The 57,671-nt window shown below is 34.3% G+C and carries 40 protein-coding genes (2 of these 40 cut by a window edge); 28 read left to right on the forward strand and 12 right to left on the reverse strand.

Annotated elements, in window-relative coordinates:
• The 8 genes from QRY57_RS07140 to QRY57_RS07175 form a co-directional block, all read left to right on the forward strand.
• Positions 1 to 7,957, forward strand: the 3' portion of a protein-coding gene (locus QRY57_RS07140) for a non-ribosomal peptide synthetase (protein ID WP_286017065.1). Its footprint begins 1,520 nt before the window's first position; the window shows 7,957 of its 9,477 coding nt (coding positions 1,521-9,477); the start codon falls outside the window, past its left edge; the stop codon is at positions 7,955 to 7,957.
• Positions 7,958 to 7,967: 10 nt separating this feature from the next.
• Positions 7,968 to 19,211, forward strand: coding sequence for a non-ribosomal peptide synthetase (locus tag QRY57_RS07145; protein WP_286017066.1), 11,244 nt, complete (start codon positions 7,968 to 7,970; stop codon positions 19,209 to 19,211).
• 104 nt (positions 19,212 to 19,315) lie between these two features.
• The gene (locus tag QRY57_RS07150; protein ID WP_286017067.1) at positions 19,316 to 21,598 is read left to right on the forward strand and encodes a M28 family peptidase; all 2,283 of its coding nucleotides are present in this window, start codon (positions 19,316 to 19,318) and stop codon (positions 21,596 to 21,598) included.
• 81 nt (positions 21,599 to 21,679) lie between these two features.
• Positions 21,680 to 22,387, forward strand: coding sequence for a 4'-phosphopantetheinyl transferase family protein (locus QRY57_RS07155; protein ID WP_286017068.1), 708 nt, complete (start codon positions 21,680 to 21,682; stop codon positions 22,385 to 22,387).
• 60 nt (positions 22,388 to 22,447) lie between these two features.
• Positions 22,448 to 23,203 (forward strand): ParB N-terminal domain-containing protein, encoded by a 756-nt coding sequence (locus tag QRY57_RS07160; protein ID WP_208017765.1) that lies wholly within the window; start codon positions 22,448 to 22,450, stop codon positions 23,201 to 23,203.
• Positions 23,204 to 23,311: 108 nt separating this feature from the next.
• Positions 23,312 to 24,562 carry an MFS transporter gene (locus QRY57_RS07165; RefSeq protein ID WP_286017069.1) on the forward strand — a complete coding sequence of 417 codons (1,251 nt, stop codon included), beginning with the start codon at positions 23,312 to 23,314 and terminating at the stop codon, positions 24,560 to 24,562.
• A gap of 402 nt (positions 24,563 to 24,964) precedes the next feature.
• Complete coding sequence (locus tag QRY57_RS07170; protein WP_286017070.1) at positions 24,965 to 25,537, forward strand: TetR/AcrR family transcriptional regulator; 573 nt, start codon at positions 24,965 to 24,967, stop codon at positions 25,535 to 25,537.
• A gap of 249 nt (positions 25,538 to 25,786) precedes the next feature.
• Positions 25,787 to 28,375, forward strand: a complete 2,589-nt coding sequence (locus tag QRY57_RS07175; protein WP_286017071.1) for a YhgE/Pip domain-containing protein — start codon at positions 25,787 to 25,789, stop codon at positions 28,373 to 28,375.
• Between the two features lie 41 nt (positions 28,376 to 28,416).
• Here the strand turns inward: QRY57_RS07175 and QRY57_RS07180 are convergent, their stop codons facing one another.
• Complete coding sequence (locus QRY57_RS07180; protein ID WP_286017072.1) at positions 28,417 to 28,941, reverse strand: DinB family protein; 525 nt, start codon at positions 28,939 to 28,941, stop codon at positions 28,417 to 28,419.
• A gap of 90 nt (positions 28,942 to 29,031) precedes the next feature.
• Positions 29,032 to 29,973 carry a helix-turn-helix transcriptional regulator gene (locus QRY57_RS07185; RefSeq protein ID WP_286017073.1) on the reverse strand — a complete coding sequence of 314 codons (942 nt, stop codon included), beginning with the start codon at positions 29,971 to 29,973 and terminating at the stop codon, positions 29,032 to 29,034.
• A 200-nt stretch (positions 29,974 to 30,173) separates the two neighbouring features.
• Between QRY57_RS07185 and QRY57_RS07190 the strand changes: the two genes are divergently transcribed.
• Positions 30,174 to 31,187, forward strand: a complete 1,014-nt coding sequence (locus tag QRY57_RS07190) for a LacI family DNA-binding transcriptional regulator (RefSeq protein WP_026590535.1) — start codon at positions 30,174 to 30,176, stop codon at positions 31,185 to 31,187.
• Between the two features lie 40 nt (positions 31,188 to 31,227).
• Here QRY57_RS07190 and yhfH read toward each other — a convergent pair whose 3' ends face one another.
• Positions 31,228 to 31,356, reverse strand: coding sequence for a protein YhfH (yhfH, locus tag QRY57_RS07195; protein WP_000567010.1), 129 nt, complete (start codon positions 31,354 to 31,356; stop codon positions 31,228 to 31,230).
• Positions 31,357 to 31,557: 201 nt separating this feature from the next.
• Between yhfH and QRY57_RS07200 the strand changes: the two genes are divergently transcribed.
• The 3 genes from QRY57_RS07200 to QRY57_RS07210 all read left to right on the forward strand — a co-directional run bounded on the left by QRY57_RS07200 (position 31,558) and on the right by QRY57_RS07210 (position 35,034).
• The gene (locus QRY57_RS07200) at positions 31,558 to 32,292 is read left to right on the forward strand and encodes an MBL fold metallo-hydrolase (protein ID WP_098301918.1); all 735 of its coding nucleotides are present in this window, start codon (positions 31,558 to 31,560) and stop codon (positions 32,290 to 32,292) included.
• Between the two features lie 9 nt (positions 32,293 to 32,301).
• Positions 32,302 to 33,291, forward strand: coding sequence for a lipoate--protein ligase (gene lplA, locus QRY57_RS07205; RefSeq protein ID WP_026590533.1), 990 nt, complete (start codon positions 32,302 to 32,304; stop codon positions 33,289 to 33,291).
• Between the two features lie 210 nt (positions 33,292 to 33,501).
• Positions 33,502 to 35,034: a fatty acid--CoA ligase family protein gene (locus tag QRY57_RS07210; RefSeq protein WP_286017074.1), complete on the forward strand. Its 1,533-nt coding sequence runs from the start codon at positions 33,502 to 33,504 to the stop codon at positions 35,032 to 35,034.
• 343 nt (positions 35,035 to 35,377) lie between these two features.
• Here QRY57_RS07210 and QRY57_RS07215 read toward each other — a convergent pair whose 3' ends face one another.
• The 3 genes from QRY57_RS07215 to QRY57_RS07225 are packed head-to-tail and all read right to left on the reverse strand — an operon-like array spanning position 35,378 to position 36,896.
• Positions 35,378 to 36,169: a DUF817 domain-containing protein gene (locus QRY57_RS07215; protein WP_286017075.1), complete on the reverse strand. Its 792-nt coding sequence runs from the start codon at positions 36,167 to 36,169 to the stop codon at positions 35,378 to 35,380.
• Positions 36,170 to 36,187: 18 nt separating this feature from the next.
• A complete protein-coding gene (locus QRY57_RS07220) occupies positions 36,188 to 36,409 on the reverse strand; it encodes a helix-turn-helix domain-containing protein (protein WP_207994338.1) in 222 nt (73 codons plus the stop codon).
• A gap of 10 nt (positions 36,410 to 36,419) precedes the next feature.
• Complete coding sequence (locus QRY57_RS07225; RefSeq protein ID WP_026590529.1) at positions 36,420 to 36,896, reverse strand: DUF2975 domain-containing protein; 477 nt, start codon at positions 36,894 to 36,896, stop codon at positions 36,420 to 36,422.
• Between the two features lie 278 nt (positions 36,897 to 37,174).
• Between QRY57_RS07225 and QRY57_RS07230 the strand changes: the two genes are divergently transcribed.
• The 4 genes from QRY57_RS07230 to QRY57_RS07245 all read left to right on the forward strand — a co-directional run bounded on the left by QRY57_RS07230 (position 37,175) and on the right by QRY57_RS07245 (position 40,208).
• Positions 37,175 to 38,281 (forward strand): metallophosphoesterase, encoded by a 1,107-nt coding sequence (locus QRY57_RS07230; protein ID WP_090693450.1) that lies wholly within the window; start codon positions 37,175 to 37,177, stop codon positions 38,279 to 38,281.
• A 211-nt stretch (positions 38,282 to 38,492) separates the two neighbouring features.
• Positions 38,493 to 39,401 (forward strand): AraC family transcriptional regulator, encoded by a 909-nt coding sequence (locus QRY57_RS07235; protein WP_286017076.1) that lies wholly within the window; start codon positions 38,493 to 38,495, stop codon positions 39,399 to 39,401.
• A 164-nt stretch (positions 39,402 to 39,565) separates the two neighbouring features.
• Entirely contained in the window at positions 39,566 to 39,784 is a 219-nt protein-coding gene (locus QRY57_RS07240; protein WP_026590524.1) for a helix-turn-helix transcriptional regulator, read from the forward strand.
• Positions 39,771 to 40,208 (forward strand): hypothetical protein, encoded by a 438-nt coding sequence (locus QRY57_RS07245; RefSeq protein ID WP_286017077.1) that lies wholly within the window; start codon positions 39,771 to 39,773, stop codon positions 40,206 to 40,208. Before QRY57_RS07240 ends, QRY57_RS07245 begins: the two co-directional genes overlap by 14 nt.
• Before the next feature lie 177 nt (positions 40,209 to 40,385).
• Here the strand turns inward: QRY57_RS07245 and QRY57_RS07250 are convergent, their stop codons facing one another.
• Entirely contained in the window at positions 40,386 to 42,146 is a 1,761-nt protein-coding gene (locus tag QRY57_RS07250; RefSeq protein WP_286017078.1) for a sensor histidine kinase, read from the reverse strand.
• Between the two features lie 9 nt (positions 42,147 to 42,155).
• Complete coding sequence (locus QRY57_RS07255) at positions 42,156 to 42,860, reverse strand: response regulator transcription factor (protein WP_026590521.1); 705 nt, start codon at positions 42,858 to 42,860, stop codon at positions 42,156 to 42,158.
• Between the two features lie 141 nt (positions 42,861 to 43,001).
• Between QRY57_RS07255 and QRY57_RS07260 the strand changes: the two genes are divergently transcribed.
• The 3 genes from QRY57_RS07260 to QRY57_RS07270 all read left to right on the forward strand — a co-directional run bounded on the left by QRY57_RS07260 (position 43,002) and on the right by QRY57_RS07270 (position 44,481).
• Positions 43,002 to 43,829 (forward strand): CPBP family intramembrane glutamic endopeptidase, encoded by an 828-nt coding sequence (locus tag QRY57_RS07260; RefSeq protein WP_286017079.1) that lies wholly within the window; start codon positions 43,002 to 43,004, stop codon positions 43,827 to 43,829.
• Positions 43,830 to 43,983: 154 nt separating this feature from the next.
• On the forward strand, positions 43,984 to 44,283 hold the full coding sequence (locus QRY57_RS07265; protein WP_026590519.1) for a hypothetical protein: 300 nt from the start codon (positions 43,984 to 43,986) through the stop codon (positions 44,281 to 44,283).
• Between the two features lie 12 nt (positions 44,284 to 44,295).
• Positions 44,296 to 44,481: a hypothetical protein gene (locus tag QRY57_RS07270; protein WP_090693431.1), complete on the forward strand. Its 186-nt coding sequence runs from the start codon at positions 44,296 to 44,298 to the stop codon at positions 44,479 to 44,481.
• 71 nt (positions 44,482 to 44,552) lie between these two features.
• Here the strand turns inward: QRY57_RS07270 and QRY57_RS07275 are convergent, their stop codons facing one another.
• Positions 44,553 to 45,137 carry an SCO family protein gene (locus QRY57_RS07275; protein WP_026590517.1) on the reverse strand — a complete coding sequence of 195 codons (585 nt, stop codon included), beginning with the start codon at positions 45,135 to 45,137 and terminating at the stop codon, positions 44,553 to 44,555.
• Between the two features lie 158 nt (positions 45,138 to 45,295).
• Between QRY57_RS07275 and QRY57_RS07280 the strand changes: the two genes are divergently transcribed.
• A complete protein-coding gene (locus QRY57_RS07280) occupies positions 45,296 to 46,558 on the forward strand; it encodes a M48 family metallopeptidase (protein ID WP_286017080.1) in 1,263 nt (420 codons plus the stop codon).
• Positions 46,559 to 46,650: 92 nt separating this feature from the next.
• Here QRY57_RS07280 and QRY57_RS07285 read toward each other — a convergent pair whose 3' ends face one another.
• Genes QRY57_RS07285 through QRY57_RS07295 form a run of 3 tightly spaced genes read right to left on the reverse strand, consistent with a single transcriptional unit; the run spans position 46,651 to position 47,991 of the window.
• Positions 46,651 to 47,178 carry a permease gene (locus QRY57_RS07285; RefSeq protein WP_139265588.1) on the reverse strand — a complete coding sequence of 176 codons (528 nt, stop codon included), beginning with the start codon at positions 47,176 to 47,178 and terminating at the stop codon, positions 46,651 to 46,653.
• The gene (locus QRY57_RS07290) at positions 47,175 to 47,657 is read right to left on the reverse strand and encodes a hypothetical protein (RefSeq protein WP_286017081.1); all 483 of its coding nucleotides are present in this window, start codon (positions 47,655 to 47,657) and stop codon (positions 47,175 to 47,177) included. The genes QRY57_RS07285 and QRY57_RS07290 overlap by 4 nt, the downstream gene beginning before the upstream one ends.
• On the reverse strand, positions 47,650 to 47,991 hold the full coding sequence (locus tag QRY57_RS07295) for a PadR family transcriptional regulator (protein ID WP_026590508.1): 342 nt from the start codon (positions 47,989 to 47,991) through the stop codon (positions 47,650 to 47,652). Before QRY57_RS07295 ends, QRY57_RS07290 begins: the two co-directional genes overlap by 8 nt.
• Positions 47,992 to 48,492: 501 nt before the next feature.
• Here QRY57_RS07295 and QRY57_RS07300 point away from each other — a divergent pair.
• From QRY57_RS07300 to addB, 8 genes are all read left to right on the forward strand, one after another.
• Complete coding sequence (locus tag QRY57_RS07300) at positions 48,493 to 49,425, forward strand: DMT family transporter (protein ID WP_026590507.1); 933 nt, start codon at positions 48,493 to 48,495, stop codon at positions 49,423 to 49,425.
• A 260-nt stretch (positions 49,426 to 49,685) separates the two neighbouring features.
• Complete coding sequence (gene aceB, locus QRY57_RS07305; RefSeq protein WP_286017082.1) at positions 49,686 to 51,275, forward strand: malate synthase A; 1,590 nt, start codon at positions 49,686 to 49,688, stop codon at positions 51,273 to 51,275.
• Positions 51,276 to 51,297: 22 nt separating this feature from the next.
• Positions 51,298 to 52,575 carry an isocitrate lyase gene (gene aceA / locus QRY57_RS07310; RefSeq protein WP_286017083.1) on the forward strand — a complete coding sequence of 426 codons (1,278 nt, stop codon included), beginning with the start codon at positions 51,298 to 51,300 and terminating at the stop codon, positions 52,573 to 52,575.
• A 340-nt stretch (positions 52,576 to 52,915) separates the two neighbouring features.
• Positions 52,916 to 53,119, forward strand: coding sequence for a cold-shock protein (locus tag QRY57_RS07315; protein ID WP_003195857.1), 204 nt, complete (start codon positions 52,916 to 52,918; stop codon positions 53,117 to 53,119).
• A gap of 963 nt (positions 53,120 to 54,082) precedes the next feature.
• Positions 54,083 to 54,670 carry a competence protein ComK gene (locus tag QRY57_RS07320; protein ID WP_090693418.1) on the forward strand — a complete coding sequence of 196 codons (588 nt, stop codon included), beginning with the start codon at positions 54,083 to 54,085 and terminating at the stop codon, positions 54,668 to 54,670.
• Between the two features lie 224 nt (positions 54,671 to 54,894).
• Positions 54,895 to 55,488, forward strand: coding sequence for a TVP38/TMEM64 family protein (locus tag QRY57_RS07325; protein WP_026590502.1), 594 nt, complete (start codon positions 54,895 to 54,897; stop codon positions 55,486 to 55,488).
• Positions 55,489 to 55,545: 57 nt separating this feature from the next.
• Positions 55,546 to 56,109, forward strand: coding sequence for a signal peptidase I (gene lepB / locus QRY57_RS07330; RefSeq protein ID WP_026590501.1), 564 nt, complete (start codon positions 55,546 to 55,548; stop codon positions 56,107 to 56,109).
• Between the two features lie 122 nt (positions 56,110 to 56,231).
• Positions 56,232 to 57,671, forward strand: partial view of a helicase-exonuclease AddAB subunit AddB gene (gene addB, locus QRY57_RS07335; RefSeq protein ID WP_286017084.1) — the 5' end (the start) only. Its footprint extends 2,073 nt past the window's final position; 1,440 of the gene's 3,513 nt are visible here — the first part of the coding sequence; its start codon is at positions 56,232 to 56,234; its stop codon lies off the right edge, out of view.

Consider the following 57,671-nt stretch of genomic DNA (forward strand, 5'->3'; position numbering starts at 1 on the left):
AGGAATCGCTCCAGGTTCGAAGATTGCAATTATTACTGATAGAGAGCCTGCATTTATCTCTTCAGTGTTAGGTTGCTGGAGAAATGATTGTACATACATCCCTCTTGATTTATCATTGCCATCAGAACGTATGCAACAAATTTTAAACGCAGCAAATTGTAGTTGTATAATTTATAACTCGGAGAAAATAGAATTGGATTCGCTCAATCTAAAGCATGAAAAAATTATAGATTTAAATTGTGAATTTGATCATAACGTTATTGTTAAGAGAAAAATCGCAAAAAATCCGGCTTATGTTCTGTTTACATCGGGTTCTACAGGGGTGCCAAAGGGTGTCATTATTTCTCAAAATGCGTTAGGAAATTATTTAGATCATTGTATAAATAATTATTGTATAAATGATAATCATCTTGCTGTAGTCCATACGTCATTATCTTTTGATTTAACAATAACAAGCGTTTTTCCACAACTTATAAATGGTGGAAGAGTGGAATTCATTGAAGTAGGACAAGGTTTAGATGGATTCGTTTCATATATTCAAAACGTAAAAGAACCACTTTTACTAAAGTGTACACCTGCACACTTAGAAATTTTATTTGAATCAATAGATTCTCAAACTTTAGCAAGCAAAAAAATATGTGTTGTTGCGGGTGGAGAAAATATTAATGATGATCTCATTCGAAAGTTCAAGAGGTTATTGCCTTTATCTAAATTGATTAACGAATATGGGCCAACTGAAGCCACTGTTGGTAGCAATATCTGCGAATTAACATTAGATTCTTCTTATGCCAATAAGACGAGTATAGGGCAATCCATTAAGGGAATGTTTACTTATGTGTTAAACAAATACAATATGGTCCTCCCACCATATACAATAGGAGAGATTATATTAAGTGGTACAGGCCTTGCAGAAGAATATTTAAATGATAGTAAGTTAACAGATTCAAAGTTTATAAAAGAAGGTTTTCTGGGCAAGCGTATATATAAAACCGGGGATTATGGATTCTACGATGATAACGGAAATGTATATTACGTGGGAAGAAAGGATAGCCAAATAAAAATCAGGGGTTATCGTATTCAAAAAGAAGAAATTGAGAAAAATATAGGTACTTTAATTAATCATGCTTTTGTTACAGTTTTAGGTGTTAAAAGTACAAGTGATAGATTAGAGCTATGTGCGTTTTATAAAAATAGTGTAGAGATTGATGTTCAATCTGTTAAACAGCATCTTGAAGATAAATTACCATCGTATATGATTCCAGCTTATTTTATTAGAGTAGATGAGATACCAATTAATCGAAATGGCAAAGTTGAAGAGAAAAAGCTAGAAGAAATTTTTCTTCAAAAAAGAAAAGAACTAAATACGGCGAGTAATATGCAAGTTTTTTATGGTATAGATAAGGAAATCTCAGCTGTATGGAGTGATATTTTAGGACGTGCAGACATCAATCACAGGATGAATTTTTTTGAAGTAGGTGGCAATTCAATACTTGCTGCGCAATTAGTTAATAAAATAAATGAAAAATTCAAAGTAAGTTTGACATTAAAAGAGTTGTTTGAAGCACCCGTTTTTGAACAATTCTCTAATATAGTTAAGTCAAGCCATACTAGAGATGAAAGTATTTTAGATGAACAAAGTTTGTTAGAGAACCTTCCTAGTATGGGACAAGAGCGTTTGTGGTTATTAGATCAACTTGAACCCAACAATCCATTCTATAACATTGTTTTTACGATAAAAATTTCCGGGAAATTAAATATAGATAGACTGACAAGTTCTCTAAATACCATTGTGAATAGACATACTGTGTTTGGTTATGCGTTTAAGCAAAGTGACGAAGGTAACGTTATTATAGAAGAAAATACAGTTGAGTTGCACATTGACCAGGAAAGCGTGCAATCAGATTGTGATGTGAATCAATATATAGAAGATGTTTCCAGGGAGTTTGGTAATATTCCTTTTGATCTGAGTCATTCGCCGCTGCTAAGGGCGAAGTTATTACAAGTAAACGAAAGAGAGAATTATCTCACTTTCTCAATTCATCATACAGTTTGTGATGGGTGGTCTATGGGAGTCTTATTAGAGGAACTAAAACATTTCTATGAAGAAGATTCTAATACAAGCATACAGGTTGATGAGATAAAGTATCCTTACAAAGTATACTCTAATTTACAAAGAAAAAGGATTGAGAAAAATTCCATTCAATCCAAGTTAGATTGGTGGAAGAGTAAATTCCCAGAAGAACTCCCGGTTTTAAAAATGCCTACATCATTTCCGAGACCAAAAGAAATGTCCTTTAAAGGAAAGCACGTTCTTTTTTCTTCTGGAAAGGATATTTGTAAAGCTGTTAAAAGAAAAGCGCAATACTTAAAAACGACAGAATTTAATATTCTATTTGCAGCATATAGTTTAATGCTGCAAAAGTATAGTAGACAGGAAGAATTTGTTATTGGTGTTCCATTTGCAAATAGAGAAAATGTTTATTTTGAAAAGCTTATTGGCTATTTTGTAAATGTGTTGCCTATACCTATTAAGTTTGATGAAAGTATGTCGTTCCATAAATTAATCGAAAACATTCAGAGGGATTTCTTGAACGTTTATGAGAATCAAGATGTACCAATGGAACTATTATTACAGGAATATAACGATAGTAGAGATCTAAGTAGAACACCACTTTTTCAAACTTTATTTACGTTACAAAATGCACCGTTAAGTGAAATGAGAATGGGAGAGTTAGAGCTTGAACCTATTTTTATTGAAAATTATACTTCTAAGTTCGATCTTTCATTAATTGCAGAAGAGAAAAATGAAGAGTTTCAATTTAATTTAGAGTACTGTACAGATTTATTCCATGCAAACTTTATAGAACGTTTTATAGAAAACTTCCAAAACATGTTACGTATCATTTGTATGGAAGATATAAAGCTAGATGATATAGATATTATTAGTGAAAAAGAAAAGCAATTTCTACTACATGACTTTAATAACAATAAACTTGAATTTCCTTTCAATCAGTCTATTAATGAAATCATTGATCAATGGGCAATGCGTGTACCAAATAAAGTTGCATTTTCTGATGATAATGGAACGATTACTTATGCTGAGCTAAAGTATGAAACGGATTTGCTTTCAAGGTCTTTTGTTCAACCAGAGGATACACCAACACCTGTACTAATATATATGGATAGAAGTATTGATTTTGTAAAAACAATATTATCTATTTGGAAAGCTGGAAGATCTTATATTCCACTTGAGGTGAATTATCCAGCTGAAAGAATTAAAGATATTATAAGGCAGTCAGAAACAGATACCATTGCGGTAAACAATCTATCATTAAGCTCGTTACCGTTAATGGAAGAAATTAATAGAATGGTTAATATTAATGAGACGATTCATGTTCCTAACATTGAACCGGTTAAAAAATTAAAAATGAACGATTTAGCTTATATCATTTTTACTTCAGGCTCAACAGGTAAGCCTAAGGGGGCAATGATTGAACAAATAGGTATGCTAAATCATTTATTTGCTAAAATACACGATTTCAAAATTAGTAATCAAGATAGAATTGTTGAAAATGCTTCGCAATGTTTCGATATTTCAGTATGGCAATTTTTCTCTACCGTTTTGGTGGGAGGATACTGTCACATTGTATCAGATGATACTGCCAAGAATTCAAGAGAATTGTTACAACAAGTATTAGAAAAGAATATCACGATTTTGGAGGTTGTTCCAACTTTACTTCGTTTCATTTTAGATGATCTCGATTCTCTCTCTATCTTGAAAACATGTGATCAGTTAAGAATGTTGGTTGTAACTGGAGAAACACTACCACCTGATCTTGTAAATAGATGGCATTATAATTTTGGGAATATTCCGATTGTGAATGCTTACGGACCAACTGAGTGCTCAGATGATGTGACACATTATTGGTCCGAAGAGAAATTTGAAGATATTGTGAGTCATGTTCCTGTAGGGAAGCCTGTTGCGAATATGAACCTTTACGTACTAGACAATAATATGAAATTACTTCCTAGAGGGGTACCAGGTGAATTATACGTCTCTGGAATTGGAGTTGGTAGAGGGTATATTAATGCTCCGCTAGAAACTAAAAAGGCATTTTTAGTTAATCCTTTTAACGGAGAAAAAAATAGATTTTATAAAACTGGTGACCTAGTAAGGATTAATGAGGATGGCGATTTAGAATTCTTAAGTCGTTTAGATTTTCAAGTGAAAGTAAGAGGTTATCGGATCGAATTGAATGAGATTGAAAATGTTTTATTGAATAACGAAAAGATAAATAACTGTTTAGTAGTTGGCTTTGAGGGTGATTCGGGGGAAGCGAATCTAGCTTTATATTACTCGTGCAATAACTTAGTAAGTAATGAAGAAGTTAAAGCATACCTGAGCTCATATTTACCTTCTTATATGATTCCGGTTGTGATGATAGAAGTAGAAGAATTTCCAATAAATAAGAATGGGAAAATTGACAGGAAGTTGCTGCCAAAACCTATTTTAAAAGAGGAGATTCTAGATAAAAACTTTAGTGATACGGAAGAGAAATTAGCGAACATTTGGAAAGAATTAGTTGGTAGAGATGTAGGAAGAACAAGTGAATTTTTTGGCTTAGGTGGTCATAGTCTTTTAGCTGTGCAAATGTTAAACAAATTAGAAAATACATTCAACAAAAAAATTACACTTAGACAAATATTTGAAAACCCAATACTTAAAGATTTAGCTCAGGTTATTGATAGAAGCGAAGAATTACAGGTTAGTGTACCTGGGCTTCAAAAATTTGAGCACAACAATCACCCGACTCTTTCATATTCACAAGAGAGAATGGCGTTTTATGAGTATGTGAATCAAAATACTACAATGTTTAATATACCGGGTGTATTTAATATTAAGGGTAATTTAATAAAAGAGGATTTAAAAAATGCAATAAATACGATGGTTTCAAAGTTTGATGTTTTACGAACTACTCTATCTTTTGAAAATGGAGACCCGAAAATTCATATAGCAGATGAAATGCATGTGGAGTTAGATTACGTAGAACAAAACGATCCTGTAGAGATATCTAATTTAATTAACTTGAAAACTAAGTATGTATTTGATTTGGAAAATGGTCCTTTAATGAAATTTACATTAATTAAAAGAGAGAAAGATGATTTTGTACTCATTGCTGTATTCAGTCATTTAATAGCTGATGGGTGGTCAATTAACCTAATCATAAAAGAAGTGATGTGTCATCTTCTAGAAAAAGAACAAAAATTAACATTAGATGAATATAAGATAAATAGCAGTTTACAGTATTATGACTACGCGAAATGGCAAAAGGATATGTATGAGAGTGGGAAATTTCAGCCGCAACTAGATTATTGGGCGCAAAAATTAGGGGATAATCCTGAGAGTACGTTATTAGAGAGTAGCTTTGATCATAACAGAGAAGTTAATACATCCTCTATTTTGTTGAAACAGGACATAAATCCAAGAATCATGACGGATTTATATAAATTGTCCCAGGAGAAAAGAGTTAGTTTATTCAATATTTTGTTAGCTAACTTCTTCCATTTGGTACGCTTATTAACAAAGAACGAAGATTTAACCATAGGTATTCCTATTGCAGGAAGAGAGCGGTCTGAATTTGAGGATATGATTGGATGTTTCATAAATACATTGCCTATAAAAATATCGGTAAATGAAGAGGTATCGTTCCAATCCATCTTAACCATGGTTGAAGAAAGTGTTACGGAAGCGATTGAAAATAGCTCGATTCCGTTTGAGAAAATAGTAGAAAGAATTTTACCGGATAGAACTTTTGGGGAATCACCATTATTTAGCCTTTTCTTTAATATGCTTGCATTCCCAGATTTAAAGAAGAGCGAAGTGCTTTCAAAAGGAAACTTGGCCATTGAGGAGTCGGAATTTGTGCCTGAAATTGATTCAAAATTCGATGTCACTTTTTATGTTCAAGAAAAGAAAAATCAGCTTACAATCTTTTCGGTATTTGATGGGAATAAATTCACAGAAAACAGGGCGAAATTAATATCTCAACAGTACTTTAATCTGCTAGTAAATAATATTGAGAATACTTTAAATGCAAGTCTATCTTCTCAAGAACAAGATTTAAATTACACAGATATGCTAGATAAAAAGTTTGAAGTACCGCTATTTGAAAAATTTAATAGAGTAGCTCGTGAATACCCTAATCAAATTGCTATTAAGAGTCATGGACAATCTTATTCGTATCAATATTGCTATGACTTGAAAGAAAAGATTACATCCTATTTAAAGATGAGGTTGAAACCGAATGAAAGAGTTGCAATTTATTCGAATAGAAATAAATATTTACCGATTATTTGCCTTGCTGCTATGGAATCTAGGAATCCTTTCATCATCTTGGATAGTGAACATCCACAAGAACTATTAACAAAGAAAATAAGTATAGCTAACCCAAAACTCTTAATTAATTGTTGTGACCATCAAATTGAAAGTAGCGAGGTTAATATACAGCATATTGATGAAATTATTAATAATAGCTACAGCAGAGACAAAGAAAGTTTAGATTATGAAATTCGTTTTGACACGTCTTGTTATATTAACTTTACTTCGGGTACAACAGGAGATCCTAAAGCAATTCAAGGGAATCATGGAGCGTTAACTCACTTTGTTAATTGGTATATAGAGGAATTTGATTTTGGTTTAGGTACTTCATTTTCTATGCTATCAGGGCTCTCACATGACCCTATTTATAGAGATATGTTTACTCCGTTATGTAGTGGTGGAGTATTGTGTGTGCCGGATGGAATGAATCTTTTAGATGCAGATAACATTATTCAGTGGTTAATGAAAGAGAAAATCAATGTTGTCCATACAACACCAAGCTATTGCAAACTAATCTTTTCCGACAAACAAACCTATAGAGACTTAGATTTTATCTTTACCGGTGGAGAAAGTTTAAATAGAAGTGTGTACGAGAAAATAAAACAGAATAATTCAACAACTAGAATTTTCAGTTTTTATGGATGTACAGAAACGCCGCAAGGAATAATGCTAAAAGAATTAGCTCATAATACGCTAAACTTTAGAGGTTTAGGAAAGGCTATTCCAGGAGTACTTCCGATTATTGTAAATGATAAGTCGATGAGAATATGCAGCTCGGGAGAAATAGGTGAAATATGTATTATAAGTAATTACATTACAGACGGATATTTAAATTATGATTCAGTCGATAACTATCAAGTATTTACATTTGATGATACACACAGTATCCCTCTTTTTAGGACAGGAGATATGGGCTGGATGAATGAAGAAAATGAAATTATTTATATTGGCAGATCAGATCGTCAAGTTAAGATTAGGGGAAATAGAGTAGAGCTTGGAGAGATAGAGAGTTTAATCGCTGAATCAGAGTTTGTAGCTCGGTGCATATGTATCGCAGATTGCGAAGATGACAAAAGTATATATGCTTTTGTTGTCAGCTCTGAAGATGAAAGCATGGTTAAATCTAATATCCAAACAAGATTAGCTAAAAGCTGTCCGTTATATATGTTACCGAATCAAATAATAATGATTGATGAGATACCTCTAACTTCAAATAAAAAAATTGATCAAAAAAAATTAATGAATTTGGTCACACAAACAAGAAATGAATTGGAAGTGGAAGTGGAAGAGGATCTAAATGAAATTGATTTCGTTTTAGTAGATATTTGGGAAGAACTATTGGGAAGAAAACCTAAATTAAATAGTGACTTTTTTGAATTAGGGGGCAATTCTCTAAAAGCGGTTCAATTAGTCAGTCGAATAGAAGAACAATTTGGATTGAAAGTGTCTATAGAAAACTTGTTTGTTAACAGAAGATTAAAACAAATGTCTAGATTAATAGAAAGCGATTTAATTACATTTATAGAATCTCTTTCCGAAGAAGAAGCAATACTTTACTTAGAGAAAATTAATGGGTAGGTGTGAAATAATGACTAACAGTAGCCTTTCAAATAACAAACTTAAGCTTTTAAATGCTCTCAAAGGAGGAAACAAGCGTGTAAGTATAAATTCATTACCGGAAAGACCTTCACATTTTGAGCATATCCCATTGTCCAGCGAGCAAAAAAGAATGTGGATATTTTGGGAGGATGATCCTCAGAGCACAGTTTTTCATTTAATGGATTTCTTCAAAATTTCTGGGGATATAAATCTTGAAAAATTAGAAGAGGCTGTAAGTGCTACAGCTTCTTCCTTTGAAGCTTTTAAAATGAACTTTGTAAAAAATAATGATAATCCAGAAATCAGGCTTTCTACCGAAGGGAAAGTTACCTTTAGTGTTATTAAGCCTTCAACAAATATAAATAGTCTAGTTCTTTGTAAAAATCTATGTGAAGAACCATTTGATTTAGAGGTTGGGCCTTTAGCTAGAGTGATTCTAGTAAACGATGGTAGTAAAGGCTTTACGATGGGAATATCTTTTCATCACATTATCTCCGATGGTTGGTCCATTAATATCTTTTTAGAAGAAATCATGAAATATTATTACGGTTTAAACACTGGGGCTAAACCAAATCGAAATTTTGTTGACTATTTGTTTTATAAGCAGAATGAGAGTTATAAAGAAGCACTGAACAAAGATATGGAATACTGGGAGAGTAAATTGGTAGAACCTATTAATCCAATTAGGTTTCCGGGTCTATTACACAATACGGGGACATTATCGTTTAAATCAAGGCTAAATTCATTGAAGTTATCTCCAGAGGCAAATGTGAAAATTAATAATTTTTGCAAAGAACATGCCATTACGCCTTATCAATATTTCTTAGCTGCTTTTTATATTATGTACCATAAATTTACGGGTTCAGAAAAAATATGTGTAGGAACACCTACTGCGGGGAGATTATTTCCGGAATTAGAAAGAGAGGTAGGATATTTTACAAATACACTCCCTATTGTGATAGAAGGAAACAAAGATATTGAGGTTAAGGATTTACTTCATTCTGTAAAAGATACATGTTTAACAGTCTTTAGACATCAGAATGCAGGATTAAATGAAATCATTGCAAATAGGAAAGCATTTTTTAATGATAGGAACTATGAACTGTTTAATGGATTGTTTTCATTTAACAATTTTCCAGAAGTAAAAACCAAAAATCTTGAGTTTGATATTACACCTTTAAAAAATAAAGCAGAAGAATCACAAGTTGATTTTACATTATCAATTTCAGAGAAATCTACAGAATACTATATTGATTTTCATTATAGACAGGATTTCCTTGAAGAAGAGAGTGCTCATTATATTCTTAATACATTTGAAAAAGTTTTGATGGAAATGATGGAATCTTTAGATACATCTATTGGTGAAGTAAAGATTTTTAATACGTCACAGCTTGAAGAAGTAGTAAATAAAATTCATATTCATCCACATAGTGAGCGTCCGTTAATTCCTGTACAGCGTTTATTTGAGAGGCAAGCAGAAAAAACACCTTTAGCTACAGCTGTTGTTCATAATAATCAGTCGATTACTTATGAGGAGCTTAACGAAAAAGCTAGTGGTATTTCAGCTCTCTTGTTAGAGAGGAAGTTTCAGAAGGAAGAAGTTTGCGCCGTTTACATGGATCGCGGAGTGAATTTTATCGCTTCTATATATGGAATATTAAAAGCGAGAGGGAAGTTCGTATTAATTGATCCAAAGTACCCAATTGAACGTGTAAGAATGATGTTGGAAATTAGTGGCGCGAAGACAATCTTAACTTCAGATTGTTATGAAAACCTCTGTTTAAATACATTTGATGAAAAGCAGGTTTTAAACTTAGATACGGTAAATTTCCGGGATTATAAATATGATCAATATCTTGTATCAAACTATCAATTAGAAGAAAACATGGGTGCTTATATTATTTTTACGTCAGGTACAACAGGGGCTCCAAAAGGTATTCACGGGACGCATTTAGGTTTATTAAATCATAATTATGATACTGTTGAAGAGTTTAATTTAACTTCTAGCGATACATCCATTCATTTTTCTGCTTTAGGGTTTGATGCTACCCTAGAGGAAATTATGCCAGTTTTAACGATTGGCGGTACGGTTATAGTTAGAAATGAAGAGGCAATGGAATCATTTGTCGATTTCAATTCATTTATTGAGGATCATAAAATATCAGTAATTGGAATACCAGCTGCCTATTGGGAGAAATGGGTTATCTTTTTAACAAGCGAAAACATAGATTTGCCAAATTGTATTCGAATTATTACTTTGTCTGGTCAAAGAATCTCACCAAAAGTTTTAGGGTTATGGAACAAATTAACAAGTGGGGAAAGTCCAGAATTAATTAATACGTATGGACCATCAGAAGTTTCTATTACTACAACGACTTCAACCTATAAGGGTGAGAAGAATTCAATAATTGATAGAGAGTTTCCAATGGGGCATGCTTGGCGGAACTATAAATTGAGAGTTCTAGATGACAAATTAGAGGATGTAGGCCCTTTATCTATTGGTGAGTTATACATTGGTGGTATAGGAGTAACTTTTGGCTATTACAATAATGTCGACCTTACAGAAAAGAGCTTCATCTATTTAACTGACGAGACAGGAAAAAAAGAGAAATATTTTAAGACTGGTGACCATGTTTCTATGTTGCCAGATGGCAACTTAGTTTTCATTGGAAGAAAAGATTCGCAAGTTAAAATTCGAGGGAATCGTGTTGAAATAGGAGAAATTAAGAACGTCTTAGACAGGCATGATGATGTAATCGAATCTGTTGTTACAGTTGAAAAAGATGCATTCGATGAAAACTTTATTATTGCATATGTAAAGGGGGATTTTCCGCAGAACAATCTTTCGCATTTAAAGTTTCATTTAGAGAGTTATTTGCCTTCATTTATGGTACCTAAATTTTTTGTAGCAATTGAAGAAGTGCCATTGACAGTTAATGGGAAAGTGGATTATCAAAAATTATCTACTATAGATCGCGAGAATGAGCCAATAACAGTTTCGGAAAAACCAGGAACCATTCTTGAAAAAGAGTTATTAACTATTTTTCAAGATATCTTAAATAATAATGCTATTGGAATCGACTCTAACTTCTTTGAGTATGGTGGAGACTCTTTAAAGAGCATTAATTTGATTTCAAAAATCAACACTAAGTATGGAATTAAATTGAAAATTTCAGAAGTATTTACATCACCGAGCGTTAGAACACTAGCATTAAAGTTAGAGGCTGCAGATGTAGTGCATAATTTTAATAAGAATAACACAATTATTCCTTATGATCTAAAAGCGGTACGTATGACTCCTATTCAGAAGCAGATTTATGTTGTGCAATCTAAAGATAAACAAAATACTTCATACAATATGCCAATGAGTCAAATTCTGTATAAGAAATTAGATAAAGTGAAAATGGAAGAAAGTGTGAACGAGTTAGTACAAGCTAATGAAATCTTGAGAACAATTTTTACTGAGGAAAATGGTGAGTTTGTACAAAAGGTGAAAGAGAATATTCAAATAACGATCGAAGAATATAATTGTGAATCAACTAAAGTTAATGAAATGTTGAAAAACCTCATCCAGCCATTTAACTTGGAAAAAGGTCCATTATTTCGATGTGCACTTATAAATCTAGAAAATGGGAGACAGGCAATTTTCTTTGATTTTCACCATATTATTTGTGATGGAACGTCACTCGTAACGTTCTTTAAAAACTTATTTGAGAGATATAACGGAGGAGTAATTGATGTTCCGAATGTTCAATATAAAGATTACGCTCATTGGCTTAATCAAGAGTTAGAGAAGGGTTCATTTCGTAATCAGGAACTATTTTGGAAGGAATATGTTTCTAAAGAGTACTTTGAACTTGATTTACCTATAGAGCGAAATCGATCTATTACTAAACAATCGATTGGTAAAACATTAGAGTTTTCCATTGATAAAAAAGCCGTGAACAGAATTAAAAATTTCTTAAACTTACCTGCAATAACAGACCATTTTATTTTGTTCGCAACTTTCTCAGCTGTAATAAACCGTCTTTCTAATTCAGAAAAATTCTTCATTGGAAGCCTTATTTCTGGAAGGGATGACGATCAAATTGAAGATATGATTGGTTTGTTTATGAATTATCTACCAATTAAACTAGATTTTAATGAGAAATTAAGTTTTAAAGATTTAATTATAAACACGACCAACGATTTATTAATGTGTTATGAAAATCATAATGTACCGTTTTCACATATTGTTGAACAAAGTGAATGGAGTGGGGAATTTAACCGAAATCCATTATTTGATACTATGTTTATTTTTCATAATGAAGTGCCCCCAGCACAAATGTCATCTGAGTTATTTCAGGGAGAAGAATTAAGTATTGAACATGGTAATAATAAACTGGATTTAAAAGTAGATGTTTTTCCTAGAGAGGAACAGTTTAAGTTTTTAGTGGAATATGATTCGGCTTTATTTTCTGAACATACACTACAAGTATTTGTAGATTTGTATCATAATTTTTTGAATGTAGAAGAGGCTGAATTAGACGTAGCACTTGCTAGAGTTGCGCCACTTTCAACAGAAAACAGTTTACTACTTAGCTCAAAAAGAAAAGCAAACATGGTTGAAGTACCAGTGTATATATCAAGTTCATTTACTTTCGATAATGTTGCAGATTCAATCTCTTTTTGGAGCAAAAATTTTGCTGTGAATCCGAATATTACTTTTGGACCATATAATCAAGTGTTTCAAGAGTTATATGACCCAGAAAGCTCGATGAATCAAAATGATGGTGTCACATTTGTATGTCAAAGAGCTGAGGACTGGATTCGAGATTTGGATGATGAGAAAGAACAATTAGAGATCATTAAGTCCTTAGGACAAAAATATATTGAGGCTATTAAGTCAGCTAAACCTCGAGGGAAGCTAAACGTAGTGTTATTACCTATTTCTAATTATGAATTATCGGAAGATTTAATAAATGAAATTAATCATATATATGGAACAATTTGTGATCAACTAAAGGAGTTACCTTCAGTAAGAATATTAGATTTAACTAAAATTGAAAATGAATACGAAATTTTAGACATGTTTGATGAAACAACGGACGATATTGCCCATATACCGTATACAGACACAGCATTTACATCCATTGGTATGTGTTTAGCGCGTGAAATTGTATCATTCTATCAAAAAAAGTTTAAAGTCATCGCAGTAGATTGTGATAATACACTATGGAACGGTGTATGCGGAGAGGATGGCCCAACTGGAGTTAAAATTGAAGATTCTCATCGACATCTTCAACAATTCTTATTGGATTTGAAAAATAAAGGTTTTCTTCTTGTATTATGTACAAAAAATAATGAGAAGGACGTTTTAGATACTTTTAAACAAAATCGTGAAATGGTGTTAAAGCAAGAAGATTTTGTTGCTTGGAGAATAAATTGGTCACGTAAATCAGATAATTTATTATCTATGGCTAAAGAGTTGAATTTAGGTATCGATAGTTTTATTTTTCTAGATGATTCTCATATGGAGTGTCTTGAAGTTATGAATAATCTGCCATCTGTTCATACAATTCAAGTGCCTGAACCGCATTCCTTGATTGTACCTTTACTCAAAAATAGTTGGGCATTTGATATACAATTGTCAGTTAGTAACGAGGGTAACAGAAGCGAATTATACAGAGCAGAAAAAGAACGGAAAAAAGTTTATGAAAGTAAAGAAAGTACAGAAGATTTCTTGAAGTTGCTTAACCTAGAAATGTCATTCCATAAGATGAAACCTGAAGAGTTAGCTCGTGTATCTCAGTTAACATATAGAACAAACCAATTTAATCTAACTACAATGAGGCGATCAGAAGCAGAAGTTTTAAAGTTAAATCATGAGAATATAAGAGTGATAAAACTAAGAGACAAATTTGGTGACTATGGTCTTGTAGGCGTTGTATTTTTTGAAGTGAAGGAAGATGAACTGTTCATTGATACATTTTTATTAAGCTGCCGAGCGCTAGGTAGAAATGTTGAATTTGCAGCAATGGAGTGCCTTAAGAAGTTGGCAAAAGAACTTAAATTGAAAAGGGTATCTGGGAAATTTATTCCGACAGAGAAAAATAAACCAATTCAAAGCTTTTTAAACCAATTAACAGATTTACAACAAGATGGCTCGTTTTTACTAGATGCTGAAGAAAACCTTTCATCAAATTTTATAAATGTATTTTATGAACAGGACTTTCCAGAGGAAGTTAAAAATGAAAATAAAACAAATCAGTTTATGTATAATCATATCGGTATTTCAGTATGGAACATTGAATCTAAAATTATGGAATTTGAAAGTATAGGCTATAAATGCATAAAAAAAGTTTATGATCCAATACAAAAAGCAGAATTAGCTCTTTTAGAACATAAGAGTGCACCAACACTCGAATTAATTAGTTCAACTGGTCCAGATAGTAGAGTGAACAGCTTCCTTGAAAGTAGAGGGGAGAGTCCTTACCATATCTGTTTTGAAATAAATAATTTAAATGAAATTCCAACTATATTGAAAGAAAATAACTTAACTCAAATCGAAGAAGTAACGAAGCCAGAGCCTGCCATATTGTTTGATAATGCAAGAGTACAATTCTATTCTGTACCAGGCTTTGGGTTAATTGAATTCTTAGAAGTAGGATCTGTGCAACAGAACGTGAGTAAGGAAAAAGCAATGCTTTTATTATCAACCGCTGATCCAAATGTATTGAGCCAATTTCTTTTAGCTCTAGGAGGGAAAGAACAACGTAATGCAACAGGAGCTTTTAAAAGTTTGATAATAAAGAAGTATAGTTTCGAAATCATTTCAAAGAAAAATGTAAAAGGAAATAACTTTGGAAATATTCATGTTATAAGTCCGAGCTTTCATTTAGGTAATTTCGAAACAAATACAGTAAGTAAAGAAATGATTGGTTTACATGCATCATCGAGCCAATATAAATTCTATAACAATTGGGATTACTTAGGTTATGAGTTTGAAAAAGATGTTGATTTACTGAGGTTATCAGATTGGGAGATAAACATCCCTAAATTTGAAAGCTTGTTACATCGAAAATATTATTTACCACTGATCTATTCAAATAATAGATTACAACACGAATTTTTTAGTCAAAGTATTCTTAATAAAAAGAGTAGGAGTAACACTCAACTTAGAAAACCTGAAAATTCTATTCAGGAAAAGTTACTTGAAATTTGGAAGGAAGAGCTTTTAGTAAATGAGATGAGTATTGATGATTCTTTCTTTGATCTTGGAGGGCATAGTCTAAAGGCGGTAAGTTTATTAAAAGAAATAAACGATAAGATGAATTCATCCTTACTTCTAAGCGATATTTTTAGATTGAAAACGATTGAAATGATTTCAAAAGAAATAGAGTCTAAAGAGCTTGAAGTAATCTCAAGCGAACCTATCCAAGAGAATATTTGGTATCAAACTTCAACAAGTCAAAAAAGAATGTACCTATTACACTCTATGGAACCGGAGTCTCTGGCATATAATCTTCCCGTTATAATAAAATTTGAAGGGGACTTCAATCGCGAAAAGTTTGAAAAGTCTTTATCTTTCATTGCTAATAACAATAGTGTTTTTAGAACAATCTTTAAATCAGATAACCATAGTGTTCAGCAAAAAGTAATTGAACATGTTTCAGTGCCAATTCAAATATTAGCGAAAAGAAAGGACATAAATAGTTCTTTCAAAGAATTTATAAAACCTTTCAATCTTGAAGAAGGCCCTTTAATCAGAGTAGGTCATCTAAAGGATTCAGATGTAAATTACGTGATTTTTGATTTTCATCATATTGTCATGGATGGCTTATCTATTGTTAGCTTTCTAGAAGATTTATATCAACATTACTATAGTGGAGATTATGAAAAACAAAAATATGAATATATTCACTATGCATTATTAGAGAATCAGTATCTTACAGAGGGAAAATTTGAAGATGCTAAAAGTTTCTGGAATAGCAAATTCCAAAATGGTGTTGTGAAGTTAGACCTACCTTATGATTATAAGAGACCACAAGAGAGCTCTTATAAAGGAAGTTCCATCAAGGATAATTTCTTGTATAAACGTGAGGACGTAAGTGAATTATGCCGTAAACTAGAGATTACTCCTTATACTTTTTTCTTAACAGGATTTTATATTTTATTAAATAAGTACTCGAATAGTAAAGAAGTTATTGTTGGAAGTCCTTTCTCAAATCGATTAAGAGCAGAATTTAGTGATTTGTATGGGGTGTTTATTAACACGCTGCCACTAAATTACTCTCTGGATGCAAGGAAAAATGTAAAGGACACATTAAAGGAAGTGTTTTCGGAGATAGAAAAAGTTCTCGGGCATCAACACTTTCCATATGAATTAATTTTGGAAGAATTAAATGTAGATAGAGCCTTAAACCGTAATCCGCTTTTTGATATTCTCTTTAGTTTTAATGATTTCGACAATCAAGGATTAGATGATAAAGTTAAAGGCTATTCTATTATGGATAACGGGGATAATACTACTTTGATGGATTTAGAATTAGTAGTTATGCCAAATGATGAATTTTATCAACTAAAATTCATCTATTCAACAGATTTATTCAAAGAAAATACAATCACGAGAATGATTGACCATTACAAAACAATTTTAAATTTTATGATGAACAACTGCCAAGAAAGTTTATCAAACTTGTCAATAACGAGTGCTATAGAAGAAAGACAGCTGGAACAATTTACAGATCATCATTTACAGTTACCAGAATATACGGTTCCGGAAATCGTTATGCAACAAGCGGAGAAAAATCCGCTTAAACCAGCTATTGTTTTTGAAGATGAAACTTGGAGTTACGAGAAGCTATATCACATGTCTAATAGAATCGCGATTTCCTTAAGGGAAGCTAATATGCCAAAAGAATCAATTGTTGCAATTATGATGGACCGTTCGCCTTGGATGGTAGCCTCCATATTAGGAGCTTGGAGTGCCGGACTGGCATATCTTCCAATCGAGCTGGATATACCATCTGACCGAATGAATGATATTTTAAAACAAGCGGATTGCAGGACTATTCTGACGGTTAGTAATGAGGATACCTCACTTGAAGTGAAAGACATAAATGCCAATGTTATAAAAGTAGATGAAATTCCTGTTAAAGACTTGGAGAAAGAGCACTTTAATATGGATATTGATTCAAGGCAATTAGCTTACGTTATATTCACCTCTGGCTCAACTGGAAAACCAAAAGGAGCAATGGTTGAGCACTTAGGAATGCTAAACCACATCATGGCAAAAATTGAACTATTGTCATGTAACGAAGATTCTGTAGTGGTACAAAATGCTTCACATTGTTTTGATATATCTGTATTTCAATTTTTTATGGCACTCTGCACCGGGGGGACAACGAGAATAATTAAGAAGTCAGAACAGCAAAACTTAAAATATTTTATAAATGTTTTAAATAACGAGAAAGTCACTCATTTGGAAGTTGTACCTTCATATCTTAATATTCTTGCGGATTATTTAAACGAATTTGATTTGAAGTTAAATGATCTAAGATTCTTATTGGTAACGGGGGAGCCAGTAAAGACAGCGACACTAACAAAATGGTTTGAGCATCATACCATACCAGTAGTCAATGCCTATGGTCCGACCGAAGCATCTGATGATATTGCTCATCACATTATGTATGAAGCACCTAAGGAAGATCCGGTTCCAATTGGTAAGCCAATTGTAAATAGTAGTCTGTATATTCTAGATGAAGAATTACAAAAAAGACCTGTAGGACTAAAAGGTGAGATATATGTTGCAGGAATTTGTGTAGGAAAAGGATATATAAATGATCAAGCTAAAACAGAGGTAAGCTTTATTCAAAATCCGTATTCTAAGAGTTCACATGATCGAGTACTGTACAAAACTGGCGACATTGGAAGATGGCGGGAAGATGGCACAATTGAATTTTTCGGTAGGAAGGATTATCAAATAAAAATTCGAGGGTATCGTATTGAACTAGGGGAAATAGAGCATACCTTATCAGAACATCCATTAGTCAGTGATGCGGTTGTAAAAGTGCAAAGTATTAATAATGAACAGTTACTAGTAGGGTATGTTCAGTCTAGGCATGCTGATACATTGGAGCTGAAAAGAGATATTCAACGCTTTTTAAACGAGAAGCTTCCTTATTATATGGTTCCAGACTTTTTGGAAGTACTGCAAAAATTACCTTTAAATTCAAATGGTAAAGTGGATAGACACTCATTACAAGAGGTCACAATAAATAGTTCCAAAGAAGAGTTAGTTACTGAAAATGAAAAGAAAGTAGCTCAACTAGTAAGGAAGATTTTAAAACTGGAAGATATGATGATTTATAGAAGTGACAATGTATTCTCGTTAGGGGCTAATTCATTAACAATTATTTCTTTAATAGCCAACTTAGAGCATGAAACAGGTAGATTGTTAACCTTTAGAGAAATCGTATTAGAACCTACAATCATGGGAATTGCAAAGAGTTTGAAAACGGATAATAGTGATGTTGTACCAGTAACTACATTTAATATAACTGATGAATACAATCTATTTTCTTTTCCACCGATTGCAGGTTGGGGTCTAATTTATAATGATATCCCAAAATATATGAAGTCAGGTAATCTTCATTTATTTGATTTTATTGAAGATCAAGACAGAATAGAAAAATATGCAGAATATATTTATAACATGAGTAATCAAAAAGAATGGATTCTTATGGGGTACTCTGCTGGTGGAAATCTCGCTTTAGAAGTAGCGGCCTACTTAGAGAGGGTATATTCATCAAATGGAAAAGTTATTATGTTCGACTCAAGGACACAAATTCAACATCAGACAAGTGAAGATGAAATTATAAAAGAAGTAAATGAGGACATAAATAATGGGCTAAATCAAGTCTCAGAGCTAGCAAATTGGATAAATGATAATCCAAATATGATTGATGTTGCATATAATAAAAGGCTTGCATTTGCAAATTATTTTTACAATGAGCAAAACATGAGAAGCATTTATTCGGAAGTGTACTGGGTTTCTCAAGATAGTTATGATGAATCTGCTGAAAAAGAAAAGGTAATAGCTCAGTGGAAAGATATTTTAGGGAAAGATACTCTAAATATCAATCAGGGATTCGGTAGTCATTCTGATATGTTCTTTGAACCTTACATGAAAGACAATATCAACCTATTATTAAATATTATTAAAAGTAGTAAAAAAAGTTTATTAGTCTAATATACTTTGATTCTACGAATTTTACTTCATAAAGAGGGGATATGGATACATTCATATTTCCTCTTTAACTAAAAAAAAGACTAAAAATTAAGAGGATAATTATTATGGAAAGCCTTAAAAACAAAAGTATAATGAGTATTTTGTTTATCTTAATTCTTTTATTAATTTGGGGATCTGTATTTCATTTGACCAAAGATATTGGAAAAGCCCCTGTAAATCCTGAATATGAGAAAAAAGCTGCTCTTCAATATCTTGATAAGATGACACAATTTGTCCGCCCAATAGGAACTAAGGGAAACGAAGAAACAAGAAAATTTATTAAGAAAACGTTAAAAGACGAAGGTATAAAGGTCGCAGAATTAAATTCCTTCGTTGAGCATTCGGAGTTCGGTCCGCCACTGGACACTGGAACACCTTCTAATATTCTTGCAACGATTAAGGGGAAAACAGATAATTCAATTTTAATTGTCGGACATTATGATTCTGTCCCATCTTCAAACGGAGCCGGAGATAATGGAATAGCAGTTGCGAATATGCTACAAACTGCTATTGAACAGTCAAAAGAAAAAACTCCTAATAATAATATTTTATTTTTATTTACTGACGGAGAAGAAATTGGTCTTCTAGGAGCAAAAGCGTTTTATGAAAATCATTTTGCTGAATATAATATTCAAAGCGTTATCAACCTGGAAGGTAGAGGGAGTAGTGGAATACCTTTTCTTTTTGAAACCACAAATCAATCAATAGGGATTGTAAAAGAGTACGCTCATCAATCAGACTTTGCGGTTACTTCATCCTTTTTTAGTGAAGCTTATAAACTCTTACCTTTTAATTCAGATTTTACAGTTTTCAAAAATGACATTCAGATAGGATTTAATTTAGCGTTCATTGAAGGGTTTGGAAATTATCATAATATAAATGATGAATTTGAGAATATCGATCATAGTACAGCATTTATGCAGTATTCAAACTTAAAACTCTTTATAAATCTACTCAAAGATAGAGAAATGACTTTAAATGAAGATGTCGATCAGCTTTCATGGACATTGCTCCCTGGTTTTGTGATTTTTTATGGGAAATGGATAAATTTAATATGTATCGCATCAATACTACTATTTCTAGGAATTGTTATCTACAAAAATAAAAGTATTAAAGTGTTAGATGTTTTAATGCCAATTATTGTGATTGGATTGACAGTTGGAAGTGGTTTATTGTACATACAGGTTTTTAAATGGTTTAATCAGTATTTATTTGATTCCTGGAGATTGCTTCCATTGAATAATGATTTATTTTCAATAAGCTTGGGTGTGTTTGCTTTACTAATTGTGTTAATTGCTTTGTATGTTCTCAAAGTAAATAAAAAAACTCCTGTATTTTCCGTGGGTGTTTTAATCGTTTTATTTATCAGTTCAGTAGTGAGCCATTTCATATTTCCAACACTGGTGCTGCCGATTTTTCTTTTCGCCGTTCCATTCTTCATCTCAGATTTGCTTCCCGGAATTAGTTCTATAAAACGTTGTCTAATATTTTTAGCTATATCGTTAATTCCAATTTTATTTACTGTGTATACATTCCGAGTTATCTATATTGCAGTTCCTAAAATTGCTCCAGTATTTATATTTATTATGCCCGTGCTTTTTGTGACTTATCTTTTGGTTAATAACCGATCTAATAAGAGTACCATTTCAATTTCAGCTCTATCAGCTTTAGTCATCTTAATCATTTTGTCGATTAAAGTTCTTTTGACTACCGAGTTTAGTTCAGCAGAGCCTCGACCTAGCTCATTGTATCTATATAGAGATATTAATGGTGGGAACTATTGGATGACTGACCAGACAGAATTAGATGATTGGCAAAAAAAGATCTTTAATAACAGTAGAAATGTGAAAGAGTCAATGTTTTTTGGAGTAGAGGAGACGTATAAACTCTCACCAATAAAAGAGAGCTTCTCGCCATCAAATTTGAAAGTGGATGGAAAAACTCTTAGCCAAACAAAATTGCAGTTAACTATTTCTAACAATGATTATAATGCTCTGTTTTTATTAATAGAAGATGGAGATGCACTAGACTCAATTACTATAAATGAGACTTTAATTGACAAGGAGAAGTTATCCAAAAGTTTGTTGGAAGATAAGATTTTATTACGTATATGGAATACTAAAGATATTCATTTAGAAGCTAAATACGAAAGTGGAGCAGTTAATAAAAATGTTAGAATTTTAGGGATGAATTTTGATCATATGATAACTACTCCTAAGATAACACAAGATAATATTATGCAAGCGTGGCCTGGCTATATGACATTTGTTCACCTGAATAACATTAATTGGGATAAAGAAAGAGGGTTTAATTTCGAACATACATTAGAAGGTTGGTCTTGGAAATAGATTACAACGGTATATGAATCATGTTAAAAGAGGTTGTTATAATCAAATGAACTTAAAATAATTAAAAAGGTAGAAGTGTAAATGAAAATGAGAAGAGAGATTTTAATTTATGAAGTTCACTTACCTAGTAATTTGTCTTTGGAAGAATTTGAAGAAAGTTTATCAATATTAAGTGATGAAGAACTTAAAGTATATAAAAATTATAAAGTTGACCACAAAAAAATAGAATTTATTATAGGTCGTTTACTAATTAAACAATTAATCAGCAAAGAATTAGATATACCTATAAGTGAAGTTGAAATCATGAAAAATAAATATGGAAAACTATTTTTAAAGAAACAATGTGTGCACAATGAAAAAGAATCGTTACATTTTAACTTATCACATACTGAAGGACTAGTTATATGCGTAATTGGTTATATGGATCAAATAGGAGTAGATGTAGAAAACATTACATACGATTTTTTAGAGGTTATGCCTCAAGTGTTCGTACCAGATGAAATAAAGTATATAAATGCAGGGTCATCATATGAAACGAAGTTAATTAGGTTTTTCCATTTGTGGACAAGAAAAGAGGCGTTAGTTAAAGCGAAAGGGTTAGGATTTTCACTGTCACCATTATCGTTTAGTGTACCGTATCAATTAGATGAAAATACTGCAGAAGACTTTAACTATTTTACTTATTCGCCAATGAAGGACTATGTAGCATCAGTGGCAGTTAAAAATGCAGATGGTCTCAAACATACATTTATATCAAAAAAAATCTGTTGGAAAGAGTTAATTAAGTAAGTTATTTCATTCTGAAGTAACGTCAAAAATTAGTATGTTGATTACAGGAGGAATAATATAATGGTTAATTTAATGAGAGAATCTGTATATGTACACTCATTTCTATGTAATAATCACAAGATCGAATTAGCTGTAGTTGATATTGATAAATTGATACCACACGAAGAAGTAGATTTAAAAAAAATCAAAACAGTTTCCGAGGGGATAAAAGATAGTGGCTTCGTAAAACATACTATTCCTTGTGTCAAGTATGATGATAAATTCATCGTTCTGGATGGACATCATAGATTAGCGTCACTAAAAGGATTAGGTTATAAAAGGGCACCTATTCAAATTGTAAGCCAGGATTCAATCGTTTTAGATTATTGGTATCATGTAATTGGGGATCCTAACTGGAAACCTCAATTATCTGATACTATTCATTTAAACGTTGGTGTAACGATTGCCGAGTATAAATGTAAAGATTCTGAGGGGATTATGAGGGGGAAGAATCAAAACATTAACGATATCTTTGCCTCTATTCAAGATATATACCATTCTTATGGAGTTAATCGATTTTATCGCCAAAGTACAATGCCTCAAAATGAATCATGGGTTCAATATAGTGGCATAAGTTTAGAGACGATTATAAATAATGCATTAAAAGGAAATTTAATGCCACCTGGTTTGTCGAGATTTAAAATTCCTTATAAAGTTTTAAATTTAGAAGTGCCTCTTTCCCTCTTAGAAAAAGGAGAAGAAGCGGAGTGGATATGTTTTTACGAAAAAACGTGCGGATTTCAGGTGTGTGAATTTCCGGTGGTATGCATCAATTAATTTCTGAATATTAAAAAGAAACATTCGGATGATCGTGCTCGATATGAGGAAATTATACCTTAACCCGTTGTTAACAAATAATTTGTAAATAAAATTAAGAGGTGCCTTATGCCATTAAAAAAAACAAATTCATCTGCAACTTCACTTTTAAGAAATCGTTTCATTCTGGTCATTCTAATTGCTAGTTGTTTTATGCAAATAGGTATTTGGATTAGGAATTTTGCTATTTTATTATTTGTCGTGTCAGTGACTGATGGAGATGCATTTGCCGTGTCACTTATATCGGTTGCAGAATTCCTTCCGATATTTATATTCTCATTTATTGGTGGTGCCTTTGCAGATCGTTGGAAACCAAAGCGAACGATGATATGGTGTGATCTTCTAAGTGCATTATCAGTGTTTTTAATATTAATTACCCTTATTTATACTACTTGGAAGGTTGTGTTCTTTGTTACTTTCATATCAGCGACTCTATCTCAGTTTTCACAGCCTTTATCGATGAAGTTGTTTAAGAAGCACTTGAGTGAAGAACAAATGCAGAAAGGAATGTCATTATTTCAAACTATAATATCTTCTTTCATGATATTCGGCCCGATTTTAGGTACATTTATATTTGAACAGTTTGGTATCCATGTTTCAATGGCATTAGTGGGAATGATGTTTTTATTGTCTGCCATGACATTGATGTTCATACCAAAAGATCAAAATATTTCCATAACTGACCAGGAATCCTCAGTTTGGATGGACATGAAAGTTGGCTTCAAATATGTTTGGGTTCATCAAATATTAAGAACTTTAGGATTTGTTTTTATGGTTGCGGGCTTAGGTTTAGGGTTAATAAGACCGTTATCCATCTTTTTAATAACTGAGCGGCTTCATTTAGATAAAGAATATCTACAGTGGCTTTTTGCTGTTGATGGAGCAGCTATGATTATAGGTGGAGTTATTGTCATGATTTTTTCAAGCAAAATCGTGCCACAAAAGATTATAATGGTGGGAATGGCGATCATGACTGTAGGAATTTTTATGTTAGGATCATCTACAGTGTTCTGGGTCACCCTAATTACTCAATTCATAATAGGTTTATTCACACCCGGGTTGCTTATTGGGATAAATACAATCATTTTAAACAACACCGAAGAAAATTTTGTGGGCCGCGTAAATGGAATTCTGACACCATTATTTACAGGGACTATGGTAATTAGTATGAGTATTTCTGGTCTATTAAAAGAGCAGTTTTCTTTATTCACCATTTATCAATTCTCTGCCATCTTTTTTATTATAGGTATTTTAGTCATGATTCCGATAATGAGTTTAAGGAATAATAAGGAAGTTAATCACTCTTACGATGTAAATTAATTTGTTATTCTACATTTACTTGATTCTTCTGACTTATGAGGGCTGAGCATCTTTTAAACTTGTTGATTCTCATACTAATCATTTAAAATAGGATGTGATTAGTATGAAAACGAACGGTATCCCGCATGAATTGGCTGTAAAAATCAGATGGATGAAGGCTAATAATCAGTAGGGGAATTACCTCATAAGTAAAGTTTCACTTTACTTATGAGGTAAATTTGCTTTGGACAAGCCGTACCTTTTGACGCGTCAATTGCTCGATATATGTTAAAAATTTGATTAGAAAAAAAATGATGCGGGGAATAATTAAAAAGAGACCTTGTATAGGAGAGAAGACTGTGATAATATCAAGTGTGTACTAATTGACTATATTATCCATATGGTCATTTCGGAGGTGAAGATGTGGCAATAGATCGAAAGCATTCGATTATTGAAGCTGCAACAAAGTCTTTTTCAGCGTTTGGCTACAAGGCAACAACAATGGACCAAGTCGCAAAGTTAGCGAATGTTGGGAAGGGAACGATTTATACGTTTTTCAAAAATAAAGAAGAATTGTTTGGCGAAATTATTTCTAATTTAATTACAGAAATGAGACAGGTAGCCAAAGAAGCAATTCGTCCAGACGTTTCATTTTTTGAAAATGTACATAAAGCATTATATGGTATTTTAGAGTTCAGAAAAGAACATCAATTGATGATTAAACTCATTCAAGAAGAACGAGATATGGGCACGAAAGAAGTACAAGAAGGCATGCAACAAGTAGAGACTGAAATTGTATCAGTTATTCAATCTTACTTAGAAATTGCAATTGAAAAGGGCGAAATTAGTGAATGTGACCCGGAAATTACGGCGTTTATTATGCTTCGCTTATACGTATCACTTATTTTTGATTGGGAAAAAAATCATGAACCACTAGATAAAGAACGAATCGCAAAACTGTTTGAACTTTATTTATTAAAAGGATTGTCAAATTAAGATAATCCTTTTATTATAGTTGAAAATGACTAATTGAACGAAATAGTCATAAGTATTAAATGTTAATTTTTAATCTGTTTACATTGACCAAATGGTTTAAATAGTCATTTAAAATAAAAAAGTGCATAGTATAGAGAGAAGATGATAAAAGTTGGGGTTAGATAATACCTATAGCAGAATATGGCCTTTTTTATTTGGTTTGAAATGACTAATTGAACATTACGGTCATAAATAAAGGGAGGGGAAACAATGAGAGGATTTACGTTACTTGGTAAGGAATTTACGGAAATTATTAAAAGCAAAAAAATTTTAATACCTATTATAGCTGTTTTATTTGTACCACTTTTATACGCTGGTATGTTTTTATGGGCGTTTTGGGACCCGTATGATCAATTAGATGATTTGCCAGTTGCAGTAGTTAATCTTGATAAAGGTGCAGTATTTGATGGCAAATCAATTGAAGTTGGTAAAGGATTAGTCGACGAGTTAAAGGATAATAAAAGTTTTAAATGGGAGTTTGTGAGTGAAAAAACGGCAAAAGAGGGAATGGAAAATCGAAAATATTATATGTTAGTTCGTATTCCAGAGAATTTCTCAGACAATGCAACAACGCTGCTGAAAGAAAATCCAAGACGATTAAACTTAGAATATATACCAAATGAAAGCTTAAACTTCTTATCTTCACAAATCGGCGGGACTGCGATTGAAAAAATTAAAGGAGAAGTATCTAATACGTTAACCAAAACGTATGCAGAGAAAATGTTTGATTCCCTAAAAGATGTTTCACAAGGATTTGCTGATGGATCGGATGGAGCGAATAAGTTACATGATGGTGCTGGGGAGCTGCAAGATGGATCTGGCAAGGTAACAGACGGCTTGCATACATTGCAAGGGAAGTCTGGAGAGATGAAGAATGGAGTTGATCAGTTAGTAGGTGGATCTGGTAAATTGCTAGATGGATCAGGTCAAGTATCAAGTGGTTTAAACTTATTAAACAGTAAAACAGGTGAATTGAAAAATGGAGTTGGTCAGTTAGTAGATGGATCAGGTCAAGTATCAGGTGGTTTGAACCTGTTAAACAGTAAAACAGGTGAATTGAAAAATGGAGTTGGTCAGTTAGTAGATGGATCAAATCAGGTGACAGATGGTTTACATTTACTCGCAAATCAATCAGCTACATTGCAAAAAGGTACAACAGATTTGGCTACGGGAATGACTGGGCTTGCCAATGCACAAAGTGAACTAGAGACAGGTGCAAAAGATATTCAAGATGGCATTCATACTTTAAATAGTAAGGTGCAAGCCTCTATATCAAGTTTGAAAGATTTAGAGCCAAAACTTGCAGAATTGGGTGCAGCTTCACAAAAAGTGGAAGGGCTAAGTCAAGTATCACAAGAGAATGTTAAAGCATCGAAGGAAACGATGGATGATTTAGTTGCTTTACAAAATGCGATTAACAGTTTACCAAAAGAATCTCAAGATAAGTTACAGCCTCTTATGAAGAGTGCTACGAATAACATGGCTGCAGTTCAAAAGCAATCAGCCATCATTGCGGGGGGAACGAGCGAGTTAAAGGAAAAAGTAAGTGGATTACAAGTGAAGCTACCAGATACAAATCAATTGACGAATTTAGCGAATGGTATTAATCCATTAGAACAAGGTCAAATGAAATTCGTAACTAATTTCCATACATTTGGTGAGAAATTAGATACAGCAACATCTGGTGCAGATAGCTTATCTAAAGGATCCGAAAAATTAATTCAAGGTGTAAATAAGCTAGCAGACGGTTCAAATAAAGTGACAAATGGTTTAGTTCAGTTAGCAACAAAATCAGATGAAATGATTGGTGGAATTGGTAAGCTAGCAGATGGTTCAAATAAAGTGACAAACGGTCTAGTTCAATTATCAACAAAATCAAATGAAATGATTGGTGGAATTGGTAAGTTGGCAGAAGGCTCAAATAAAGTGACAAACGGTTTAGACACGCTAAATGGTGGTCTAAATAAAATGTTAGATGGCTCAGGCCAATTAATCGACGGAGTAAACAAACTAGCAGACGGCTCCGGAAAAGTAACAGACGGCTTAGTAAAAGTAAATGACGGAACTGGTGAACTCGCCGAAAAACTTGGCGCGGGTGCTGAGAAAACAGGGGAAGTAAAAGGAACTGATAAAACATACGAAATGTTTGCAGATCCAGTGAAAGTACAAACTGAGAAGATGGCAGAAGTTCCAAACTACGGAACAGGATTTACACCATACTTCTTATCTCTTGGCTTATTTGTTGGGGCACTTCTATTATCGATTGTATTCCCATTACGCGAGACAGTTGGTATACCAAAGTCAGGGCTTAGCTGGTTTATTAGTAAGTTCGGTGTACTACTTGCAGTTGGCGTAATTCAAGCGCTTGTTGCAGATGCTGTATTATTATTAGGATTAGGTATTGAAGTACAAAGTGTGGCATATTTCGTATTGTTTAGTATTCTTACAAGTCTATCGTTTATCGCTTTAATTCAGTTCTTAGTAACTACTTTCAGCGATGCTGGACGTTTTATCGCGATTTTAACATTAATTCTACAATTAACAACAAGTGCAGGTACATTCCCGCTTGAGTTAATTCCAAAACCACTACAAGTATTTAATGCATGGTTACCAATGACGTACTCTGTATCTGGATTTAAAGCAGTTGTGTCAAGCGGAGACTTCGGATTTATGTGGCAAAACGTAGGTATATTAATGATCTTTATTGTTCTGTTGTCACTTGGAACGATTGGTTCGTTGACTTGGATGCATAAGCGGCAGTTTCGTAATTTAGTAGAGGAGAAATCGATAGAAGCCTAGGGGAGTGATCCTCTAGGCTTTTTCAAATTTTATAGGGAGATTTACTTTAGAATAATACTTTGTTCCAGCCTTTCTTTCTGACGAAGATGGTGTGCAAAATGCATATAAATCAATTGAAACCATTCTACAGCATTTAAATACCCAAGTCCCGGGTGCTCTACCTTTTGATTGTTTGGAATCGACGAGAGTTTTGGTTCAAGCTCTTTTATCTTTTCAATAAGTTGTAACAGTGTTTTTTGAATCGTTTCTTTATCTGTTGGATTGGCCGGTATATACCCTGGGTGATTAGGTACTTTTATTTGTATTGGAGGAAAAGCACCCATCTTATATACTTGCTCACCCATTTCGGTTTTTTTGCCATCTAAAGTGGCAGATTCAGCTGTACATGTTGCGATGGCATCTAATTGCATATTTGAAGCTGCGAGTAAATGATTATACATTTGTCCGAGTGACCATTCTTCTTCAGAAGGCTTTTTTCTAAATTGTTCAAGGGAGTATTTTTCTAATTCGTTGATGTAGTACGTGGCTATACTTTCGAATTTCTCTAAAATGGTATTTGGGTTCATCGTGTTAACTCCTTTTCTTATATAAGATCTAATTCTTAAGGACTATTATAAATGACTGATGTTGACACCATTATGTCAGTAGTGAAAAAATTAAATTTGCAGCAATTTTTTTGCCTCTTCTCGAACTTTCTCAGAAAGAATAGTAGGTTCTAATACTTTTACTTGGCTTCCCCAGCTCAGCACCCATGGAAATACTTCATCTATACCTCTTGTTTTTAAGAAAACATGAAAACCATCCTTTTTATGTTCGTATGTATCGATATAAAAATAACGAGACTCTATAACTTTATGAGAGATAGTAGGGTGAAATAATAGATGAATGATAACGGTTCGATCATCTTTTGGCTCATAGTCTGGTAAATAGAATTTTTCTGGTTTTTGAAAGAATTTATGTTCTTCTTGTAAATCACTCATACGGTCTAAACGAAAATGCCGTATTTGTTGTCGAAGAAGGCAATGAGCGACAAGGTACCAAATCCCTGAGATATTCACTAAGCCATAAGGATTGACGGTGCGAGCCGTTTTGTCATTTTGATTAGGCTTGCGATAAGAAAAGGAAACACATTGTTGTTTTTGAATGGCTTCTTGTAAGAGAATCAGCTGTTTTTCGAGTAGTTCTTGAGCAAATTTTTGATGAGAGAAAGTCCCGGAGAGGAAGCGGAAAGTTCCAATTAACTCCTTAACCTTCTTTTGTTGTTCGGAAGGGAGAATGGATTCTAATTTTTCTTTAGCAGACTTTGCATGTGTAGAAAAAGCAGAATCAAAATTATTCTCAACATAATTGCTCCCTAATAAAAGCGTTACTGCTTCTTCTGGTTTAAATTGAATAGGCGGCAAGAAATACCCATCCATTAAAGAATAGCCTTGTCCGGGCATTGAAAAGATGGGAACGCCAGATGCACTCAAGGCTTGCATATCACGGTATATCGTTCTCGTACATGTCTCGAATTTTTCAGCTAAACTTTTGGCCGTGACAATTTGTTTTCGCTGTAACTCTATGAGAATAGCGAGTAAACGATCAGTTCGATTCATTATGTATCATTCCTTATTTATTTGATGATAATCTTTATAATGGAATGTTCGAAAGCTACAATTATTTCTCCTGCAAATACAGACTTTTTACTATGAATAATATTAATATAGTAAAATCCTGCGAACTTATATTGCAGTTTCCAATAATATACTATATAATCTAGTTAAGAAAACGTTTTCATACAAAGGGGGAGAATTTCGTGTCAACGATCGAGGACGTGGCGAAATTAGCGGGGTTATCAAGAACAACGGTTTCTCGGGTGATTAACAACCATCCGTATGTATCAGATGAGAAGAAAAAGAGGGTTCAATTGGCGATGAAGCATTTAGGATTCGTTCCTAATTCTGCAGCAAGAAGGCTCCGTAAACAGAAAACAGAAACAATTGCGGTGCTTGTTCCAAGGATTACAAATCCGTTTTTCAGTAGATTTATTGAAGCGATTGAAATTGCTGCTTCTGAACATAAATATAAACTGATTATTTGCCAAACAAGATACTTACCGGAAAAAGAGATGGAATACTTACAACTGTTATCAACAAAACAAGTTGATGGGATTATCTTATGCTCACTTGAGAATCCATGGGAGAATGTGGAGCCATACTTACAACACGGTCCAATCGTGTTATGTAATGAATACATTGAAGAAGCAAATATTCCAACGGTTAAATTTGATCATGCACAAGGGGCTTATATCGCTGCGAAGCATGTATTAGAACAAGGTTATCGAAACCTTATTTTTTGTCGTGGAAATGAAACGAAAGTAGTGAGCCAACAGCGAAAAATGGGCTTTTTACGTGCAATCACTGAGAAGAGCAAAGAAGTAGAAGCGATCGATTTTCTTGAAAACGCTTTCTCTTGGGAAGATGGAAAAAGAATGTTCCATGAAGTATTAAAGGACAAAAAAAATCCTACCGCTATTTTGGCAGGAGGCGATGAAGTCGCAGCTGGAATTATCGCAGAAGCGAAACGCCATGGCTGGAGCATTCCTGATGATTTAGCTGTAGTTGGCTTTGATAATCAAATTTTATCACAGATTTCAGAGCCTGGTATTACGACAATTGAACAGCCAATTGATGAAATGGCCCATAAAGTTGTCGATTTAATGATGGATAAAATCCATACGAAAAATTATCGTAAAAAAGAATTGTATGAGTTTGAACTAGAGCTCTTGGTGAAAGGTTCAACGACGAAGGATACAATGTTACTAGCCTAGTAGACGATGTCTGCTAGGTTTTTCTTATGTTTAGAAACTACTATTCTTCGTGAACGCAGTCGTCACATTTATTATGATATGCTTCGTGTTGCTCATCAATTTCTTTTCCGCAATGTGCACACGTTTTTGTTGGCAAATTTCTGAAAAATTCCATCGGTTGATCGATCATGTAAATCCCTCCATTTCCATTTCTTAGTATCATTGTATTAGTACAAAAAATAAATGTCAACAACTGTTTTATAACAAAGTGAAAAATAATGAAAAAGTTTAGGAAATGGATTATAGTTAAAACTGTAGAGTGTAAGTAAAAATCTTTCTCAATAGATGGAAGAATACTGCATTTCTAGCGGTTTAGAAAGGATGGATACATATGAAAATGACTGTTGTTGGCTTTTGGGGTGGCTTTCCAGAAGTGGGAGAAGCAACGTCGGGGTATTTGTTTGAACACGATGGTTTTCGTTTACTTGTTGACTGTGGCAGTGGTGTACTAGCACAGCTTCAAAAATATATAACACCATCTGATATAGATGCAGTTCTGTTGTCGCATTATCATCACGATCATGTTGCGGATATTGGAGTGTTGCAATATGCGAGATTAATTTCAAGCATGGTAAAAGGGCAATTACCACAATTACCGATTTATGGACATGGATTTGATGTGCAAGGATTTTCTTCCTTAACACATGAACCGTATACGAAAGGGATTGTGTACAATCCGGAAGAAACGGTGCAGATTGGACCATTTTCTATTTCCTTTTTAAAAACAGTTCATCCCGTTATCTGCTATGCGATGCGGATTACAGTAGGGGATAAAGTTGTTGTATATAGTGCTGATTCCAGTTACATTCCTGAATTTATTCCATTTACAAAAGATGCGGATTTATTTATTTGTGAATGTAATATGTATGCACATCAAGAAGCTGCTAAGGCAGGACATATGAATAGTACAGAAGTAGCGGATATTGCAAAACATGCAAATGTTAAGGAACTCCTATTAACGCACTTGCCGCATACAGGAAACCCATCTGATTTAGTAGAAGAAGCAAAACAAATTTTCAGTGGCCCTATTGTGCTTGCGCATAGCGGTTACGTTTGGAACTCATGAGGTGATTAGATGTTATTTATTGATAATAAAGGGATTACAGATCCTACGATTAACTTAGCGATTGAAGAATATTGCGTGAAAAATTTAGATATTAATGAAACGTACCTTTTGTTCTACATTAATGAACCTTCCATTATTATTGGAAAAAACCAAAACACAGTAGAAGAAATTAATGCGGATTATGTAAAAGAAAAAGGGATTCATGTTGTACGTCGCTTATCAGGTGGTGGCGCTGTATATCATGATTTGGGAAACTTAAACTTCAGTTTTATTACGAAGGATGATGGGGATAGTTTTCATAACTTTAAAAAGTTCACAGAGCCTGTTACGAAAGCGCTTGGAAAATTAGGCGTAAATGCAGAGCTTAGTGGCCGTAATGATATTTTAGCGGAAGGTAGAAAAATCTCAGGTAATGCGCAGTTCTCAACGAAAGGCCGTATGTTTAGTCACGGTACATTACTATTTGATTCTGAAATTGAACATGTTGTATCTGCACTAAAAGTAAAAATGGACAAGATTCAATCAAAAGGAATTAAGTCAATCCGTAGCCGCGTAGCGAACATTACGGAATTTTTAAATGAAAAGATGACAACAGAAGAGTTTAAGCAACTTCTTCTAGCGACGATTTTTGAAGGGGAAACAGAAATTCCAACATATGAATTAACAGAAGAAGATTGGAAAGAAATCTATAAAATTTCTGAAGAGCGCTACCGTAATTGGGATTGGAACTACGGAAAGTCTCCTAAGTTCAACTTACAACATTCACACCGTTTCCCAGTTGGACAAGTTGATGTTCGCTTAGAGGTGACAAAAGGAACAGTAACAGAGTGTAAAGTATACGGTGATTTCTTCGGCGCACTAGATGTTCATGATATTGAAGAGCGTTTAATAGGAGTGCAGTTTGATAAAGAAGCTTTTGCTAAGGCGTTAGAAGATGTAGATGTCAAACGCTACTTTGGTAATATAACAAAAGAAGATTTCTTAGCATTATTCTTTTAACTCGTAAAAACAGTCATAGTATCCGTATGACTGTTTTTTATTTTGTTGCAAATAAGCGTATAAAAACAAGGGATAGAGTCTCTCATTGAAAAATGAATGAATGCTCATTTATATGCAAGTATTTGGATTTTACTTGCTAGTTTAATTTTCTTTTAATATAATGTATTTAGAATTTTTAAATTTTCTAAATTTTATAAAGGTGGGGTTTATGTGAATCTCGTTCAATCTTTGGCTGAAACAGCAAAAAAGGAAGGGGAGAAACCGGCGTATATATTTATGGATCAGTCGGTCTCGTATGACCAATTAAACAAAACGGTCACGAAGTTTTCTGGTAGTTTAGCAAAAATGGGCATTGGAAAAGGGGACAATGTCGCATTAATTGTTGGTAATTCACCGCATTTTTTAGTTGGTTTATATGGGACGATGAAAGCCGGAGCAACTGTCATTCCAATTAACCCAATTTATACAGCAGACGAAATGCATTATATTTTACAAAATGGAGATGTAAAAACAATCATCACACTCGACGTTCTTCTACCTGTTATACAATCTCTTACAACAAGACTTCCTTCTCTTGAACATATCATCATATGTGAAACCTCAACAGATTTCAATCATACAGAAACCGAAAAAATGAAAACGTTTACTAGTCTTATAGGAAACGGTGACCTATCCTATGAAGGTCCGGAGCTAGATGAAGAAGATGTAGCTGTTATTTTGTACACTTCAGGAACAACTGGAAAACCAAAGGGTGCTATGTTAACACATAAAAATTTATATAGTAATGCTAGCGATGTAGCATCGTATTTACAATATACTGCAGATGATCGCGTTGTTGCTGCGCTTCCAATGTTCCATGTATTTTGTTTAACGGTAGCTGTGAATGCTCCAATTGTTAACGGTGCGACGATTTTAATGTTGCCGAAGTTTAGTCCGAAAGAAGTATTTCGTATTTGTCGTACATATGAACCAACAATCTTTGCTGGAGTACCGACGATGTACAATTATTTATATTTATATGAAGAAGCAAGTGCAGAGGATGTTAAGACGCTTCGTCTCTGTATTTCGGGTGGAGCTTCTATGCCTGTTGCGCTTCTGAAAAACTTTGAAAATCGCTTTAATGTTATTGTTTCAGAGGGATATGGATTATCAGAGGCTTCACCAGTTACTTGTTTTAATCCGCTAGATCGTCCGCGTAAACCAGGTTCAATTGGAACGAATATTTGGCATGTAGAAAATAAAATTGTCAATGAGCTTGGAGAAGAAGTGCCTGTGGATGAAGTTGGTGAATTAATTGTCCGCGGTCCAAATGTGATGAAGGGATATTATAATGCACCAGAAGATACAGCGGCAACGCTTCGTGATGGATGGCTGTATACAGGGGACTTAGCAAGAATGGATGACGAAGGCTACATCTATATTGTTGATCGTAAAAAGGATATTGTCCTTGTAGGTGGTTATAACGTATATCCTCGTGAAGTAGAGGAAGTATTATACCAGCACGAAGCAGTTGCAGAAGTTGTCGCAATTGGTGTTCCAGATGAAAACTTAGGAGAAGCAGTGCGCGCCTATGTTGTTCTGAAGAATGGTGCGGTAACAGAAGAAGAGTTAACGCATTACTGTTCTTTACATCTTGCAAAATATAAGGTGCCAAAGAGTATAGAGTTTTTGGAAGAGTTGCCGAAGAATACGACAGGTAAACTCTTGAGAAGAGCGCTGAGGGAAAAGGCGTTAAATGTATAATGTTTTTTAATTAACATACGGTAGCTTCGGACTAAAGTATGATCAAAAATAAAGCAGAAACCTGCATTTTATGGAAAACTCAAAGAATCCATTTTGAAAAAAATAATCAAAATGGATTCTATAGTTTTAAATGTAGATGGAATTTGTATGAAATTGTTTAATCATACTACGGTATTTTTTGTTGAATATTAGCCCCTTATAGTTTAAAGGAATAGTTTTACAAGCTAATTTAATACATGTATTTCTGCAATATTATCCAAGGCTTTTTCCAATGTATCTGATTCGGAATTTTGTACACTAAAAAGTCCTAGGGATATGATTTTTTTAAGAGAGTTCTTATCTGTTATAAAAATTGACTAGTATCTACCTGGGTGGAGTTTTTTTCCTTAACTTGCTTTAACGTCGCTACTATAAGAAAGCTAACAATCACTAATAAAAGCCATGAACTCACCTTTCCTAGATGAACGAGATTCCATGCATCGGTTTGGTTTGGATACTTCCAAGCTCCAAAGAACGTTGCGATATTTTCAGCTATCCATATAAAAAATCCGATGAGCACAAAAGAAAGTGCGATTGGCATACGATAACGAGTTCCATCAACTTCGTATGTGACCCATGATTGCCAAAAAACGATGATTACAAGTCCAGATAACCACCAACGAACGTCAATCCAATAATGGTGGATGAAAAAATTTAAATAAATCGCAGTTGCAAGAGGGACAACTACTAAAAACGGTGGCCACTTAACTAATTCAACTTTCAATCTTCTCCAAGCCTGGCAAAGATAACTCGCTACACTTGCATACATGAATCCGCTATATAAAGGCACTCCAAAAATTTTGAAATGGCCTTCCTCCGGATAAGACCAGGAGCCCATATGTACCTTAAAAAGTTCAAGAGCAAGTCCAATAAGATGGAACAACGTGATAACCTTTAGTTCATCACGTGTTTCAAGCCCAGAACGCACCATCCACCACTGCATCAGAAGACAGATGATGAGCAGCCAGTCATACCGTGGTAGGAAGGGAAGTGGCATGATTTGTGTAAAAGCCAAAGAGGCAAAAATAACGACAGGAAACAAGCACGATAGGGCCTGCTCCCAGCCAAAATGAACGAGTTGTTTTAGAGTTCTCATGGTTTGTGCCTCACTTTATTAATCTTGATTGTCTTCGTCATTTCTGTATTCTAAAATGTCTCCAGGTTGGCATTCCAATGCTTTACAAATAGCCTCTAAAGTAGAAAATCTAATTGCTTTTGCCTTTCCATTTTTCAATATAGAAAGGTTAGCCATTGTTATTCCAACCCTTTCTGAAAGCTCTGTTACGCTCATTTTCCTTTTAGCTAACATCACATCAATATTGATTATTATTGCCATGTTCATCACCTCAGACCGTTAAGTCATTTTCCGATTTTATATCAATTGCTTCTTTTAACAGTTTTTGAAGAACAGCAGCAAACACTGCAATTACCATTGAAGCAAAAATAACGACTAAGCCAATTAATATGATACCTGGGGCGTCGTCTATCTCCGCTATGAAATAAAAGAATGGCATGCCTACCGCATACAAGACACTGATTGTGATTGCACAGTATTTGATATTTTTTAAAGCTCGGACAGATAATTCCGAGAAAGCTTTGCTCTTGTCAATGTAAATTAGAAGTCGGAACGCCTGATACAATGCAATGAAAAATGGTAGCACTGATACATACATAATGATTAAAACGGGATATAGTATATGAGCATAATCTGGATTTACTGGATTATTAGCTAACCAAGGTAAGCTAAATATACATAAAGCAAGAATTGGAATCCCAATAAGCATAACAGCGATCTTTAAAAAGAGCGTTGATACTTGTTTCATAAAAAGCACCTCACTTATTTATTGTAAATTTGAATTTACCATATCATTTATCGTTTTACAATAAATTTTTATTTATTATAATTATATTTTTATTGTTAAATAAATGTTAGTTGTAGACAAAGATAAAAGTACAATTGCAATCTTAAATATAGGGAAATAAGCAGCACTAGACAAATTGTTTCGTGCTTTTTTATTTTTATAATCCTTGGCAGTACATATGATTCACAGTATGAAAAGATTGCAGGTTATAATAAAAGAAATAGAAAAGGGGGCATATTGTGAAGATTAGTCGATATTTCAATATAGTTACTATTTTTCTTATATATACATTACTGATGTTTTACATTGGATGGAACGGATGGGTTTGGCTTCAAACCATGTTTGGTTGGGAATCTTGGGGGTATTACGCTGCAGTAGTTGGGTTGCTCTCGTATGCGTATTTAATTGTCCAGGTTTTCAAATTCATGCCTTTCTTACGGACGATTGGTTCTTATTGGTTTGCGGTGATACAATATGCTCTTATATTGTTACCACTTGCTGATATAGCGGTATTTATCCTGCAGTTATCAGTTCCGATAGATACAGCCATTATGTGGACGGGGATTGTTACGCTTAGTATGTTTATTTTCATTTTTGGCTATGGAACATTTAATGCGTATAGTCCGGTTGTTCGAAAGTATGAGATTCACATACCAAAAGAAGCGAGGGAGCGTAAAACACTTCGCATTGCAATGGCTTCTGATATGCATTTTGGTAAGTTGTCAGGTGTTTCTCATTTGAAAAGACTCGTGCACCATGTAAATGAAATGAAGCCTGATATCATCTTGTTACCAGGAGATATTATCGATGATCATCCTGGAGAATTCATTAAGAAAAACATGGGGCATGTGATGAAAGAGATGCAGGCACCTCTTGGTGTGTATGGAGTGCTTGGAAATCATGAATATTATGGACGAGCAATTCCGGAGTTTCTGCAAGAGATGGATAAAATTGATATCCATATCATGTTAGATGAAGTGATCAAAGTTGAAGATAGTTTTTATCTTGTTGGTAGAAGGGATAAAACAGAGCGAGATCGTCAAAGTTTCGAAGCGCTAATGAGCACTGTAGATAAATCGCTTCCCGTTATCGCGATGGATCATCAGCCGTTTGAATTAAAACAGGCAGCGGAATCTGGCGTTGATTTATTATTATCGGGCCATACGCATAGAGGACAAATGGCACCGAATCATTTGATTACGAGAAGAATGTATGAACTAGACTGGGGATATTTACAAAAGGAAACATTTCATGCGATTGTTTCTTCAGGATTCGGATTTTGGGGTCCGCCGCTTAGACTTGGAAGCCGGTCGGAAGTCATTCAGGTCGATGTGACTTTTAATTGAGATAAAAATGAAACAACCATTCAGCTTTGAATGGTTGTTTTCATTTTTAGTGACGAGAACCACTTGGACGGTCAAACCAATTCCTCCCTTCACTTATAACAACGAATGTAATATGAAAAAGTTACAAATTTCTGTAAAATAAAAGCAAGAAACGTCAAGAAAAGAATCCTCTTCTCTTTTATCATAATACATATAAGGCGGGTGAACAGAGATGGAAAGCTATGAAACACAAATTCAAAAAGCAATTGATTACATTGAAGTAGATGTAATGGAAAAACAAACATTAAGTAATTTGGCTCGTATTGCAGGGTTCTCGGAATATCATTTTCATCGCGTATTCCAAGCGCTAGTAGGCGATACTGTCATGGAGTATGTTCGTAAGAGGAGACTAGCCCGGGCAGCTTATCAGCTTTCTCATACGGAAGAAAAAATCCTTGATATCGCATTAGAACATGGCTTTCAATCTCATGAAACGTTCATTCGAGCCTTTAAAAAGTTGTTTCAGATGACGCCAAGTAGCTACCGAAAGCAAGGGATTAAGACACCGATGTATTATAAAGCAAATGTGAAGCAGCGAAAGTTCAATCCATATTTAGGGGGAATACAAATGGAATTTCGTATTGAAAAAAAACCAGCGTTTCATGTAGCTGGATATGAGATGAAGACGTCTAATAAAGAAGGAAAAAACCTTAAAGATATTCCGGTATTCTGGGATCGTTATTTACAAAACAATCTTGCAAGTAACATTACAAACCGTAAACATACAGATCAGTATGTAGAGCTTGGAATGTGCACGGATTTTAATTTAGAAGCAGGGGACTTCACTTATATTATTGGAATGGAAGTTACAGGTTTTGATGGGGTATCAAATGAATTAGCGCAGCGTACGTTCCCAGAAGCAACATATGCTGTATTTACAACACCAAAAGTACCTCATAAAGACATGGTATCGTCTCTCCAACAAACATGGAAGAGTATTTTTTCAGAATGGTTCCCGCACTCAGGCTATGAACATGCGGGCGTTACAGAGTTCGAGTTATATGATGAGCGTAGCCATGAAGATAAGAGTGAGTTTGCGCAAGTTGAGATTTGGCTGCCAGTGCAGAAGAAACAACAATAAGAAGAGAAGAAAGTTTCCTAGATTCTAGGAAACTTTTTTGTATGAGATTTAAGGTTAATCGTATTATAAAATTACATAGCGATAATTTTAGCGTCTATTATGTAACATATATATTGAATTATGTAATATATATGTTACAATTTGGTTAAGGAGGGATAATATAGGTGAGAAATAAAGTAAAGATAGCTCGTGTTCAAGTAGACTTAACGCAACAACAACTGGCACAGAAAGTTGGCGTCACGCGGCAGACCATTAGCTTGATTGAAAAAGGTGCATATAACCCTACACTAAAATTGTGCTTGGAGATTTGTTATGCAGTGAATAAGACGTTGGATGAAATATTTTGGATTAGCGAGGAGGAGCAGATATATGAAGATAATTAAAGATGAACGATTACAAATGCAAAGTTTGAAAAATATTCGTATTGCCTTTATGGTCCAAACGATAGGGATACTTGTCATTTTACTTTATGAGGCGATTACAGAAGGGGTTATGGAGGCTAGAGATAATCCATTATGGTTAGTATTTATGCTTACTGTGGTTGTTTTAAGTTGGCTGAATCTCAAAATTTCCCTTGATGTGTATGATAATGCAAATGAACAGAAAAAGCCCCGTCCTTATTACCGAATTGTAATTCTTTCTGCATTGGTTGGTACTGCTTTAGCACTCCTAGCAAAATTCGGTCCAGATCACAGTAATAACAGTCAAGCCCTACTTGTAGGCAGTGTGGTTTTTGTTTGTTTTCTCATTCCTTTTTCTTTTGTTCACTATTTACAAAAAAAACGATTAGAGGAAGATGACGTATAATATTTAATTCTTCTATAGAAACGCAATCTTCATCCCCTCCTAGTTTCTAAAATATGTTCGGAAGGAACAACTATATTTCGAATTATCTATGGCTTATTGACTAGATTCAGGATGTAAGTCTTCAAAGAACATTTACCAGTATTAAATAAATATAAAAGAACTTCCTAGACTTTTAGACTAGGAAGTTCTTTTGTTATTAGGCGAGAAAGGAAATACCATATTAATGGTTGTCCCTTTCCCAAGCTCACTTTCAATAGAAATCGTACCGTGATGTGCGAGAACAAGTTGTTTTGTAATCGCTAAGCCAAGGCCTGTTCCAGCATTATTTTCTTCCGTATTTGTACCGCGGTAATATCTTTCGAATAGAAGTTCTTTCGTTTGTTCATCCATGCCTTTTCCATTATCAGAAATAGAAAGTGTGAAAGTGTGTTTGTTCTGTCCAAGACTTACAATGACATTGGTAGTTTCATTATTATGTTTGACTGCATTTGCTAATAAGTTCTCAATGATACGCTGGAACCATTTTTCTTCAATAGAATAATGAATGTTACTAGAGCTAGGAACAAATTCTATGTTTTGATTTTGAAGTGTCGGGTTGTTAATAAATTGTAATAAGACTTTTTGGACAAATTGATTAATCTCAACCTCGACATGGTGAGTGGGAATCGCATTGTTTTTTAATTGATACGTTAAGCTTAAGTCGTCAATTAATGTTGTCATATATTGAGATTTTTCTCGCATGACACGTCCAAACTCTTGAATGTCTTTATCGTCCCATTTATATTGTTTCGATTCTAGTAATAGAGAATACCCGTAAATAGAACTGAGCGGTGTTTTTAAATCATGAGTGAGACCAGTAATCCATTCCTCTCGTGTTTGTTGAATAACTTGTCGTATGGACTCATTTTTTTTGAGTGTAATAGAAAGGTGCTCTAGAGCATTTGTCACATCTTTAAAAAGACGGAATGACCACTTTTCTTTACCCGAGCGCCGAAAACGGACTGTTTTTCCTTTTTTACTGACTGGTTCTTCGTATGTTCCACCAGCGATATTTTTGAGCCAGCGCATTGTATGTAATAACGGTTTACCAAATTTTCTTCCGTACCAAATAGAAAGAATAACTAAGTAGACAAACGCAATTAAAATAATAACGCCAAATCCCATTAAGAATTTTTTTGCGAATATATCTTCATTCATATCAGATGGATAGTAATATTCATTCTTTACTGTTATGGTAAATAAGGTTTGGTCCTCTGGATTATACAAACTTGAGACATTTTCTTTGTGATTCCAAGGCTCTTTTTCAGAAAGTACAGCTTGAATGGCTGAAAAGGATTTTCTTTTTGTTTCAGGATAAGCAAAAATCTCTTCTCCTTGTGCGTTAAATATTTGCAGCGTAGCGCCTTCTGCGGTAAGCTGTTTCTTTTCTTTTTCTGTTAAAGAAAATGCAGCTGATAATGGTGAACCGTGTTCTTGTTTTAATTCTTGAAGTAATGTATTACTTTTTAGCTTCCCGCCATAAATCATAATTGCTGTTTTTTCCTCTAATTCAATGTTCCAATACGTCAATTTGTAAGGATTTTGTATATCATGCTGTAAATAAGTAACTAGGGATGTTTTTGTATAAGAACCAGGAACATCTTCAGGAGAATTAAAGTCATACAGTACCTTTCCGCTTTCATCAACAATTTGAAGCCAATCATTTTTTTTCTCAATCATTTCTTTTACCTCAGAACTTAATGTTATACGCCCGTTTTCTGAAGAAACGTTTTGAGAAATAGTGAAGTTATCAAGTTCGGGAACGTTTGGTTCATAAAGGCTCGTATTGAAAAGATAAACTAAATAGCCAAAGGCAATGATGACTGCAATTAGTAAAGTAAACAAAACGAAAATATGCTGTATAATAAATTGGATAATAATCCTTCTACTTAAATTCATAGTTGGTACCTACTTTGCGATGAATTTATAGCCAAGTCCGCGAACGGTTTTTATGTATTGTGGGTTACTTGGATCAAGCTCAATTTTTTCACGTAGTTTTCGAATATGAACCATAACTGTGTTGTCATCTCCATTATAGGCGGGTGCCCCCCATACTTTTTCGTATATTTCTTCTTTTGAAAATACGTAATTCGGATGTTCACAGAAAAAAAGTAGTAGTTGAAAGAGCTGAGCGGAACATTCAACAACCTTTCCGTCTACTTGTAATTCGGCTGCATGTTTATCGACTTGAAATCTTCCAAATGAAATAAAGTGTGTTTCTTTCGTAGGTTGTGATATTTGTTTCATGTGTCTTCGAAGTTGCGCTTTCATACGAGCGACAACTTCTAGTGGATTGAATGGTTTTGTAATATAGTCGTCTGCTCCGTATAAGAAGCCAGATACTTTATCTAAATCAGATGATTTTGCTGTTAGGAAGAAAATTGGGCAATCTGTTTTTTGACGAATGATTGGACAAATGTCAAAACCAGATTGTCCAGGAAGCATGACGTCTAGAATCATTAAATCATAACGATTTTGTTCTACGAATAGTAAAGCTTCTTCTGCAGATGTAGCAGTTGTAATATGAGAAAATCCTTCTTTTTGTAGAATAGTAGTTAATAGTTGTAAAATTGCCGTTTCATCATCAACAAGTAAAATATTTGCAGTATACAATTTGAATCGCCCCCTATTTTCATCGAATATCATAACATTTTCTTGTAAGTTATGGAATTTTTAAGGAAAATTTAAGGTTTTCTTTGCTTAAAAATAAGATTCGAATGATATGATAAATGTAACATAGGGGAGGAGAGGGTTGTGAATCCGTTTTGTACGATGCGAGCCAGATATTTTTTAATTATATTTACACTACTTGTTTTGATTGAGCGTGTTAGTAAACAATTGCTAGAGAATACATTTCATATATCAATTTCTTCTTTTGTAAGCATACTTGTACTCTACATCATTCCATCACTTTGGCTATGCTGTCAATGTAAGCGCCATCGTGTTCCATTTACTTTATTTGTGAATAGAAGAGAATCATTTAATTTTTTACAAGTTTTAATGATTACGGGAATGCTATGCCTTTTTAGTTATGGATATCTTGTATTGTATATGTATAGCTTTGTATGGATTACACCAGATTATATTATAAATATATTACATGAACCGATTATAGGGAGTGCGGGGGGATACATTTATCAATTTATCATAATCGTACTAGTAGCTCCTATTGTATGTGAATTTATATTTAGGGGATTTCTATTTCAGCGCTTTGCGGCGAAATGGGGAACGGGAAAAGCGATGGTTATTGTAGCGATTCTTTTCGGATGTTTTCACATTGATTTCCTCAGTGCGGTTATGTTTAGTATTGTACTATCAATTGTATACATTCGTATGAAAAGCTTACTGATGCCGATTAGTATTCATATGTTAAATAATGCAATTGTACTTATTACATCTTTTATGTTCAGCAAGGAAGAAATGATAAGCTTTGCGGATTTTTCTAATCAAACTCCATTTTTTACAGGACTTATTATTTTTATCATTGGATTAAATTTTGTACTCATCTTTTTGTTCATGAATCGCCGTTATATAAATAAAGAGGTGCCGGTAGTATATACAAATAAAATGAGAGAGTTATAGGAAACGTATTACCCGTTAAATAATCAGAATATAAAGAATTGAAAAATTGATGCCTCCTTTCTTAGAACGGAGAGAGCATCCGTCCATGCATAGGAGTGATTTATATGCTGGAAAATCAAACAAGATTTATATAGAAAGGAATGAATATGATTCTATGAATGAAACGATTCGATCAAATAAATTGTTTTATGTGATCATGGTGAGTTTAATTGTGATTACGACAGTGAATGTAGGGTTTCGCTGGGAGGAAGCATACTTTTTTGTCTATTTAGCACTTCATCTTCTAGGCCTACTATGCATTGGGGGCGGAATTGTAGTTGAGAAAAGAAGTGAAGATGGAATTAATTATATATGCGTGCTTGGTCTTATAATACTTCTAGCTGTACAAGGAATTATGAAATATAGCTCCATTTCTTTTCGGGACTTAAATTTTTTCATTAATATTTTTCAATAAGGATGTTGAGTTATGTTGTCGAAAAAACAAGTTGGCTATGCAGTTGTTTTACTTGGATTTATCTTAATTATTGTAGGGAAAGTGTATGTAAACGATTATGAATATGGAAAATATCTAAGTGGTTTCGGCCTTATTTGTTGGATTGGGAGTGCATTTCTTATTCCAACATATGAGCCGAAGAAACATACAGAGAGATAGTATTTAATTTTTGCAGCATAGTTTATATAGAATAATATGTGTGAAAAACCTCTTCGAATGATGAAGAGGTTTTATAATGCATTTTTAATTTTCTCAAGTACTTTGTTACTGTTAAACCCACGTTCTCCCATACCAAACACTTCAATTAAACGATCATTTTCATCGAGTAGATAGGAGTTAGAAGTATGAATATAGAGTCCGCTTCCGGGATCGCGGTACTGAAAGTTAAATGTGTCTGCTAGTTTTTTTGTTTCATCTTCATCACCACGTAGTAAGTGCCATCCTTTTGTTTTTTTCATTTCAAATGTATTGGAATATGTAGTTAATACTTCTTTTGTGTCGAACTTAGGATCAATGGTAATTGTTATAAATTCAACCTTTGTTCCAAACAGTTTCTCTTTCTCTAATTCGTCTCGTAAATGTTTCATTTTGTATGTAGTAACAGGACAAATATCAGGGCATTTTGTGTATATAAATTCTACAAGTTTAAGCTTTTTTGGTAATTGATCAAAAGATAGCGTTGTACCATTTACATCCTCCATAACGATTCCACTTGGTATTTCAGCAGAAGCTTTACGATAATCTGTAAAATAGTAAATTCCAATTCCAATTACGATGACTAAACTTAATGTAAACGTAATATAAATTTTTTTCATTTTTCCCTCTCCCTTCCAGTTTTATTTTATAAGAAAAATCCGAAAATTCATGAGGAGGGATTGAAAATTGCATGACAATTCGATGTATTAGCTTGTTCTATTTTAGAAGGAACGAACTTACAATAATAAGAGACAGGCAGCATAGAGGAGGAGATACCGTGAAGAAGGTTGTGAAGTGGTCACTTTTTTTGTACGTTGGTTTTGCATTATTTATATATTGGTATTTATTTGGATGGAATCATGAAATTATTCCAGATATGTATAAAGGAACGAGTGCTGATCCACAGACATTTATGGATGCAAAGGAACTTACATTAAGTCAAGATTATTCGCGTGTGAAAAATTTACTCTTTTTTTTAGCAACGCCTCTTGAATGGATTATTTTATTGTTCGTCCTTGTTTTAGGTGTATCAAATCGCTTTGAAAAATGGTCAAAAGAAACGACGAAAGTACGAGTTATTCAAGTTGCTATCTATCTCTTTTATTTATCATTGCTTACAACCGCTCTTACATTACCTCTGCAATGGATGGGGCATCAAATCTCAATTGATTACGGTATTTCAACGCAATCCACAGCGAGCTGGATAAAAGATCATGTGATTGATTTTTGGGTAAATTATATTATGATGTTTCTCGTCGTCTCTGTCCTTTTAGGGCTGATTCATAAATTTCCGAAGCGGTGGTGGTTAGCGGGATGGGCGTTATCTGTACCATTTACAATTTTTTTAACATTTGTACAGCCCGTTGTAATTGATCCGTTATACAATGATTTTTCTACATTACAAAATAAAGAGTTAGAGGAGAAAATTTTATCACTCGCTGATCAGGCAGACATTCCAGCCAATCATGTATATGAAGTGAACATGTCTGAAAAAACGAACGCGTTAAACGCATATGTAACAGGCATTGGATTGAATTCTCGAATTGTATTGTGGAATACAACGCTCCAGCAGTTAAAAGATAAAGAGATTTTATTTATTATGGCGCATGAAATGGGACATTACGTGATGAAACATATATATTGGGGTGTGGCGAGTTATATTGTGTTGACGTTTGTAGGGATGTATTTAATTAGCCGTATTATCAATATGTGCCTCAGAAAATGGGGTGATACATTGCGCCTATCAAAGGTGGCGTGTTTATCGATTATCCCATTATTTTTTCTTATTTCCTCTGTGTTATCTTTTGCAGTAAGCCCACTATCAAACTATGTATCACGTATAGAAGAACGGGCGGCAGATCAGTATGCTTTAGATATGACAAAGGATGGAAAGTCCGGTGTGAAGACGTTCCAGTATTTATCGAAAACAAGTTTAAGTCAAGTGAATCCACCGGCGTTAGTGAAGTTTTTCTTGTATACACATCCGCCAATTTTTGAAAGAATTCATGCGTTTGAACAGTATGAGAAAGAAAGAAAATGAGGAGCAGCGGGGACGCTGCTCCTTTATAAAGTTTTTTTGATCAAACTCAAAAGGGGCTAGGATGGGAGACTTAAAAAATCATTCCTCAAGATCTATATTTCTTTTGTTATATCATATTTCAACAATTGTCGTTGGTCATAAAACTTCTCATAAATAATACCCATTAAATAGAAAAATAATAGACCAAAACAAATGTGAATGAGTGTAAATTTAGCTCCAAATGAAGCAAATTCATACACCATAACTGGTAACTTTGCAGTTGTCCAAACTCCTAGAAAAAATACAATGTATCGTATGCTCGCTCCTTTTTTTAATAAAAGCGCTGCGATTGGAAAAGCAACATAGAGGGGACCGGCTGCAATTCCTCCTAATAATAGGGAAAACAAGATGCCATAGATACCAGACTTTTTCCCCATATATTTAATTAATGTTTCTTTCTTCACCCACTGGTCAAGCAACCCTACGAATATTAAAACAGGAGGCAGTAGAAAAAGCATATCTAAAATGCTTTTTCCTGTTAATTGAAATGCACTCCATCCGAGCGATTGGTTTATAAAAGTCAATATAGTGAGCCCGAGTAGTAAAATGAAAAAGAAACGATATCTTCTTAATTCATTCATCCCATCACCACCCAAATAATATACGAGAATAGGAGAGACATTAACAATGCAGATGCATTACGAGAATAAGCAAAACTTCGCCCAAATATTTTTTGTTCCATCGGTAAAGTTGTGATTCCTACTGACATTAATGTAGACATTAATGCCGCAACTTGAGGAAGTCCCGCACCATTTTGGACTAATGTATTTCCAAGAGGAAACACAATAAAGCTTGGAATGAGTGCAACGGAGCCAATTATTGCTGAATAAATAATACCGATGAACCCAGATTTTTCTCCAATGATAGAAGAAATGAAGGAAGGTGTTAATATAGATAGTGATAGTCCAACGAAAAGCATAATTGATAGCATGGAAGGTATTAGATTACGAAACATTTTCCATGACTTTAATAGAGCCTCTTTTGTTTTATTTCGATCCTTTACAAAAGAAATACTGACAAGAATAATGGCTAAAGAGTAAAGGAGAGCGCCATTAATCATGATTCGATTCTTTCCAGTCTTTATATTTGTCTAAGAAAAATGATAAGTTTTTAATTTTTTCTTCAATATCTATTTGAAAATCGTCTAATTTTTCTTTTCCAACTGTAGTAATTTTGTACATTTTTATCGGCTTATCTTGATCAGATGTATCCAAATAAGACTCAACAGCACCTTCTACCTCTAATTTTTTAAGTGTACGATATATGATGGCACTATCAATTGGATTGATGGGAAGCTCTTCCTCACATTTCTGCAGAAGTTTCCCTCCATAGCTATCTCCCTCTGTTAAAAACAGCAAAAGAAATGCACCTGTATGTCTTCCTGTGTGTTTCATAAAACATCTAACCTCCTTAATGAAATGTTAAAAATAGTTTTGTTATCATAACAGCAATGCACTGTTAATAACATTATACTGTCATTAACAGTAATGTGTTACTGACAGTTTAACTTTAATCTAACTTCATGTCAATTCTAAATCTACAACAGGCTCTGTCCATGTGTTGTAGACGCCTTATGCTGCACGAAATAATAGAGAAAAGAACTTTTTTGTTTGCAGGACCGTAATGTGTATATTAGAAAATCAAAATAGATTGTTAGGAAAAAGTATCTTCATGTAAAATATGGTAAAATATAAAGGTAGCTATAACAGGGAAAACGAGTATTTCTATTATTTCCATTGTTGCCATATTTGGTAAAATGATATTGTATATGGTAAGAGGAATACGTATTACCAATGCTACTTCATAAGAAACGACTTACGTGTAGGTTTAAAATTTAGAAGATTATGAAATTCCGCGCGTGAATGTGTGTTTCAGATTAATGGGGGTTGTTTTTAGTGTTTCAAAAAAGTGCTACAAATGTACTATTTCAAACAAAATCATTACCAGCAATAAAAATGATAGTATCAATGTCTATTTTCGGTTCCATCGGATTTTTCTCAGTGAAAACAAATTTACCTTCATTTGAATTGGTGTTTGTTCGTTGCATTTGTGCCACGATCTTCTTAACATTATGCTGGATTGCGACAGGTCAATTTAAAGAAGAAAAGTGGAATAAAAAAGAAGTGCTGCAAATACTAGCTTGCGGTGTATTTCTTGTTTTTAACTGGGTATTCTTATTTAAAGCTTTTGAAGTTATGTCAGTGACGATTGCCATTTCTGTATATCATCTTGCGCCCATTATCGTATTAATGATTGGGAGTGTTGTGTTTAAGGAAAGATTAACAGTACTGTCTATTATTTCGATTTTGATTTGTTTTGTAGGCACTGTGTTAGTCGCGGGTATAGATGGAAGTGTATCTATAGAAAAGCTGATGTCTTCAGGGATGGTTTGGGCACTTCTTGCGGCATTATTTTATGCATTTACCACCTTGTTAGGGAAAGGGATTAAACAAACCAGTGCGTATGCGATGACATTTTTGCAAACTTTTTTAGGGATATTTCTATTACTACCATTTGTAGACTTTGGAGCGTTTCAAGGGTTAACAGAGAGTAACTGGATTGCGATTACCGCAACAGGACTGATCCATACTGGTTTTGTTTACTATTTATTCTTTGATAGCTTACGAGATTTACCAACAAGACTCATTTCTGTATTAGTCTTTTTGGATCCGGGTGTAGCAATTCTATTAGACACAGTATTTACAGGGTTTCGTCCAACTATCATGCAGACAGTAGGGATTATCCTCATTTTTGCTGGAATGGTACTTACTTTTCAAAAATCCAAAACAAAGACAGTAGTATTAGAAGAAAGTGAAAGTAAAGCATAATCAATAAAACGAGCGTGATTGTTATATAACAATCACGCTCGTTTTGTTTTAGTAAAGGGTAACAGATGAGAGCTTTAAATATGCCGCAAAATACGATGATACCTCATTTACTAGTAAGAAAAGTGCCGATTTTGAATAGATGGATGTTATGGAAAAAAGGATAAATTTTCAAAAAAATCTTCCTTTTTCGAAAATTTGTTATATAATATAAAACATAAAATCAAATCTGTTATAAAACAGTTGAAGAGGGAGATGCTAATATGTCGACGCAAACTTCACGGGTTACACTCGCTCTAGAGGTATTACCGGCGTATGGAGAAATTTTGACACCGGAAGCGCTCACTTTTTTGAAAGAGCTGCATGAGAATTTTAATACACGCCGTAAAGAGTTGTTACAAAAACGTGTGGAAAAGCAAAAAAGGATTGATGCAGGGGAGTTTCCAAGTTTTTTACCAGAAACAGCACATATACGTGCTGGAGATTGGACGATTGCTCCGCTTCCAAAAGATTTAGAAGATCGTCGTGTGGAGATTACAGGTCCAGTAGATCGTAAGATGGTGATTAATGCTTTAAATTCGGGTGCACATCTCTTTATGGCAGACTTTGAAGATTCTAATTCACCAACGTGGCATAATGCGATGGATGGCCAAATTAATTTAAGAGATGCAGTGAAGGGAACGATTTCATATAAGAATCCTAGTGGTAAGGAATATCGTTTAGGTGATAAAACCGCTGTCCTTATTGTGCGTCCGCGAGGCTGGCATTTAGAAGAAAAACATATGCTAGTTGATGGAGAAAAGATGTCAGGTAGTCTTGTTGACTTTGGTTTGTACTTTTTCCATAATGCAAAAACGTTATTAGAAAAAGGAAGCGGGCCATATTTTTACTTACCGAAAATGGAGAGCCATTTAGAAGCGCGATTGTGGAATGATGTGTTTATTTTTGCGCAGAAATATATTGGGATTCCAAATGGAACAATTAAAGCAACAGTGTTATTAGAAACAATCCACGCTTCTTTTGAAATGGATGAAATTTTATATGAACTCCGTGATCACTCAGCGGGGCTTAATTGCGGGCGATGGGATTATATTTTTAGTTTCTTAAAAAGCTTTCGTAATCATAATGAATTTCTACTTCCAGATAGGGCGCAAGTTACGATGACGGCTCCGTTTATGCGTGCGTATTCTTTAAAAGTAATTCAAACGTGCCATCGCCGGAATGCACCAGCAATTGGCGGCATGGCAGCACAAATTCCGATTAAAAATAATCCGGAAGCAAATGAGGTTGCTTTTGAAAAGGTTCGCATGGATAAAGAACGTGAGGCTTTAGACGGCCATGATGGGACTTGGGTTGCCCATCCGGGACTTGTACCGGTTGCGATGGAAGTGTTTAATCACGTTATGAAAACGCCGAATCAAATTTTTAGAAAACGTGAAGAAATTTATGTAACAGAAAAGGATTTGTTAGAAGTACCAGTAGGAACGATTACAGAAGAAGGACTTCGTATGAATATTAGCATCGGTATTCAATATATTGCATCTTGGTTAAGCGGCCGCGGGGCAGCACCGATTTATAATTTGATGGAAGATGCAGCAACGGCAGAAATTTCAAGGGCGCAAGTGTGGCAATGGATTCGTCATGAAGGCGGAAAGCTAAATGACGGACGAAAGGTTACATTTGCTTTAGTAGAAGAGTTCAAGGCGGAAGAACTAACGAAAATAGAACAGGAGATTGGCAAAGAGGCATTTGAGAAAGGTAGATTCGTAGAAGCAACAAAGCTTTTTACTAATTTGGTGCGTAATGATGAATTTGAAACATTTTTAACATTACCGGGTTATGAAATTTTATAAAAAAGAAAAGGGGATGGAAGAGATGACAAACGAAAGAGTACAAAAATTACAAGAAAGCTGGGAGTTAGATAAACGTTGGAAAGGGGTAACGCGTCCTTATTCTGCTGAGGATGTAATTCGTCTTCGCGGGTCAATTGATATTGAACATACATTAGCACACCGCGGGGCGGAGAAACTTTGGCAATCGCTTCATACAGAAGATTATATTAATGCGCTCGGTGCGTTAACAGGAAACCAAGCGATGCAGCAGGTGAAAGCAGGATTAAAAGCAATTTATTTAAGCGGTTGGCAAGTGGCAGCGGATGCTAATTTATCCGGGCACATGTATCCAGACCAAAGTTTATATCCAGCGAACAGTGTACCAGCTGTTGTAAAACGGATTAATCAAACGCTGCAACGTGCGGATCAAATTCAGCATATGGAAGGTAGCGGTGATACAGATTATTTTGTACCGATCGTGGCGGATGCTGAAGCGGGATTTGGCGGGCAATTAAACGTGTTTGAATTAATGAAAGGTATGATTGAGGCAGGTGCATCCGGCGTACACTTTGAAGACCAGTTATCTTCAGAAAAGAAATGCGGACATTTAGGCGGAAAAGTATTACTACCAACGCAAACAGCGGTGCGTAATTTAATTTCTGCTAGACTTGCTGCGGATGTAATGGGTGTGCCGACAATTATTGTAGCAAGAACAGATGCAGATGCTGCTGATTTAATTACGAGTGATATTGATCCAGTTGATCAAGAATTTATTACAGGAGAAAGAACACCAGAAGGTTTCTACCGTACAAAAGCAGGACTTGATCAAGCAATTGCGCGCGGTTTAGCGTATGCGCCATATGCAGATCTTGTTTGGTGTGAAACATCTGAGCCGAATTTAGAAGATGCGAAGCGTTTTGCGGAAGCGATTCATGAGAAATATCCAGGGAAATTACTAGCGTATAACTGCTCACCATCTTTTAACTGGAAACAAAAACTAGATGAAAAAACAATTGCAACCTTCCAAAAAGAAATTGCTTCATACGGATACAAGTTCCAATTCGTAACACTAGCAGGATTCCATGCGCTAAACTACGGTATGTTTGAACTCGCACGTGGTTACAAAGAGCGCGGCATGGCAGCGTATTCTGAACTGCAACAAGCAGAATTTGCGGCAGAAGAGCACGGCTACTCTGCAACGCGCCATCAACGTGAAGTTGGAACGGGTTACTTTGATGAAGTAGCGCAAGTGATTACAGGCGGAACATCTTCCACAACAGCGCTGAAAGGATCTACAGAAGAGGCGCAGTTTACGAAATAAGTGTGAAAGCGGGTGTCCTTTAAGGGCACCTGCTTTCATTTTTGATGTATATTAAGGGCTGAAAGTTGTTTATCAGCGATGGAGTAAGCAAGTTTCATTCATGAGGGATACCAAAAATTAGAAAAAATATTCCTGAAAAATATTGTACATTCTATTTTAAGTATGCTATGATGAATCTAGTTGAATAACTAAATCAAGCAATCCATATATTATCAAGTGCTGAAAACGAACGAGAAAAAGTATGTGAGAACTGTTTTATGTTTCGTATTTGATAATGTGTGGATTCTTTTTTTATGTATGAAAACTAAAAAAATTTCTATTTTCTTAGGAGGAAATAATTATGACAGTAACAGGACAAGTAAAATGGTTTAACAATGAAAAAGGTTTCGGTTTCATCGAAGTTCCAGGCGGAAACGACGTATTCGTTCACTTCTCTGCAATCACAACTGAAGGTTTCAAATCTTTAGAAGAAGGCGAAAAAGTTAGCTTCGAAATCGAAGATGGCAACCGTGGACCTCAAGCTAAAAACGTTGTAAAACTATAATTTTATAGTATGTGATAAGAAAGAAGCTGTCCCAAAAGGTCGTTTTGAATGACCTTTTGGAGACAGCTTCTTCTTTTTTATATGAATAAAAAATACTTCGTGTGAGAGAAATTCTGTTGATTTCCTGCTAGCCTTCTTGTTTCATATCCCGAGACATGGGACATAGAAACGTAGTAAATTTGCTTTCTAATTTCTTAACTTTCCCACGTTTGTGCCTTCACTATATGATTAAACTGTTTAAAAAAGGGAGTTTTATATACGTTATTACCTGGATATGAATGCTGTGTGGAATGTGTCGGATAAACTGGATGTAGCGGGTAATGGTGAGAAGTAGAAGCTGGTGGAGAATATTGAAAGTAAATTGGTTTTATATGATAGGTATAGGAAACTGGAAAGCTGCTATATCCAGGGTGATATATCAAATGAGGAGTATGAACTCTATTCCAAAATATATTCATTTGTGATTCTCCTTAATATGAAATTTGTAGGTAGAATATTTATCATTTTAACCGTGAAGCCTTCCTACTCTAAACGGAGTGAAGGTGGGGGAGTTCAATGATTAATAAGTGCTGTTTTATATGAATTAAAAGCAACAATTACACACACCTTTTCATGTTTACAATATGAAATATACGAAAAAAGGTGCATGAAATGAATGTAAGTATATATGTCGAATACATAATTTATGAAAGTATGTATGTTGAATGAATCATACACTTTCTATGTTACAAATATTTCAAAAAGGAAAAAGTTTATTTTTCTATAACGATACATCTTTTATGGTAGAGAGATATGAAGATTTCATATAGATATTTATATGAAGGAATATTATGAAACTTTAAAGTTTTATAAGAAAATGTAAAATATTTGAAAATGTAAACAGTTTTGTTTTTTTAAGTGCTACAATTATCCATGCAGCTGCTGTTATAAATTGTAAAATAATGATGAAGGAGAGAGTGTAGGATGGGGGAACAAGCAGAACGCTATGTTGAAAGTTATGTCGTAAACAAGAATACTATGGCCTTACTTCCGATTATTTTAGGTGAAAAACGTATTGTAACGCGAGTGGTTGAAGTAGAAGACTCTTTTTTCATGTTTCAAAAGCCTCTTGATATTGTAGAGCGGAGTTGCCGTAAGAACGGATCTAGTTTTTTAGGCAGAAAAGACGGTACAAAAGAGTTAACAAAGATTACGCATAAAGCACCCATTGCAATTAGCCCAACAGATCAGCTTTACTTTTTTCCTACGTATTCTTATTCTAGAAAAGAATGTGCCTGGTTGTCTCATTTTCACATTGCAAACAATAAAGAGTTAGCAGATGGTAACTTAATTATTCGATTCATTAACGGTTTCGCAGTGAAACTAGAAATGTCAAGGAGCAGTTTTGAGAATCAGCAAAATCGCACTGCAAAGCTGCGAACAGAGTACGAGGATCGTAAAAATAAACAAGGAAAGCTTCATTTTAAGCAAGTGGATAAAGAAGATGAATCTAAATTAAAGCCTGCATATGAACAAGCGTATCTTGTGAAAGAAGAGGACATAAATGAATAATGACTGATAAGCAGAAAGGATGGGACAACCATCCTTTTTTATTTCTCAATATGTAGTATCCTGTCAAATATTGATAGATTATCATACAATAATAATGAAGGATTTTTACATAAAACTATGGAACTTTAATAAATACATCTCCATATGTCGTATCTACCATTTCCTCTTTACAATAAGCGATGATAAAGTAGAGGTAGGAATATAGTAAAGGGGTAATTTGTAGAATGGATTTTCAAACAATCAAAGAGTATTTTTCTGCGGAAAATATGAATCAACTTGTAGAAAGTTATCGGGCATTTGGGCCGCTCCTTGGTATTGGCCTGCCGATGGTGGAGGCACTGATCCCGGCATTGCCACTTATTGTGTTTGTGATGGCGAATGCAGTTGCCTTCGGGTTATGGTTTGGTTTTTTGTATTCATGGATTGGGTCGGTTCTTGGTGCATTAATTGTATTTTCGGTTATTCGACGTTTTGGAAGGAGTCGATTCTTCTCGTTTGTGAATAAACATCCGAAAGTACGCAAAGCGATGGGATGGATTGAAAGGAAAGGATTTGCACCTATTTTTATCTTATTTTGTTTTCCTTTTACGCCGTCTGCACTGATTAATGTTGTGGCCGGTTTATCCCGCATTAGTATAAGACAGTTTGTGTTAGCGCTAGCGCTTGGAAAATTAGTTATGATTTTTATTTTAAGTTATATCGGATCTGATTTAACTTCTTTTATCCATAAGCCTGTAAAAACAATTATTGTCATAGGTGTCATTTTTACTTTATGGTATGTCGGTAAGAAAATTGAAGTAAAACTTGAACTACATTGAGACTAGTCTTCGCTGTGAGTAAGGCTCTATTATAGAGAAGGGTGAGGGGAGAGGCAGATGAAGCGTGCTTTGAAAAAAGAAGGCCTAGAATGGATGAGAACAATCTTTATAGGTGTGCTATTGGCAGTTTTTTTTCGAACGTTTTTCTTTTCCACGTATGTTGTAGAGGGGAAGTCAATGATGCCGACACTTCAAGATGGGAACATGCTTGTTGTGAATAAGGTTAGCTATCAAGTTGGGGATTTAAACCGATTTGATGTTGTCGTGTTTCATGCGAATAAAAAAGAAGACTATGTAAAGCGAATTATCGGTTTACCAGGAGATCACATCGAGTATAAGCATGACAAATTGTATATAAACGGTCAATTTATTGATGAGCCTTATTTGGAAACATATAAGAGGCAAGCGGAAGGAAGACAGCTGACGGGTGACTTTAAATTAGAAGAATTAACGAGAGAAAAGGTCGTTCCAAAGGGACATATTTTTGTAATTGGTGATAATCGTCTCGGCAGCTGGGATAGTAGACATTTTGGCTTTGTGAAAGCAGATACTGTGGTCGGGAAAGTAGATTTACGCTATTGGCCAATTAAAGAAGTACAAACGAACTTTTCAAAGGGGTAATGGAAAGTTTTTATAAGAAAGGAATGTGAAAGACAAACAAAGGGTGTTTGTCTTTTTTTGTGCTATAATACAAGGATGATATCAAACTAACGTTCGTTATGTCAGTGGAAGGTGGGGATTACATGTCGCTACGATTTGTGATTGGACGGGCTGGAAGTGGAAAAAGTACATTTTGTTTACACGAAGTACAAGAAGAATTAAGACAGCGTCCAAGAGGCGAAACCATTTTATATCTTGTACCGGAACAAATGACGTTCCAAACGCAGCAAGCATTAATAGGAAATGAAGAAGTTAGCGGCTCGATCAGGGCGCAAGTGTTTAGTTTTTCAAGGTTAGCATGGAAGGTTCTGCAAGAAGTTGGTGGCGCAAGCCGTCTTCATATTGATGAGGCAGGCGTACATATGCTACTGCGCAAAATTGTAGAATCGCGTAAGGAAGGATTATATGTGTTTCAAAAAGCAGCAGAGCAAAATGGCTTTTTTGAGCACTTAGGTAGTATGATTTCCGAGTTTAAACGCTATAATGTAACGCCATCGAATGTATATGAGATGTGGCAACAATTAGATACTCATTCAATTGGTGATGAACAAAAATTATTAGCAAATAAAATGTACGATCTTCAGCTTTTATATGATGATTTTGAACGGGCTTTAATTGGTAAATATTTAGATTCAGAAGATTATTTACAGTTACTTGTAGAAAAGCTTCCTGGTTCGGACTATGTAAAAGGTGCAGAAATTTATATAGATGGGTTCCATTCCTTTTCACCTGGGGAATTAGAAATTATTAGAAGGCTTATGCTTTGCGGAGCAAGAATTACAGTTACGTTAACAGTAGATGAAAAAACGTTAGCACAGCCAGTAAGTGAATTAGATTTGTTTTATCAAACCGTGCTTACGTATGAAAAAGTGAAACAGTTAGCACGTGAGGAGAAAATTGCAATTGAAAATACGATTTCGCTGAGAGAACAGCCGCGTTTTCGCTCACCAGCACTAGCACATTTAGAAGCTGAGTTTGAATCTCGTCCTGCTAAGAAGTTTCAAGGTGAACCAGATATTACATTATATACAGCGGCAAACTTGCGAGCAGAAGTTGAAGGTGTAGCTAGAGAAGTTCGCAGACTTGTTGCGGAAGAGGAGTATCGCTACAGAGATATTGCGGTTCTTCTTCGTAACGGAGAAAGCTATTATGATGTAATGAAAACATTGTTTACGGATTATGATATTCCGCATTTTATCGATGAGAAGCGCCCGATGTCACATCATCCATTAATTGAATGTATTCGTTCTGCGCTAGAAATTATTAGCGGAAATTGGCGTTATGATGCGATATTCCGCTGTATAAAAACGGAACTGTTATATCCGTTAGATGTAAGAAAAGAATCAATGCGTGAAGAAATGGACGCGTTTGAAAATTACTGTTTAGCATATGGCGTACAAGGAAAGAGATGGACGGCAGATGAACCGTGGACATATCGCCGTTATCGTTCGTTAGATGGGGCATTTGGAGCGCAAACAGATAGTGAACGTGAAATGGAAGAGAAAATAAACCGCCTTCGTGAT

This window comes from Bacillus arachidis (assembly GCF_030285945.1).
Lineage (GTDB): Bacteria > Bacillota > Bacilli > Bacillales > Bacillaceae_G > Bacillus_A > Bacillus_A arachidis.

Bases quoted from the DNA above. Each gene is read 5' to 3' on its own strand.
- QRY57_RS07325 (WP_026590502.1), top strand. From the start codon at position 54,895: ATGGATTTTCAAACAATCAAAGAGTATTTTTCTGCGGAAAATATGAAT.
- QRY57_RS07145 (WP_286017066.1), top strand. From the start codon at position 7,968: ATGACTAACAGTAGCCTTTCAAATAACAAACTTAAGCTTTTAAATGCT.
- QRY57_RS07235 (WP_286017076.1), top strand. From the start codon at position 38,493: ATGGAAAGCTATGAAACACAAATTCAAAAAGCAATTGATTACATTGAA.
- QRY57_RS07250 (WP_286017078.1), bottom strand. From the start codon at position 42,146: ATGAATTTAAGTAGAAGGATTATTATCCAATTTATTATACAGCATATT.
- QRY57_RS07180 (WP_286017072.1), bottom strand. From the start codon at position 28,941: ATGAACCCAAATACCATTTTAGAGAAATTCGAAAGTATAGCCACGTAC.
- QRY57_RS07225 (WP_026590529.1), bottom strand. From the start codon at position 36,896: ATGAAACAAGTATCAACGCTCTTTTTAAAGATCGCTGTTATGCTTATT.
- QRY57_RS07295 (WP_026590508.1), bottom strand. From the start codon at position 47,991: ATGAAACACACAGGAAGACATACAGGTGCATTTCTTTTGCTGTTTTTA.
- aceA (WP_286017083.1), top strand. From the start codon at position 51,298: ATGACAAACGAAAGAGTACAAAAATTACAAGAAAGCTGGGAGTTAGAT.
- QRY57_RS07185 (WP_286017073.1), bottom strand. From the start codon at position 29,973: ATGAATCGAACTGATCGTTTACTCGCTATTCTCATAGAGTTACAGCGA.
- QRY57_RS07275 (WP_026590517.1), bottom strand. From the start codon at position 45,137: ATGAAAAAAATTTATATTACGTTTACATTAAGTTTAGTCATCGTAATT.
- QRY57_RS07220 (WP_207994338.1), bottom strand. From the start codon at position 36,409: ATGGCAATAATAATCAATATTGATGTGATGTTAGCTAAAAGGAAAATG.
- QRY57_RS07315 (WP_003195857.1), top strand. From the start codon at position 52,916: ATGACAGTAACAGGACAAGTAAAATGGTTTAACAATGAAAAAGGTTTC.
- QRY57_RS07320 (WP_090693418.1), top strand. From the start codon at position 54,083: ATGGGGGAACAAGCAGAACGCTATGTTGAAAGTTATGTCGTAAACAAG.
- QRY57_RS07290 (WP_286017081.1), bottom strand. From the start codon at position 47,657: ATGATTAATGGCGCTCTCCTTTACTCTTTAGCCATTATTCTTGTCAGT.
- QRY57_RS07160 (WP_208017765.1), top strand. From the start codon at position 22,448: ATGGTTAATTTAATGAGAGAATCTGTATATGTACACTCATTTCTATGT.
- QRY57_RS07150 (WP_286017067.1), top strand. From the start codon at position 19,316: ATGGAAAGCCTTAAAAACAAAAGTATAATGAGTATTTTGTTTATCTTA.
- QRY57_RS07245 (WP_286017077.1), top strand. From the start codon at position 39,771: ATGAAGATAATTAAAGATGAACGATTACAAATGCAAAGTTTGAAAAAT.
- QRY57_RS07265 (WP_026590519.1), top strand. From the start codon at position 43,984: ATGAATGAAACGATTCGATCAAATAAATTGTTTTATGTGATCATGGTG.
- QRY57_RS07155 (WP_286017068.1), top strand. From the start codon at position 21,680: ATGAAAATGAGAAGAGAGATTTTAATTTATGAAGTTCACTTACCTAGT.
- QRY57_RS07270 (WP_090693431.1), top strand. From the start codon at position 44,296: ATGTTGTCGAAAAAACAAGTTGGCTATGCAGTTGTTTTACTTGGATTT.
- aceB (WP_286017082.1), top strand. From the start codon at position 49,686: ATGTCGACGCAAACTTCACGGGTTACACTCGCTCTAGAGGTATTACCG.
- lepB (WP_026590501.1), top strand. From the start codon at position 55,546: ATGAAGCGTGCTTTGAAAAAAGAAGGCCTAGAATGGATGAGAACAATC.
- yhfH (WP_000567010.1), bottom strand. From the start codon at position 31,356: ATGATCGATCAACCGATGGAATTTTTCAGAAATTTGCCAACAAAAACG.
- QRY57_RS07165 (WP_286017069.1), top strand. From the start codon at position 23,312: ATGCCATTAAAAAAAACAAATTCATCTGCAACTTCACTTTTAAGAAAT.
- QRY57_RS07175 (WP_286017071.1), top strand. From the start codon at position 25,787: ATGAGAGGATTTACGTTACTTGGTAAGGAATTTACGGAAATTATTAAA.
- QRY57_RS07200 (WP_098301918.1), top strand. From the start codon at position 31,558: ATGAAAATGACTGTTGTTGGCTTTTGGGGTGGCTTTCCAGAAGTGGGA.
- QRY57_RS07215 (WP_286017075.1), bottom strand. From the start codon at position 36,169: ATGAGAACTCTAAAACAACTCGTTCATTTTGGCTGGGAGCAGGCCCTA.
- QRY57_RS07285 (WP_139265588.1), bottom strand. From the start codon at position 47,178: ATGAATGAATTAAGAAGATATCGTTTCTTTTTCATTTTACTACTCGGG.
- lplA (WP_026590533.1), top strand. From the start codon at position 32,302: ATGTTATTTATTGATAATAAAGGGATTACAGATCCTACGATTAACTTA.